This window comes from Micromonospora terminaliae, assembly GCF_009671205.1.
GTDB classification, from domain to species: domain Bacteria; phylum Actinomycetota; class Actinomycetes; order Mycobacteriales; family Micromonosporaceae; genus Micromonospora; species Micromonospora terminaliae.
The window spans coordinates 6,186,358-6,240,354 of sequence record NZ_CP045309.1; the positions used below are offsets into that span (position 1 = coordinate 6,186,358).

Genomic DNA, 53,997 nt, shown 5'->3' on the forward strand with positions numbered 1-53,997 from the left:
GGCCGGCGCCGTGGCCGGCGCCGACCTGCCGGCCGGCTCGCTGGCCGAGCAGCCCCGGGAGACGCCGGTGGTCCGGGCCACCCGCAAGCCGTTCCGGCTGCACCGGGTCCGCCGCCGCTGAGCCGCCGCGCCCGGCCGGTCATCCCACGGCGACCGGTTCGAGCAGGTCGAGCACCTCGGTGAGCGAGGTCAGCACCGGGCCGTGCCAGCCGTGGTCGGCGTTGAAGACCATGTGACCGGCCAGGTCCGGTGCGGCCAGCCGCACCGCTGTCATGCCGGCCCGCTCGGCGCCGGTGAGCTCCTGGCTGCCGCCGTCGCCGACGTAGAGGCAGTCGGCCGGCGTGAGGTCGAGCCGGTGGCAGGCGGCCAGGTAGAGCGCCGGGTCGGGTTTGCAGCGCCCGACCTGCACCGAGAAGATCCGCACGTCGAGCAGTGGCGCGACCGCCAGTTGCGGCAGGAACGCCGGCAGCTCGTGGGTGCAGTCGCTGATGAGGCCGGTGCGCACACCCTGCCGGCGCAGCGCGGCCAGCACCGGCACCGCCTCGGCGCGCAGCCGGGTGTCGGCGCGTACGGCCCGGTGCCGGGAGGCGACGGCGGCGCGTACCGCCTCGTCGGAGGGGTGCACGCCGGCCTGCCCGCAGACCCAGCGCAGCGTCGCCTCGGCATTGCCGAACCGCCCGCTGGCCCGCTGGTAGTAGCTGCGGTCGAGGACGTCGATGAGGGTGTCGACCGAGCAACCGAGCAGCTCGGCGATGGTGCGGTGCGCGGACCCGCGCTGGACGCAGCGGGTCAGCGTGCCGAAGAAGTCGAACAGCACCGCCTGGAACCTGGGCATGGGGAAACGCCTCCGGACGTCGAGGGGGGATCGCCGGGACGCGCATGATCGTAACGGAGTGATGACGGTCCGTGGTGCCGGGCGGCGTGTGAGTATTGCTCTCCGTGTCCCACCCTCCGCACCGCCCGCCGCTCGACGCGCTGACCGTCGGTGCGCTCGCGCTGGCCGTCACGGCCGTCTCGTCCTCCGCGCCGCTGGTCGCGTTCGCCGCCGCGCCGGCCCTCGCCATCGCCTTCTGGCGCAACGTGCTCTCGCTGGCCGTCCTCGGCCCGGTCTCGCTGACCCGGCGGCGGGCGGAGTTCCGGGCGCTGACCGTCGGCGCGGGCCGGCGGGAGGGGCTCTACTGCGTACTCTCCGGGGTGGCGCTCGCCGCCCACTTCGCCACCTGGATGCCGAGCGCGCAGCTCACCTCGGTGGCCGCGGCCACCGCGCTGGGCGCCACCCAGCCGGTGTGGCAGGGGCTGATCGCCCGCTGGCAGGGACGACGGCTGCCCACGGCGGTCTGGGCCGGCATCGCGGTGGCCGTGCTCGGCGCGGTGCTCGCCACCGGCGCCGACTTCGGCGTCTCCGGCCGGGCGTTCGCCGGTGACCTGCTGGCCGTCGCGGGCGGCATGTTCGCCGCGGTCTACACGGCCTTCGGCGAGCGCGCCCGCGCCAGCATCAGCACCACGACCTACACCACCATCTGCTACGGGGTCTGCGGCGCGATCCTGCTGGTCGTGTGCCTGCTCGGTGGGGTACGCCTGCACGGCTACGACGGCGGGACCTGGCTGGCGATCCTCGGCCTCGTGGCCGGCGCCCAACTGCTCGGCCACTCGATGTTCAACTACGCCCTGCACCGCGTCTCGGCCACCACGATCAGCGTGCTGATCCTGCTGGAGGCGCCCGGCGCGGCACTGATCGCCGGGGTCTGGCTCGGGCAGTTCCCCCGCCCGCTCGCCCTGCCGGGACTGGCGCTGCTGCTGGCCGGTGTCGCCGTCGTCATCCTGGGCGGGGCCCGGGCCGGCCGCCGCACCGAACCGGTCGCGGTGCCCGCCGACCCCGCACCGCTGACCGACTGACCCGCTTTCCCGGAAAGTGCTGCCTGCCGGACCAGTTTCCGTGACAGTGCGGGGGTGGGGGCGGCAGCGAAGGGTGGCGACGAGGCCGAGCGGGGGACGGTCGTCACCCCGTCGGCCGAGTTCCCGCCGCTCGGCCGGGAGGAGCGGGCGGCCCTGGGCCGGATCGGGGAACGCTGGCGGGAGCCGCGCCGCCCGGACGACCTGCCCGTCGACCCGACACTCGGCCGCAGCGGCCGGCCGCCGCAGCCCACCCGGTTCGGCCGGCTGGCACCGATCGAGATGTTCACCGTCGAGGAGCCGGACGAACTGGTCGCCAGCGGTCCGGCCCACCTGCCCGGCTCGCGGGCCGGGCGGCTGCTCAGCCGTGCGCGACGGGCGCTGTTCGGCCCGCCGATCTCCAGCGCCTCGGTGCTCTACGAGCGGATGCGCAAGCTGGTCGCCCTGCCCGTGCTCTCCTCCGACCTGCTCAGCTCGGTGGCGTACGGGCCGGAGGCGATGCTGGGCGTACTGGTGCTGGCCGGCGGCTCGGCGCTCGGGCTCTCCCTGCCGCTGGCCGGCCTGCTGGTGGTGCTGATGATCGCGGTCGGAGTGTCCTACCGGCAGACCATTCCGGCGTACCCGCACGGGGCCGGTTCGTACATCGTGGCCGGCGACAACCTCGGACCTACCGCGGGGCTGGCGGCGGCGGCCGGTCTGATGCTCGACTACGTGCTGACCGTGTCGGTGTCGGTGGCGGCCGGGGTCGGTGCGGTCACCTCGGCGCTGCCGGGGCTCGCCCCGCTCACGGTGCCGCTCGGGGTGCTGGTGATCGCCGTGCTGCTGGCCGGCAACCTGCGGGGCGTGCGCACCGCGGGAAACCTCTTCGTGCTCCCCACGTACGCCTTCGTGGTCGCGGTCCTCGCGCTGCTGGTGGTCGGCTACGCGCGGGCGGCGGGCCGGGGCTTCGCACCGGTGTCACCGCCGCCGGTGCCGGCCGCCGAAGGCCTCGGCCTGCTGCTGGTGCTGCGCGCGTTCTCCTCCGGCGCGGTGTCGATGACCGGCATCGAGGCGGTGTCGAACGCGGTCCCCGCCTTCCGGCCGACCGAGTGGCGCAACGCCCGCACCACGCTGGGCTGGATGGTCGCCATGCTGGTCACGCTCTTCGCCGGCCTGGTCGGGCTGATCCATCTGGCCGGCCTGGTCCCGCGGCCGGGCGAGACGCTGCTCTCCCAGTTGGGCCGGGTGACCTTCCCGACCGGCCCCTGGTACGTGCTCCTCCAGGCCACCACCGCGCTGATCCTGCTGCTGGCCGCGAACACCGCGTTCAACGACTTCCCCCGCCTGCTCTTCTTCATGGCGCGGGACGGCCACGCCCCCCGCCGCTTCCTGCACATGGGCGACCGCCTGGCGTTCAGCAACGGCCTGGTCGCGCTGTCCCTCGCCGCAGGGCTGATCTTCGTCGCCTTCCGCGGCACCACCGCGTCGCTGATCCCGCTCTACGCCGTCGGTGTCTTCCTCGCCTTCACCCTGTCCCAGGCCGGCATGGTGGTGCACTGGCGGCGGCGCCGCGGGCGGGGCTGGCGCCGGCGCCTGGCGGTCAACGCCGTCGGCGCGACCCTGTCCGGGCTGGTCCTGCTGACCGCCGCGGTGTCGAAGTTCGCCGAGGGCGCCTGGGTGGTGGTGGTCGCCGTGCCGCTGCTGGTGCTGCTGTTCCGGCGGATCCACCGCCACTACGCCACGCTGAACGAGGCGCTGGCGCTGCACCCGCCGGCCACCGCGCCCGGGCCCGCCGGGTCCGCCGAGGGCGAGGAGCTGCCCCAGGAGGTACGCCACCTGGTCGTCGTGCCGGTGGCCCGGCTGAACCGGGCGTCGCTGCGTGCCCTGGCGTACGCGGCGTCGCTGGGCCAGCCGACGCTGGCCGTGCACATCGCACCGGAGGAGGTCGAGGCGGACCGGTTCCGCGAACAGTGGCAGGCCTGGGGTGACCACCTGCGGCTGGAGACCATCGTGTCGCCGTACCGGGCGGTGATCGGGCCGCTCGCGCACTACCTGGAGGCGCTGCGCAGCACCCGGCCCGAGCTGACGCTGACGGTGATCGTGCCGGAGGTGGTGCTCCGCCGCCGCTGGCACCGCCCGCTGCACAGCCGCGCCGAGCAGCGGCTCCGCGCCGCCCTGCGGGCGCTGCCCGGCGTGGTGGTCACCAGCGTCCCGGTCCACCTCGCCGAGTGACGCTCAGACGTCGTGGACGTCGAGGACCCGGGTGGTCGGGGCCGCGGCGCCCAGTGCGGACCGCAGCGCGACCCGCTCCGGGTCGACCAGGAAGGCGTCGTAGCCGGCCCGCGCCGCGAACCGGATCACGTGCACCTCGGTCGTCCCGTCCCCGGTGCGCAGCCGGCGCTCCAGCCGCCCGCCGTGCCGCCCGAGCAGGGCGAGCACCGCGTCCTCGTAGCGCCGTCCGGCCTCGGGATCGGCGCCCAGGTCGACCAGGGCGACCAGCAGGGGCGCTTCCGCGTGTTCGGTCATGCGGCGGAGTATGGCAGCGACCCGCCCGGTGAAGGGCCCCGGAAACGGCTCAGGCGTCGAGCCCGACGGCCTTGGCGCTGGCGGTCCAGAGCCGGGCCGCGAGAGCGGGGTCGGCCGCCTTGGGCAGCGGCCGGCGGAGCCGCCGGTCGGCGTAGTAGCCGCCGGTGACCAGCCGGGCCGGATCCTGGTTGGTCAGCCAGACCAGCGTCTCCGCACCCTTCTCGGGGCTGCGGAACGGCAGCAGCCGCATGCCGAGGGCGACCAGCCGGCTGTCGTTGCCGAACCGGGTCCGCACCACGCCCGGGTGGAACGAGTGCGCCGGGATCTCCGGCCAGCGCCGCGCCGCCTCGGCGGTGAACAGGATGTTCGCCTGCTTGCTGGTGCCGTACGCGCGCATCGGCCGGTAGCGGCGCAGCGCGGCGTTGAGGTCGTCCGGGTCCAGCACGCCGCTGCGGTGCGCGCCCGAGGCGGTCACCACCATCCGACCGACCCGGTCCCGCAGCAGGTTGCTGAGCAGGAACGGCGCGAGGTGGTTGGCCTGCATGCTCAGCTCGAAACCGTCGACCGTGGTGACCGGCTGGAGCACGATCGCCCCGGCGTTGTTGGCCAGCACGTCGATCCGGTCGTACGCGGCGCGCAGCCGCTCGGCGAGCCCGCGTACGTCGTCCAGCACCGCGAAGTCGGCGCGGAACAGTTCGGGCTGCTCGCCACAGCACTCGCGTACCCGCTCCCCGGCGGCGCGCAGCCGGGCCGGATCGCGTCCCACGAGTACCACCCGGTCGCCCCGGCGCGCCAGGTCGACCGCGGCGGCCAGGCCGATGCCCGAGCTGGCGCCGGTCACCACCACGGTCCGCCGCTCAGTGAGATCTTCCACAGGTCCATTCACCCCGGTCACGGCACGAGGTTACCGTGGCGTCACAACGCCCTTTGGGATCGTTAAGTTCTCGTCTTTCACCTGGTGGCGTCGGCGTGCCCGCCGGACGCTGGAAGGAGCGCACCCATGGCCGCAGTCGGTCGCCCCCGCCGGTCCTGCCTCGCGGTACCCGGCTCCAGCGTCAAGATGCTCGGCAAGGCCCAGGGCCTTCCCGCCGACCAGGTCTTCCTCGACCTGGAGGACGCGGTCGCCCCGCTGGCCAAGCCGGACGCCCGCAAGAACATCGTCGCCGCGCTGAACGAGGGCGACTGGGCGGGCAAGACCCGGGTGGTCCGGGTGAACGACCTGACCACGCCGTGGACCTACCGGGACGTCATCGAGGTGGTCGAGGGCGCGGGGGCCAACCTGGACTGCATCATGCTGCCCAAGGTGCAGAACGCCGAGCAGGTCCACTGGCTGGACCTGCTGCTGACCCAGATCGAGAAGACGCTCGGCCTGGAGGTGGGCCGGATCGGCATCGAGGCGCAGATCGAGAACGCTGCCGGCCTGGTCAACGTCGACGCCATCGCGGCCGCCTCGCCCCGGGTCGAGACGATCATCTTCGGCCCGGCCGACTTCATGGCCTCGATCAACATGAAGTCGCTGGTGGTCGGCGCGCTGATCCCGGACTACCCGGGCGACCCCTACCACTACATCCTCATGCGGATCCTGATGGCCGCCCGGATGCACGACAAGCAGGCCATCGACGGCCCGTTCCTGCAGATCCGGGACGTGGACGCGTTCCGCGAGGTGGCGAAGCGCTCGGCGGCGCTGGGCTTCGACGGCAAGTGGGTGCTGCACCCGGGCCAGATCGACGCGGCGAACGAGGTCTACTCCCCGGCCCAGGCCGACTACGACCACGCCGAGCTCATCCTCGACGCCTACGACTTCTACACGTCCGAGGCGGGCGGGAAGCTCGGCGCCGTGATGCTCGGCGACGAGATGATCGACGAGGCGTCCCGCAAGATGGCGCTGGTGATCGCGGCCAAGGGCCGGGCCGCCGGGATGAGCCGCACCTCGTCGTTCACCCCGCCGTCGGAGTGACCGCCGGCCGCTGACCGCGACGGGCCGCCCCGGCCGACCGGGGCGGCCCGTCCGCGTCTCAGTAGGTGCTGGAGCTGTCCGAGTTGATGGCGATGACGATCATCACGACGTAGAAGATGATCAGGAGCACCAGCAGGGCGGTGAGGATCCAGCCCACGATGATGGCCGCCTTGGCCATGCCCTCGCCCTGCTCGCCGGTCTGCCGGATCTGCTTGCGGGCGACGTGGCCCATGATCGCGCCGACCGGCGCGGTGATGCAGGAGGTGAAGCCGACCAGCGAGAGCACCAGCGCCACGATGGCCAGGGTGTTCGTCTTGCTGGACGGGGGCGCGTAGCCGGGGTACGCGGGCGCGTGGCCCGCCGCGGCGTAGGGGTCGCCGGGCGGCGGGTAGCCGGGCACGGCGTACGGGGTGGCGGGCGGCGGGTAGCCGGGTGCGGCGTACGGGTCGACGGGCGCGTAGGGGTCCGCCGACGTCGGCTGGGTCGGGATGGGGTTGCCGGCCATCGGCAGCGTCGGATCGACCGGCGGGCTCGACTGTGGCCCGGCCCCCGACGGGTCGTGCCAACCACCGGGTGGTGGGGGATAGCTCATCAGATCATCTCCATGGACGTGGTGCGGTCAGGGTAGCCACCACCGGGCAAGTCGCAGGTACCCCTTTCCGGGTGCCGCGTTGCCCGGAACGTCCACAGCGGGCAGGATCGCGGCATGGCACTTGACGCGCGCGGTGGTCGGTCGCGACGGGACGTCAGCCGGCCGGGCCTGGTGCGCCGGCCGCGCGGCGGCGCCCCGGCCGGCTCCGCCGACCAGGACCAGCCGGCGCCGCTCGCCGAGCCGACCACGATGCGCCTGGACGGCCGGGTCGCGTTGGTCACCGGCGCGGGGAGTGCGGACGGCATCGGGTACGCGACCGCGCGCCGCCTGGCCGACCTCGGCGCGCGGGTGGCCATCGTCTCCACCACGCGGCGCATCCACGACCGGGCCGGCGAGCTGGGCGTGACCGGCTTCGTCGCCGATCTCACTGACGAGTCCGAGGTGGGCGCGCTCGCCGACGCGGTGGCCGAGCAGCTCGGTGACGTCGAGGTGCTGGTCAACAACGCGGGCCTGGCCAGCCGGGCCAGCCCGGAGGTGCTGCGGCCGGTGGCCCAGCTGACCTACGACGAGTGGCGCGGCGAGATCGACCGCAACCTCACCACGGGCTTCCTGTGCAGCCGCGCGTTCATCGGCGGGATGGCCGAGCGGGGCTGGGGGCGGATCGTCAACCTGGCGGCCACCGCCGGGCCGGTCAACGCGCTGCCCACCGAGGCCGCCTACGCGGTCGCGAAGGCCGGCGTGGTCGGGCTGACCCGGGCGCTGGCCATGGAGATGATCGCCGACGGGGTGACCGTGAACGCGGTGGCGCCGGGCATCATCCACACGGCGGCGTCCACGATGGTCGAGATCAAGCAGGGCCTCGGCACCCCGGTCGGCCGCCCCGGCACACCCGACGAGGTGGCCGCGGCGATCGCCTTCCTGTGCTCGCCGGCCGCCTCCTACATCACCGGGCAGATGCTGGTGGTCGACGGCGGCAACAGCGTGCGGGAGGCCGAGTTCCGCTGACGGTCAGTAGGTGCTGCCGTTGTCCGAGTTCGCCCAGAAGGCCAGGCCGATCCAGCCGCAGCAGATCAGCAGGCCGAGTGCGGTGAAGACGTAGCTGAGGATGAGCCCCCAGGTGGCGAGCTGGTCGCCCTCCTCGCCGGTCTGCCGGATCTGCCGCTTGGCCAGGTGGCCGCAGACGATGCCGGCCGGGGCGAAGACGAAGGCGAAGACCAGCGACAGGATGGCGAGCACGTTCGGCCCGCCGCCGCGCGGCTGCGGTGCGGGGCCGGGTGGCCCGTACTGCCCGTACGGGGGTTGCGGGGCGTAGGGCGGCTGGGCGCCTCCGGGCGGCTGGTGCCCCCAGTGCGGCTGCTGTTGCGGCTGCCCGTACGGCTGCTGCTGCGGCTCCCCGTACGGCTGGCCGTAGGCCGGCGGCTCGTACGGCGACGGTGGCTGCTCGGGCTCACCGGGTGGTTGGCTCACGTCCCTCCCCGCCCTCTCGTCGCAGGTCGACGGCCCTCTCTCTTGCGGACGCTACCCGCAGCGGTGAACCTTTTCACAGCGGTTGTGTGGACTGGTCACCTTGGCTCCGCGGGTCCCGGGGCCGATACTGACCCAGCGTTCAGTTACCCACGAGTAATGCGCCGATCCCCCGGAGGCTGAGATGGCTCGACTCGCCCAGACGCCCGGCCTGACCGACGTGCAGCGGTCGATCCTGGAAACGGTCCGGGAGTTCGCCGACAAGGAGATCATCCCGCACGCCCAGCGGCTGGAGCACGCCGACGAGTACCCCACCGACATCCTCGACGGGATGCGCGAGATGGGGCTGTTCGGCCTCACCATCGACGAGGAGTACGGCGGTCTCGGCGAGTCCCTGCTGACCTACGCCCTCGTGGTCGAGGAGCTGTCCCGGGGCTGGATGTCGATCTCCGGCATCGTCAACACCCACTTCATCGTGGCGTACCTGATCTCGCAGCACGGCTCGGCCGACCAGAAGGCCCGGCTGCTGCCCCGGATGGCCACCGGCGAGGTGCGCGGCGCCTTCTCGATGTCGGAGCCCGAGTGCGGCTCGGACGTCTCGGCCATCAAGTCGAAGGCCGTCCGCGACGGCGACAACTACGTGCTCAACGGCCAGAAGATGTGGCTGACCAACGGCGCGTACTCCTCGGTGGTCGCCACCCTCGTGAAGACCGACACCGGGGCCGACTCGGTGTACGGCAACATGAGCACCTTCCTGCTGGAGAAGGAGCCGGGCTTCGGCGAGACCGCCCCCGGCCTGACCATCCCCGGCAAGATCGACAAGATGGGCTACAAGGGCGTCGAGACCACCGAGATGGTGCTCGACGGCGTCACCGTCCCCGCCTCGGCCGTCCTCGGCGGCGAGGAGAAGGTCGGTCGCGGCTTCTACCAGATGATGGACGGCATCGAGGTCGGCCGGGTCAACGTGGCCGCCCGCGCGTGCGGCATCTCGATCCGCGCCTTCGAGCTGGCCGTCGCGTACGCCCAGCAGCGCCGCACCTTCGGCCAGCCCCTCGCGAAGCACCAGGCCGTCGCGTTCAAGCTCGCCGAGATGGGCACGAAGATCGAGGCGGCCCACGCCCTCATGGTCAACGCGGCCCGGCTCAAGGACGCCGGCCAGCGCAACGACGTCGAGGCCGGGATGGCCAAGCTGCTCGCCTCGGAATACTGCGCCGAGGTCGTCCAGGAGGCGTTCCGCATCCACGGTGGCTACGGCTACTCGAAGGAGTACGAGATCGAGCGGCTGATGCGGGAGGCCCCGTTCCTGCTCATCGGCGAGGGCACCTCGGAGATCCAGAAGACCATCATCAGCCGTGGCCTGCTGAAGGAGTACAAGCTCTGAGCTCGCGTCGGTCATGAACCCGGCGGCCGCCCCCCGGGTGCCTCGGTCACCGGGAGGTGCCGGCGGGCCCGGGTCACCAGGGCCTTCGGGTCGTCGGCGTACAGCCGGATCTCCCGTACCGGTTCGCTCGGGCCCTTCGGCAGGCGCACCGACAGCGGTTCCCGCAGCACCACGTCGACCGCGGTCTGGCTGCCGACGCCGAGGTTGAGCACGGTCGGGTCGTCCGGGTCGTACTGCACCGCGCGGCTGGACGGCAGCGACCGGTAGCGCGCCTCCACCCGGGCGACGGCGGACCACGGGATCAGCACGTCGATCGAGATGCCGTTGCGGATGCGCAGGCCGGCGTCGCCGACGACGTGCGGGTGGAGCCGGAGGCTGGCGAACAGCCCGAACATCCACAGCACGCCCCAGACGCCGAGCCCGATGAAGGCGTGCCGGACCGTCGGCCAGCCGACGGTGTGCCGGAGGATCAGGTCGAGAACCGGGATCTCGATGACGGACAGCGCGATGAACACGCCGAGGATCGGCTGCACCACCCCGACGTAGCGGAACGTCTCGGCGCCCGGTGCCACCGGATAGGGCCGCCGCAGGACCCACCGGGCGAGGCTGCGCCACATGCCCCACTCGTAGACGACCGCACGGCGGGCCAGCCGGACCACGTCGATCTGTGCCATACCCAGCCCACCCTTCTTTTGCATTGCAGTTGCAACGTAAACGCTCGGGGCCGGCGTGTCAATGCAGTCGCATTGTGAAAGCATGGGGGGATGCCGAAGCGGGTCGACCACCGGGAACGCCGGGCGCTCATCGCGGACGCCCTCATGCGGGTCGCGGCCGAGCAGGGCCTGGAGGCGGTCAGCCTCCGGCACGTGGCCGCCGCGGCCGGGGTCAGCGCCGGAATGGTGCAGCACTACTTCCGCACCCGCGACGAGATGATGACCTTCGCGCTCGCCGTGGTCCGCGAACGCAACGAGGCCCGGGTCACCCGGGCGGTCGAGGCGCTCGGCGCGACGCCGGCACCGCGCACGCTGCTGCGGACCATGCTGGCCGCACTGCTGCCCCTCGACGAGGAACGCCGTGCCGACGGCCGGGTCGCGCTGGCGTTCCTGGCCTACACGGCCGTACGCCCCGCCGTCGCCGCCGCGCTGCACGACGAGACGGCCGCCCTGCTGGGCTTCGTCGCCGCCCAGATCCGCGCCGGTTCCGGCGAGCGGGTCGACGCGGAGCGGGCCGCGGTCGGGTTGCTGGCCGTGCTGGAAGGGCTCGGCATCTACCTGCTCGGCGGGCACTACCCGCCGGAGACCGCGCTGGCCGCCCTCGACACCCAGCTCGACCTGCTCTTCGGCCCCGCCTGAGGTCTCGGGGTCAGCCCAGTCGGGTCAGGCCCCCGGCCGCGCGCTCGATGATGAGGCAGCGGTCCTCGACGTAGTCGATCCCGGCCTCCTCGGCGATCCGCCGCGCCTCGTCCGAGAAGATCCCGAGCTGCAGCCAGACCGCCGGCGCGCCGATCGCCACCGCCTGCCGGACCACCTCGACGGCGTCCCGGGCCGGGCGGAACACGTCGACCAGGTCGACCGGGTGCGGGATGTCGGCCAGCGACGGGTACGCCTTCTCGCCGAACAGCTCGTCCACGGTCGGATTCACCGGGATGATCCGCCAGCCGTGCCGCTGCATCTCCAGCGGCACGCGGTGCGCGGCCTTGCCCGGGTCGCGGGACGCGCCCACGACGGCGATCACGGCGGAGTCGGCGAGGATCTGCTGGGCGGAACGCATTCCACGAGCCTAGCCCGGCCGACCCCCGGCGACCCCGGAGTGTCGCTCGTCAGGCTGTGCCCTGAGCGACCGCGGTGAGGGCGTGCCGGAGTCGGGTGTACTCCTCCGGGGTGCCGATGGCCGCCCGATGCTGTGGGTGAGTGGCGTAGTGCTGGATGGCGACGGCCAGGAGCGCCGGGGCGACGGTCAGCTCCCGGACCGCCACGAAGACGCCTGGTCGTGGTCCCCGGCCGGCCCGGCGTACCAGGTCCGGCCGGACGATCGGCAGGCGCAGGTAGCGGCCGGACGCGCCCGGCCCGACCGGCAGTTCCCCGCCGAGTGCCTCCCACGGCACGACCGCCAGCGGACGCGGCGCGCCGTAGGTGACGCCCGCCGCGGTCAGCGCGACGAACGGCAACCGCCGCCAGTGGCCGGCTGCGATCGCGAGACAGAGCACCGCGTACACGGTGACCAGCGTCCACCGCAGTGGGTCGTCGCCGGCCCGGTGCGCGCTGTCGACCGCCATGAACACGAGCCAGCCGCAGAGGATCGGCGGGAAGGTGAGGGCCCGGTTCGGTGGCGAGAAGAAGGCCCGGGCGGTCTCGTCGATCCGCAACTCGGCGGTGCCCGGCCGGCGCACCAGCTCCCTGATCGACAAGACGAGGAGAAGGACCGGCGGGACGAGGGTCAGCAGGCCGACGGCTCCGCCGGCCGCGTCCGCCCACCGGGAGAGCAGACCACCGCCGAACCCCACCGCCGGTGCGATCACGGCGGCTGTCCGGCGGCGGCGCAGCGCCCCAGCGATGATCTCCTGCACGGGCGGATCGTAGGCGGTCCCGGCTACAGCAGCGAGAGCTGTTCGGCCGCCGGGGCGGGCGGCGCCTCGGGCACCTGACGGTTGTCGCCGGGCTCGCCCCGGTGCAGCCCGTGCCGGCGGGCCGCCATCCGCACCCGCGCGGTCACCTCCCGCTGGTACGCCTGCGGGGCGTAGGACCCGGCCTGGTAGAGCCGGCGGTAGCGGGGGACCAGGTGCGGGTACTCGCGGGCCAGCCAGCGCGCGTACCACTCGCGGGCGCCGGGGCGCAGGTGCAGCGGCAGCGGGGTGACGCTGGTGGCGCCGGACGCGGCGATCGCGGCCACCGTCGCGTCGATCGACTCGTCGTCGTCGCTGAGCCCCGGCAGGATCGGCGCCATGAGCACCCCGACGGAGAACCCGGCGTCGGTGAGCCGGCGGACGGCGTCGAGGCGGCGACGCGGGCTCGGTGTGCCCGGCTCGACCGCCCGCCACAGCGCCTCGTCGACGAACCCCACGGAGTAGGACAGCCCGACCCGGGTCATCTCGGCGGCCTGGCGCAGCAGCGGCAGGTCCCGCAGCAGCAGCGTGCCCTTGGTCAGGATGGAGAACGGGTTGGCGAAGTCGCGCAGCGCCGCGAGGATCTGGGGCATGAGCGCGTAGCGTCCCTCGGCCCGCTGGTAGCAGTCCACGTTGGTGCCCATGGCGATGTGCGCGCCGCGCCACTTCGGGGCCGCCAGCTCACGGCGTACCAGCTCGCCGGCGTTGACCTTGACGATCACCCGGCGGTCGAAGTCGGCCCCGGCATCGAGGTCGAGGTAGGTGTGCGTGTTGCGGGCGAAGCAGTTGTGGCTGACCACCCCGTTGGCGATGAAGTCGCCGGTGCCGGTGGTGATGTCCCACAGCGGGAGCTCCAGCCCGAGATCCTCGATGCTCGCCACCCGCAGCCGGGCCCGGCACTTGAGCGCCGTGCCCTCGATCGAGCGCTTGCGGGTGACCGCCGGGTCGGTCAGGTGGAAGAAGCGCAGCCGCTCCGGCAGGCCGCCGGTCAGCCGGACCTGGCGGGCCCGGTTGACGTTGCCCGGGTCGTCGAGCGCCCAGCGGAAGCCGAACCGGTCGAGGGCTTCGGCCGCCCGGCGCAGGCTCTCGTCGTCGGTGACGCCGATCCGGAACACGCCCTGCCGGCAACTGCCCACGGCGTCGAAGCTGCCGGCGAGGAAACCCAGCCACCAGTCGTCCGTCGGCTCGTCGGCCGGGCTGACGAGCTCGGCGACCGCCTCGTCGTCACCGGGCCGGGCGGTGCGGATCGCGGTCGTCGACCGGCGGCCGGCCCGCACCGGCTGGCCGGGCATCCGTCCGGTGCCGATCCCGGCGTCGGCGAGGAACCGCTCCGCGCGCTCCAGCGCCTCGTCGTCGCCAGTGGCCAGCCGGAAGCGGCTGCCCGGGTGGTCGGCGTCCCGCACCAGCGCGCAGAGGTAGCCCCGCCGGTAGTCGGCCGAGCGCTTCGGGGCGGTGGCGAACGCGCCGGTGCCGAGCAGGCGGTTGCGGGTGGTCAGGTAGGGCCGCCGGTCGCCACCCCGCATGCTGCCGGTGACGTGCTTCCAGCCGCGCTCCGTGAGGAACCGGTGGTCGCCGCTGGCGACCAGCGTGGTGCCGTCCTCCAGGGTCACCCGGTAGGCCCGCTTCACCGTCGACCACTTGTCGCGCACGGTGGTGACCACGTAGTGCCGGTAGGCGCCCCGCCGCTCGGTGCCGTAGATCCGGTCGCCGACCTCCAGTTCACTGATCGGCTTCGTGCGGCCGTCGGCCATGAGGATCGGCGTGTCACCAGAGACGCAGTAAACGCAGGCATGGGAACAGCCCCGGTAGGGGTTGATCGTCCACTCGAACGGGACGCGGGACTGCCCCGGTACCCGGTTGATGATCGACTTGGCCCGCACCTCGTAGAAGGTCATGCCGGCGAAGCCCGGGGTGTCGAACGTGCGGGCGATGGCGCCGGGGAGCGCCAGCGGCAGGGGTGGAGCCGCTGGCGCTGCCCCGTCGGGAGTCCCCTCGTCCGGGGGAGCGGAGAGGTTGTCCCAGCGCATGTGCTTCATTCGAACACGCGTACGAACGAAGCGCAAGTGACCCGCCGAACACCGGGCACCGGAGCGGGGCGGGCGGGGTGCAGGATGGAGGCATGGAGACGTCGACCTTCGTCTACGACGGCGACTGCGCGTTCTGCACGCAGTGCGCACGGGTCATCGAGCGCTGGATCCCGACCGGGGCCCGGGTGCTGCCCTGGCAGTTCGCCGACCTCGACACGCTCGGCCTCACCGCCGCCGAGTGCGAGGAGGCGGTGCAGTGGGTCGGCGTGGACGGCGTACGCGCCGCGGGCCCGGACGCCATCGCCCGGCTGCTCGGCGACAGCAACCCGCTCTGGCGCGTCGCCGGGGCCGGTCTCCGATTCGCTCCGGTGCGCGCGGCGGCCTGGCCGGCGTACCGCTGGGTGGCCCGCAACCGCCACCGTCTGCCCGGCGGCACGGCGGCCTGCGCGGTGCCGTCCGCCGGGCGTGACTGACGCCCCGACCCGACCGACGCACCAGCCCGCCGGTCAGCCCGGTACGCCCGTGCAGGCCGCGCCGTCGATGGTGCACGCCGTGGGCGTGGCGCTGAGCGCCGCGCCGTTAACCCGGAACGTGACCCGGACCGTGCCGTGGCCGGGCACCCCGGCAGCGTCCTCCTCCGGCACGAAGGTCCACGTCGCGCCGTCCCCGGTGGCCCGCGCCCCGGTGACCGAGGTGACCCGGAGCGAATCGCGGGGCAGCACGACGACCAGGGTCCAGGTCGGCGCCGGAGCCGTACCGGGGTTGTCGATCGTCACCGCGGCGCCGTAGCTGAGTAGGGCGTTGTCCTCGACCGCGAAGGCGGCACCCAGCGGGACGGGCGGTGGTGGGGCCGGGGTGGTGGTCCCCGGCGGTGCCCCGGCCGAGGGCCGGGTGGCCGGCGGGGCTGGGACCGCGGGCGCGGCCGTGGTCACGGGCGGTACGGACGTGCGGGGGTGGGCCACCGTCGGCGCCGGGTGGTCCTCCGGCGTTCCGGTCGCGACCGGCCCGGTCGCCGGCACGCTGCCGCCAGGACCCACGGCGACCGGCGTCAACCGCTCCGGGGTGCGCAGCACCGTGACGATCGAGTACGCCGTCGCGAGCAGCACGCCCAGCGCGGCGACGATGGCCACGTAGGCGAGTCGCGAGCCGTCCCGCCGGCCGGCGGCCGCGCGGCGCACGGCCCGGGCCGCGGCCACGAGCCCGTCCAGCAGGATGATCGGCAGCGTCCGCCGTGGCGGGGACGGTGGTGCCGGCACTGGGCCTTTCCCCCTTCAGGTCGTCCCTCGGGCCGGAGCCCGCGGTTTCCGCCGCACCTCACAGCGTGCGGAGACCGTCGAGCAGCGCCTCGAGCAGTTCCCTGGACGGCGCCCCGGACAGTGACGGCGGCTCGTGCGTCTCGATCAACCCCACCTCCAGCAGATCGCCGAGCAGCACCCGGACGGTACCCAACGGAAGCTCCAGGTCGGCGGCGACCTCCGCCACCGACAGTGGACGGTGGCACCGGTCGACGATACGCGCCTGCTCGGGAAACAACCGCGCCGAGGGAGGCACGCTCCGCCGGGTCACCACGAGGGAGATCAGGTCGAGCTGGCCGTGCTCGGACGTGAGGCGCCCGCGCGTCACCGTGTACGGCCGGGCCACCGGCCCGGCGTCCTCGTCGTACCACGCCTCGTCACGGTCTCCAGTGGTGCGCACCGCTGGTCCCGCCGGTTGCCGTCCGGGCTTCGAGGTAGACGGGCAGCGCGCGCTCGGCCTGTGCCGCGAACAGCGCCACCTCGTACGCCATGTCGCCGACGTCGGCGTCTCCGCTCATCCGGACGGTGAGGATCGCGCCGCCCCGCGTGGTGGCGACGAACACGAACGAGCGCGCCATCTGCACGACGACCTGCCGGAGCCCGCCGGCGAGGCACACCCGCCCGGCGGCCTGCCCCAGCGCGTACAGCCCGCTGACCAGGCTGGCGAGATGCTCCGCGAGTTGGTCCGCCAGGTGCCCGGACCGGCCGAGCAGCAGGCCGTCGGGGGAGAGGACCACGGCGACCTCGGCCCCCGGGACCCGGTCGACCAGGCCGTCGAGGGCGTCGGTCAGGCTGTCGGTGGCGACCGCTGAATGCGTCATACAGGTCCTCTCCCGCTGTTGCGGAGCGTTGTGGCGAGGTTGTCGGGGACGGTGGGCGCGGGCGGGACCGCGCCGGACGGGCGGACCCGTGTGGGCAGCCCGCTCTCGTCGACCGCCGGAGCCGGCGGGTGCGAGGCCGGCACACCGTCGCCGGCGGGCGTGGCCGGGGTGACGAGACCGGGCGGGAGCAGTACGACGGCGGCGGTCCCGCCGCGCGGGCCGGGACGGAGCGAGACCCGGGCGCGGCACCGGGCGGCGAGCAGGCCGGCGACGCGCAACCCGGTGTGGCCGGCCTGCGAACCGTCCAGGAGCGCGTTCGCCTCGGCCAGCGCGGCGGTGCCCAGGCCCGGCCCGTCGTCCAGGATCACCACGGCGCAGCCCTGCGGCCCCGGCTCACCGGCGACCCGCACCGTGGTGTGCTCCGGCGAGCAGGCCAGCCCGTTCTCGATCAGCTCGGCCAGCAGGTGGACGACGTCGGTGACGGCGGTCCCCGCGAGCGTCCACGGCCAGTGCGGAGCGATCAGCACCCGGTGGTAGTCGGGCACCTCGGCCACCGCCCCGCGGACCACGTCGAGCAGCGGCACGGGCCGCCGCCAGCGGCGGGCCGGCACCGCACCGGCGAGGATCACCAGCTTCTCCACGTTCCGCCGGACCCGGGTGGCGAGGTGGTCGAGCCGGAACAGGTCGGCCGTCTCCTCCGCCGTCCGCTCGCGCCGCTCCATGGTGCCCAGCAGGGTGAGCTGCTCGTGCAGGAGGGCCTGGTTGCGCCGGGTCAGCCGCAGGAAGAGCTCGCCGGCCCCGGCCGGCTCCGACGCCGCGTCGCCGGTTGGGCGGCGGACGGCACGGGCCCAGCCGACCAGCACGACGAGCACGGCGATGAGCCCGAGCCCCACCACCACGCCGGTACGGGTGACCACCAGGGCGGCGCCGGGGGCGGCCCGCTCGACGCTGCCGCGTGCCGTGCTGGTCACCAGGTCCCGCAGCCCGCTCAGGGCCGGGTCGACCGCCTCCCGCCAGCCCTGCGCACCGATCCCGGCCGTGCCGCCGGCGCCCGCCGTCCGCAGCAGCCGGTCCTCGATCCGCAGCAGGCCGGCGAACCGGGGGCTCTCCACCAGCCGCTGGTGCCGGTCGCGTCCGTCCGGCGGCAGCGCCGCGGCGGCGGCCGTGCGGGCGTACCGCTGGGTGGTGACCAGCTCGACCAGGCGGCGCCGGTCGTCGTCGCCGAGCCCGGCGCCGGCCAGGGCCGCGGTCATCAGGGTGTCCTCGCGGGCGAGCAGCTCGCGGGCCCGGGCCAGCGCGACGACGGCCCGGGTTTCGGCGGCCAGCTCGTCCTCGCGCCCGCCCCACTCCGGCCCGTACACCGCGAAGGCGGTGTCGATCAGCCGGTCGTACGCCGCCACCGCGCCGGGCCGGTCGAGCCGCCCGCTGTCCACCTCGGACCGGAGGGTGGCCAGCCCGGCCAACTGCCGGACCAGCTCGTCGGCGCGGCGCCGCACCGCGCCCGCCGTGAGCAGCCGCGGGTCGTGGCCCTCGGTGAACCCGCGCACGGGGGCGACCGCGCCGTCCGTCCGGTCGCGCGCCCCGGCCAGTGCGTCCCGGGTGCGCCCCGCATCGGCGAGCGTCTCGGCGGTCAGCCGGCGTTCGGACTGGAGGGTGAGGATCAGCAGGTCGGTGGGCTGTCCGAGGGTGTTCGCCAGGGCCCGGACCCGGACCAGGCCGGCGGCGTCCCGGACGGTCAGCACCGCCGCGTACGCCCAGAGGGTCAGCAGCACGGCGGCCAGCGCGCCGAGCCTCAGCCGCAGGCCGGGGTCACCGGGTCGCCCCGCCGGCCGGTTCACCGCGGCTCCCGTTCCGGCCAGGGTTGCCGGCCCGGCGCGCTCGACCGGTCGGCGACGACGGTGCGCAGCAGGGCCAGCAGCTCCGCCCGGTTGGCGCAGTTCAGCCGCGACCGCATCCGTGCGACGTGATGCTCGACCGTCTTCGCCGAGATGAAGAGCCGGTCGCCGATCTCCCGGTAGGTCAGGCCGGCCAGCACCAGCTCGGCCACCTCGTGCTCCCGGTCGCTGAGCCGGTAGCGGGTGGGACCGGTGCCGGCGTCGGTCGCCGGTGCGTCGTCCGCCTCGCCCGTGCGGGCGGCCGGCCGCGCCTGGAGCACCCGGGCGCACTCCAGCAGGGTGGTCATGGCCCGCCGGTCCGAGGTGCGGATCGCGGCCTGCCCGGCCAGGCGGGCGGCGTCCCAGCACAGGCCGGCGTCGTGCAGCCCGCGGGCGGCGGCCTCCACCCGGACCGGGTCCACGACGCCGCGCAGCACCTCGACCCAGCTCGCGGCGGCCGCGGCGGCCACGGCGGCGTACCGGCTGTGGTCGGCGGCGGCGAGCAGGGCGGCGACGTGGGCGTCGGCGACGGCCGGCTCCTCGGTGAGGATCGCGGCGTGCAGCCCGGTCCAGTGCAGCGGCGCGCTCCACAGCGCCGGGCCGTCGAGCCGGTCCAGCAGCAGCCAGGCCTCCCGCAGGTAGGGCTTCAGGCGGTCCAGGTCGCCCAGCCGGGCGCCCGCGACCGCCAGCTCGCCCAGCGGCAGCAGCGTGAACAGGTCCACCGGGTGCCGGACCACCGCCTCCAGCGCCGGGCCCCAACCGCGTTGCAAGGCCCCGACGTCGCTGGTGCGCCGGGCGATGCCGAGCCGGAGCGCACTGGCCAGGAGCAGGTCACGCGACTCCAGTGGCCGGCCGCCGGCCGTCACCGCGGCGAGCCGGTCGGCCGCGGCGGCCGTCTGGCCGCGGACCATCAGGATCCAGGCCTGCAACAGCCGGTGGCGGCAGACCATCAGGGGCCCGCCGATGCCGGTGGCGACGGCCCGGTCCAGCACCCCCTCCGCGATGTCCAGCTCGGCACAGTGGACGGCGGTCAACGCGGCGAGCGCGGCCGGGCTGTCCGGCAGGAGCACCCGCCGCCCGTCCGGCTCCAGCAGCGCGGTCGCCTGCACCAGCCGGGACAGCGCGGTGGTGGGCGGGCCGCTGACGCTCTCCCGTACCCCCTCGGCCATCAGCCGCGCGGCGCTGGCGTGCAGGGTCGGCGGCCCGCCGGCCGGGTCGTCGGGCAGGTCCGCGCCCGTGGGCGGACGGCCGAGGGCGAGCGCGCCGACGGCGGCGAAGGCGGCGGACGGGGCGAGGCGAGACCACCGGTACAGCTCGACGCTGCGCTCCACCTGGCCCCGGTGCGCCAGCGCCGTCGCGGCCACCGTGGCCGCCTCCGCCCGCACGGGCGGCGGGGCCGTCGCCAGCAGGCGGTTCGCCAGCCGCAGCGCGGCCTCCAGGTCGCCGGCGAGCGCGGCGGCGACGGCCTCCCGGGCACCGGCCGGCAGGCCGGCCGCGGTGGCCGCGGCGAACAGCTCGGCGGAGAGCGCGGGCTCGCCGCCCAGCGCCTCCTCGGCGGCGGCCTCCAGCGCCGCGGCCGGGCAGTCGGCCAACGCGCCCGCCGCCCGCAGGGACCGGACCAGCGGAAGCACCGCGGCGCCACGACCGAGCTGCACCTCGGTGAGACGGCGCCAGATCGCCGTGCGGTCGGTGGCCGGGCTCAGCGCGACGACCGCCCGCCGCACGACCGGCGCGAGCCGGCCATCGGCCCCGAGCAGGCCGGCCGCCCTGGTGTACGCCACCAGGTCGTCCACCGCCGCCGGCTCCCGGTCGAGCAGCGGGCCGAGCAGGTCCACGGGCAGCGGCACGCCCGCGGCGACGGCCAGCAGCAGCCGCCGGGCGTCCGGCGGCAGTTCCTCCAGGTCGGTGCCGAACGCCAGGACGGCCGCCCGCGGCGGCTCGGCCGGGAGTCCGGGTGGGCGCTCCGGCCCGCGCAGCCCGCGGACCAGCCGCTCGACGTCCCGCGGGACTCCGCCGGTCTGCCCGTGCACGAACGCCGCCAGCTCGTCGCCCCGGTCGAGGTCGGGCACGCCGGCGAGGTAGTCGCGCGTCTGCTCGGCGGTGAACGGGCCCAGCACGACCTGCTGCCCGTCCCGTTTCAGCGCGTCGGCCAGCCGGGCCAGCGCGGCCGACCGGGGCCACGGCCGGTAGCCGATCAGCAGCCGGTGCCGGCGGCCGACCACCAGCCGGCGCAGCGTCTCCAGCCGCGCGTCGTCCAGCAGGTGCGCGTCGTCGACCACCAGCGCGGTCTCCGGGTCGACCGGCTGGTCCGGGCTCGGGGCGCCGTCCCGCACGGCCCCGCCCGCGTCCCGGTGGACGCGCGCCAGCTCCCGGAGCAGGACGCTCTTGCCGTGGCCGCCGGGGCCCGTCACGCCGAGGGCGAGGGGGCGCCCGGGATCCGCCGCGACCGCGCCGAGCAGGGCGGTCGGCTCGGGGCCCAGCACGAGCCGGGCGTCCGTGGCGGCACTCATGATCATGACGGTCATCCTTCGCGATCCCGGCCGCGCCCCCGGGCCAGCGCCAGGCGGGACGTCTTCGGCAGGGTCAGCGGGGTGATCCGGACCGGGGGGCGGGCCGGCGGCTCGCCGTGCCGGGGCTGGTCGGGTTCGGTGTGCCGCCGGGCCGGGACGGGAGGCCCGGCGTCGCTGACGGGTGCGGCGGCCGGCGCGGGGCGGCGCGGGCGCGGGGACACCACCTGGCCGGCGGCCAGCGCCGCGCCGGTGGCGGCGGTCAGCTGGGGGTCCGGCTCCACCTCGACGGGAACGGGCAGGGCCGCGGTGAGCAGTTCGCGGACCAGCGGGATCCGGGCCGAGCCGCCCGCCAGGAGGACGGCGTCGAGCTGCGCCGGCGTCAGCCCGGCGGAGTGCACGGTCCGCACCAGCAGGTCGACGGTGGCGCGCACCGCGGGCCGGATCAGGTCCTCGAACCGGGCCCGGGTCACCGGCACCCGCACCGGCCCGTCCACCAGGGTGAGCACGACGTCGGTCTCCGTGCCGATGGTCAGCTCGCGCTTGACGCGCTCGCACTCCGCCAGCAGCCCGTGCGGCGCGAGCCCGGGGCCGAGCGCGGCCCGCACGTGTTCGGCGAGCGCCTCGTCGAAGTCGGTGCCGCCGAGCGACTCGAGGCCCTGCGGGAGGCCGAACGTCTCATATCTGCCCCGCGCGTTGCGGCGGACCAGCGCCGCCTCGAAGGTGTCGCCGCCGAGGGCGTAGACCGCGGCCGTGGTGCCCGGGAAGCCTCGGGCGGCGTGGCTCTCGGCCACCGTGACCGTGCGGGGGAGCAGCGTCACAGTGCGCAGGTCGAGGGTCCACAGCGCCCGGTACAGCAGGTCGCGCCGGTGCGGGCCCCACCCGGCGGCATGGCTGAGCACGACGGCCTCGGGGAAGGCGCCCTCGTGGGCGGCCACGCGGTGCACCACCCACGCCGCCAGCTCCGCGACCAGCGTCTCCGGCGGGCACGGTTCACCGCCGAGCAGGAGGGGCACGTCGTCGCCGACCCGGCGGACGAAGTCGCGGGTGGTGCGGCTGCCGTCGTCGGTGGCGGGCTCGCCGACCACCAGCGCTCCGTCGGGCGCCAGGTGCAGCACCGACGGTACGACCGGGGACCCGCCGCCCAGCGCGACGACCTCGGGACGGGCCCAGGTCTCGCCCCGCCGTCTCGCGACGGTGGCGGCCGTGCCGGTGTTTCCGATGTCCAACCCCAGGACGTACGGCATTCGTTCTTCCTCCACCGCGAGTGGCCTGGGGACGGTGTCGGCACCGTGTGGACCCACCCCCGGCGAACCCCGTGGGCTCCTACGTTCGTACCAGAGATCACCGCCGACCCGGTACCCTAACTCCGGCCGGCCCGGCTCCCCCTGTCCCCCTAACGCACGAGGGGGCGAGGGCCCTAATCGGCGGGGGGCGGTTGCGGGTCGCGCCCCGATGACGGCACGGATCCCCGGCCCTAGCGTCACTGTCGCGGCACGACGGTGCTGACGCTACTTCGAGGAGACGCCCCCATGGATTCGCACCAGACCCTGCACGACTTCGTGCTCAACCTGCTCACCGACCCCGACGCGCGGTCGGCCTTCGACCTCGACCCGGAGGGTGCGCTGCAGGCCGCGGGGCTCACCGACGTCACCGCCGCCGACGTGCAGGACGTCGTTCCGCTGGTGGTCGACTACGCCCCCGGCGCGGCCGGGCTCGCGCCGGTGGCCCCGGTGGCCGGGCAGCTCGGGCTCGACCCGCTCACGAGCGACGCCACCGACGTGGTCGGCCAGCTCCAGGCGCTGCCGTACCAGGTCGGCGTGAGCAGCTCCCACAGCGGCGTGGACGTCTCGGCCGGCGCGCTGGGCGCCATCGCGGTCGACCCGGCCGGCCTGTACGCGGGTGCGTCGCTGGTCCCGGGCGTCGGCCTGGGCGTCGGGCCCGGCGGGCTCGGCACCGACCTGACCGCGGTGCACGACGTGGCGGACACCCTCGACTCGGACGTGGTGGGCGCCGTGGACACCGCCGCCGACCCGGTCGTCGGGGACATCGCCGGGACGGCCGGCGACCCGCTCGGCACCACGTCCGGCGTGGACGTGCTGCACGACGGTGGCCTGCTGGGCGGCGGCGACCTGGGCGTCCTGGGCGGCACGCAGGCCCAGGTCGACGGCGTCGTCGGCTCGCTCGGCGTCGACCACACCCTGGGCGGGCTCGGCCTGGGCGACGGCTCGGGCGTGGTTCCGCCGGTGCACGTCCCGGCCACCGTGGACGGTGTGACGCACCAGGTGGACAGCACCCTCTCCGGCGTCACCGGCACGGTCAGCGGTGTGACGGGCACGGTCGGTGGCCTGACCGGCGGGATCACCGACGGGGTGAGCGGCGACGCCGGGGCGCACGCCGCCGGGGTCCACGGCGACGTGCACGGCTCGACCGACGGCGGCCTGCTGGGCGGGCTGCTCTGACCGAGTGCTCAGCCAGGGACGGGAGGCCCGATCCGGCCTCCCGTTCCGGTTGGCGTTCACGACCCTCTTGATAATTGCGCTGAAATGCGCACACTTGGTGCGTGATCGCGGGGATCTGGCTGGACGTGCTCGACGAGATCGCCCGTACGTGCGGCGCACACGGGCGGGGCGACCTGCTCCAGACGGTGCGCCAGAAGCGGGTGCAACTGCTGGACCCCCGGCTGCGCGTCCTGGTCGTCGGCGAGTCGCAGCAGGGCAAGAGCCAGCTCATCAACGCCATCGTCAACGCACCGGCCTGCCCGGTCGGCGACGGCCGCACCACCGTGCTCCCCACCGTTGTGCAGCACGCGGAGGTCCCGTCGGCCGCCCTGGTCCAGGCGCCGCCGCCCGCCCCGGGCCGGACCGCCGCGGCGCTCCCGGGAACCGGCGAGCGGACCCCGGTGCCGCTGGACCAGGTCGCCGCCGGGGTGGCCGGCACGTTCGGTCGGCGGCCTGGCGGCGGTCCCGCGTACGTCGAGATCGGACTGCCGCGCGCGCTGCTCGGCTCCGGGCTGGTGCTGGTGGACACCCCGGGCACGGAGGAGGCGGCCGCGCTGGTCGCCGCCGGCCCGACCGCCGCGCCGGCGTGGGCGGACACCGTGCTGCTGGTCTCCGACTCCACCCGGGAACTCTCGGCCGGTGAGCTGACCATGCTGCTGCACGTCGCGCGCTCGCACCCGAACGTGGTGCTGGTGCAGACCAAGACGGATCTCGTGCCGGACTGGCGCGCGGTCGCCGAGCGCAACCGGCAGCACCTCGCCGAGGCCGGTGTGGCGGCGCCGGTCATCCCGGTCTCGGCGGCCCTGCGGCTGCGCGCGGCCGCCGGCGACGACCGGGAGCTGAACGCCGAGTCGGGCTTTCCCGTGCTGATCGCCCGGCTGCAGCGGGACCTCGCCGGCAAGTCCGACCGCCTGGCCCGGGCCGCGGTCGGCGTGATCGCCCGGACCGTGGTGGAACAGCTGGCCGCGCCGTTGCGCGCCGAGCTGGAGAGCCAGGAGGTCGAGGAGCAGTCCGGACCCATCTCCCGGCTCCACGCGGCGCAGCGGGAGGTCGACGAGCTGCGCCGCTGCTCCACCAGGTGGCAGAACACGCTGGCCGACGAGATGGCCGACCTGCTCTCCGACATCGAGTACGACCTGCGCGACCGCACCCGGCAGATCCTGCGGGAGGTGGACGACGCCTTCGACAGCGCCGATCCGCTGGTCAGCTGGGACACGTTCCAGGAGTGGCTGGAGCGCAGCCTCACGGAGGCGGCGGAGGCAAACCACGAGTGGCTCGTCCGGCGCTGCGACTGGGCCGCCCGCCGGGTGGCCGACACCTTCGCCCGGTACGGCGGCGACGTGCTGCCGCCCTGGTCGGCGACGGCGCCCCCGGACCCGGGTGCGGGCCTGCCGGAACTGGAGAGGCCCACCGTCGACCGGTTCACCACGAGCCAGAAGCTGATCAGCGGCATGCGGGGTTCGTACGGCGGCCTGCTCATGGTCGGGCTGGCGACGACGCTGGCCGGGATGCCCATGATCAACCCGCTGTCGGTGGGGGTCGGCGCCCTGTTCGGCGGCAAGAGCATCCGCGACGAGAGCAAGCAACTGCTCCGCCGCCGCCAGGCGGTCGTCAAGACGGCGATCCAGCGGCACGTGGACGACTTCTTCGTCCGGGTCACCAAGGACCGCCGGGACGCCGTGCGGCAGGTCCAGCGGATGCTGCGGGACCACTTCACGGCGCTGACCGAGGAACTCCAGGAGGCCATCATCCGGTCGTTCCGCAGCGCCAAGCAGGCCGCCGACACCGACGCGGCCGTCCGCGACCAGCGGCAGCGCGAGATCCGGCTGAAGATGACCCGGCTGGCCGGCCTCTTCGACCAGGCCCAGCAGCTGACCGGCGCCCGGCCGGCCCCGGCGCCGCTGGAGCCCCGGCCATGACGGTCGGGCTGCGGCTGGACGAGGCGGTCTGGGGGTTGCTGCACGAGGCGCTCCAGCACTACCGGGACAATCCCCGGGCGACGGACCACCTGCGGCACCAGCTGGCCCGGCTGGAGCAACCGCTGCGGATCGCGATCGCGGGCCCGTGGCGGTCCGGCAAGTCGACCCTGCTCAACGCGATCATGGGCGAGGAGGTCGCGCCGGTCGACGGCGTGGACGGCAGCACCGTCTTCACCTGGTACGAGGACGGGCCGCAGCCGAGCGCCACCGCGTACGCGAGCGGGCAGCCGCCGCAGGAGCTGGCGATCGCCAAGTCGGCGACCGGGATGCGGGTGGACCTGGTCGGCTGGCGGGCGGGCGAGCTGCGCGACATCGTGGTGCAGTGGCCCACCCGGACGCTGCGCCAGGTGACGCTCATCGACACCCCGGCCACCGGCCGCGACGAGCAGGGCCGGGCGCCGGTGATGGAGCGGGTGCTGCGGGACGCCGACGCGGTGCTGTACCTGACCCGCGACGGGCGCGACAGCGACCTGCGCGTGCTGGAGACCAGCCGGGAGAGCGCGGTCGGGCAGGCCGCCGCCGTGCACGTGATCATGGTGCTGTCCCGGGTGGACGAGACCGGCGGTGGCCGGATCGACGGCCTGCTCACCGCTCGCCGGCTCGCCCGCCGACAGCACCGGGACCCCCGGGTGAACGAGCTCAGCGTGCACGTCGTCCCGTGCAGCGGCCTGCTCGGGCTGGCCGGCCGGATCCTCAGCGAGTCCGACCACGCGGTGCTCGCGGCGCTGGCCCGGGTGCCCCGTCCGGAGCTGGAGACGCACCTGCTCTCGGCCGACCGCTTCCTCCGCGGCGACCTGCCCGTCCGGATCGACACCGGCGTACGCGCCGCGCTGCTGGACCGGCTCGGGCTCTTCGGGATCCGGCTGGCGACCACGCTGGTCCGCACCGGCTGCGACAGCCGGGCGAAGCTCTCCGCCGAGCTGATCCGGCGCAGCGGCCTGGCCGAGCTGCGCGAGTCGATGGCCCGCCTCCTGATCGACCGGCGGGACACCCTCAAGGCGCGCTCGGCGCTGGCGGCCGTCGAGGCGCTGGTGCGGGCCGAGCCCGGCCCCGGTACGGAAGACCTGCTGGGCCGGGTCGAGCAGATCCTCGTCGGGGCGCACGAGTTCCGCGAGCTGCGCCTGCTCGCCGCGTTGCGGACCACCCGGCTCGGGTTCGACGCCGACCTGGCGGCCGAGGCGGCGCGGCTGGTCGGCGGCGACGGGATCGGCCTCGCGGCCCGGCTCGGCGTGGAGCACGACGCCACGGTGCACCGGCTGTGGGACGTCGCCTCGGAGGCCCAGTGGCGGTGGCGGAACCGCGCCGAGGATCCGCTGCTACGGCTGGCCCAGCGGCGCGGCGCCCAGGTCGTCGTCCGCAGCTGCGAGGGGATGCTCGCCGAGCTGGCCGAGGGAGGCCGGTGACCGGCGCCGGCGGAGCCAGGCGATCGGGCGGACCTTCTCCAGGGGCAGGAAGCTGGTCATGGCCGCCAGGTGCGGCGCGAACGAGATGGTGATCGTCGCGATGGTCACCAGGTGGAACGAGTAGAAGAAGCCGACGGCGGCGAGCCGCCACCGCTCCCGTAGCAGGAAGACCACCGGGCTGAGCAGCTCGAAGGCCAGGATGCCGAACTGGGCGACGATCAGCAGGTGCGGCACCTGGGCGACCACGTCGGCCAGGTCGGTGCCCCGCCGGATGATCGCCCGGGCCAGCACCGAGCCGGTGGCCCAGTCCAGGCCGCCGAAGCGGAACTTGGCCCAGGCCGCCAGAAAGTAGGTGCAGATGACCGCGATCTGGGTGACCCGCAGCGCCCAGCCACCCGCCTCGGTGCGGGTCGGGTCGCCGTGCCGGGCCCGCCCGGCGGTGGGCAGCGCGGCCAGCGCGACGAGCAGCCCGAACCGGTCGTGGTCGACCTTGCCGTAGCTCATCGCGACGATCATCCACTCGAAGTAGAGGGCGAAGACCGTCCAGCCGAGCAGCCGGGGCGCCCGGCCGGTGGCGGCGAGCAGGGAGACCGCCAGCAGCACCCAGAAGACCACGCCGACCAGGGCCGGAGTGGGGGTGGGCAGCGGAAGCAGCCGCCCGATCAGCAGCGGCTGGTAGAGGTCGCCGGGCACGTCGACCCGGGTGCGTACCCAGGGGGTGAAGACCAGGAGGTCGGCGGCGACGAAGAGGTAGACGAGGGTGCGGAAGGCGGCCACCCGGCCGCGCGGGACCGCCTCGGTCAGCCAGCCGGTCACGGAACGGTCTCCCAGCGCACGGCGGTGCGGTCGGTCCAGCGGCCGGTCGGCCGGCCGCCCTGGATGTCGTACCAGCGGACCACGATGCGGACCTCGACCAGCGCGGGGGCGGCCGGGTGGCGCTCGGCGTACGCCTCGGCGACCTGGCGCAGCAGGCTCGGGTCGGCGGCGTACCGGTCCTGCTGGCCCTCGATCTCGGCGCGCCGGATTCCGGTGGCGTCCTGGCCGAGGGCCACCACGGCCCCGGTGCGGTCCACGCCCTCGACCCGGGTGTCGGGTGCGGGCGCGTCCGGCGGCTCGGAGGTGGAGTACATCCGGAACGGCCCGAACGGGAAGTCGTCGTCGACCCCGCGCACCGTGCCGAGGAGGAGCAGCGCCAGCCCGAGCAGCGTGGCGCCCAGCCGGACGGCACGCCCGCGGGTGGTCAAGGTCTCCATCGGCTCGTGACGATACGGGATGAACGTGGCTAGAAGGCGTCGGTCCGTCGTCCATTCCTGGCTGCCCGTGTCGCTCTTTCCGGGCGGCACGGACGGCACCGGCCGGGCCCCCCGTTGGGGACCCGGCCGGTGTGTCGGAGCCGGTGGCTCAGTGCTTGTGGCCGTGCTCGGCGAGCTTCTTGCGGACGTCCTCCATGTCGAGCTGCTCGACCTGCTCGATCAGGTTCTCCAGCGCCGACTCGGGCAGGGCGCCCGGCTGGGCGTAGACGATCACGCCGTCGCGGATGGCCATCACCGTCGGGATGGAGCTGATGTTGAACTTGGCGCCCAGCTCCTGCTGTGCCTCGGTGTCGACCTTGCCGAAGACGATGTCCGGGTGCTTCTCGGACGAGCGCTCGTAGACGGGGGCGAAGCGCTTGCAGGGGCCGCACCAGTCCGCCCAGAAGTCGAGCAGCACGATGCCGTCGCGTTCGGTCACCTCGTCGAAGTTGGCCGTGGTCAGCTCAACCGTTGCCATTGCACTCTCCGATCAGCGCGGATTTCCTACGTCCCGTGGAACCAGGGTGGATGCCTCCGCATTCCCGTGACGTGCGCGACGAAACACTCCGCAGCCTGGCGGTGACGCTGCGACGCATCGAGCGAGGTCTCTCCGCCTGGCCCTGCGGAACGCAAGTGCATGCCGCATTTGCGTGACGGGACGTGATGGGAGCGTTCCCAACACGATCACGCGGACTGCGCGCTACGAATCGGTAACTTGACGCTTGACAAGCGGCGATCGAGCCTGCGGAGATCGCTTGTGGAGTGATCGCGAGTCACTACGAGTAGTGTTACGAAAAGATAAATGTGACGTCCGTCTCTGTCGTCACAGTACCGGCGTACGGCAGAATCTCCTGCATCAGAGCGTGGGCGGCGGGTGCCGGGGAGGGCCCCGCCGCTCATTGCGTCTCCACCCGGGTCGGTCCGGGTGTGACTTTTCCGCACCGGCAGCGCCCCGCCCCTCGCCTTAACAAGCGGTAAGGCATGCTGTGCCGAACTCCATCGCCGCCCGTCGAAGGGGACAAGGATGCAGTTCGGCCGCTACTACGAGGAGTTCGAGGTCGGCGCCGTCTACCGGCACTGGCCCGGCAAGACGGTCACCGAGTACGACGACCACCTCTTCTGCCTGCTCACCATGAACCACCACCCGCTGCACATGGACGCCCACTACGCCGAGTCGGCGAGCCAGTTCAAGCGCAACGTGGTGGTCGGCAACTACATCTACTCGCTCCTGCTCGGCATGTCGGTGCCGGACGTCAGCGGAAAGGCGATCGCCAACCTGGAGATCGAGTCGCTGCGGCACGTGGCGCCGACCTTCCACGGCGACACCATCTACGGCGAGACCACCGTGCTGGACAAGCGGGAGTCCTCCTCGAAGCCGGACCGCGGCGTGGTCGCGGTGGAGACCCGGGGCTACAACCAGGACGGCACGCTGGTCTGCGTGTTCCGCCGCAAGGTCATGGTCCCCAAGAGGGAGTACGCGGCCGCGGCCCTGCCCGAGGGCGTCGACCCCGAGCGGCCCAGCTTCCCCGAGCCGCGCTGACCCCTCCCGTACGCCCGGAAGGGCCTCTTTTCCGATCCGCGGGGAAGGGGCCCTTTTCCCGTTCCGGGGCATATGCTGACGCCGGAGGTCACCATGAGCCACTCCGTCGCCGGAGAGCCGCCCTCTGCCGGCCGCCGTGCCGCACCGCTGACCACCGCCGTCTACTCCGCGGCGGAGTGGGATCTGTTGACCGACCTGCCGGGCCGCGTCCTCGTCGCCGCCGCCACGCCCGGTCCGGGGCGCCCGCCGCGCGGCGTCGCCGCCGGGCTGGCCGGGCTCGACGCGGTTGCCGCCGGCCGGGCCTTCGACAGCGACCTGGTCCGAGCCGTGGTCGCCACGATCTACGCCCGCCACGACGGCGCCGCCGAGCGGGACGAGCGCCTCACCGACCTGGTCGACCTGCTCGCGGCCGCCCGGGCCGCCGTGCGGGTGCTCCAGCGGCGCGCCGACCCCGCCGACTCGGCCGCGTACCGGCAGTGGGTGGAGTCGGTGGCGGCCCGGGTGTGCCGGGCCGGCGAGCCCGCACCGAGCCCCGCCGACCGGCGCTTCCTCGACCGGCTCGCCGGCGCGCTGGACCTCCGCTGACCGTCGAACCCGTGGCGGCCGGCCCGCCGGACGGGCCGTACCCTCTTCAGACCGTGACCGACGACCAGCTCGACGTGGGTGTGGGGCCCTGGCCCGGCGACCCGCCGGACGACCCGCGCTACGACCCGGAGCTGCTCGCCCAGGGTGACCGGCGCAACGTCGTGGACCGCTACCGCTACTGGCGGCGCGAGGCCGTGGTGGCCGACCTCGACCGGCGCCGGCACGACTTCCACGTGGCCGTCGAGAACTGGCAGCACGACTTCAACATCGGCACGGTCGTCCGCAACGCCAACGCCTTCCTCGCCGCCGAGGTGCACATCGTCGGGCGCCGGCGGTGGAACCGGCGGGGCGCCATGGTGACCGACCGCTACCAGCACGTCCGGCACCACCCGACGATCGAGGAGTTCGTGGCCTGGGCGGCGGGGGAGCGCCTGCCGGTCGTCGGCATCGACAACCTGCCCGGCTCGAAGCCGCTGGAGACCGGCACCCTGCCCCGGCGCTGCGTGCTGCTCTTCGGCCAGGAGGGGCCGGGCCTCTCCGAGGTCGCGAGGACCGCCTGCGATCAGCTGTTCTCGATCGCCCAGTACGGCTCGACCCGCTCGATCAACGCGGGCGTGGCCAGCGGGATCGCCATGCACGCCTGGATCCGGACGTACGCCGGACCGCCACCGGAGTGACCGATCCGGCCGCTCCGCTTGACGGCCCGCCGGTCCGGGGTGACGGTGAAGACGTGAGTGTCGCGGTGAGTTGTCCCAGGTGCGCGGGCCCGGTCCGGGAGCCGGACCTGATGCACGGCGAATACCGGTGCCTGCGCTGCGGTCCGGTGCCGCCGCTGCACGTGCCGGGGCACATCGGTGCCGAGATCATGGCGAGCGTGGTGGAGCGGGTGGCCGCCGGCGCGGACCCGGACGGGCGGCCGGGAATGCCGCTGTGGTGCCCGTGGCCGCTGCCCACGGGGTGGACGCTGACCGGGGTCGCCTGGGCGGGGGACGACCGGTCCGGCGTCCGCGCCACGGCGGTCGCCTGCGCCGGTCCGGCCCCACTCGACGGTGGGCCGGCCGATCTCCTCTTCGTCGCCGAGGAGCCCGGCGTCGGGCTCGGATCCCGTCTCGCGGGCCTGCCCGGCCCCGACCCGGGGCCCGAGGTGGCGGAGGCGCTCGCCGATCCCGGCCCTGGTCACCCCGAACGGGTGCCGCACGCCAAGATCCGCGTGGGCGGCCACCCCACTCCACTGTGGCTCGTGAATTCTCCGACGGATCGAAGCGCGTACGCCGGCGAGGCTCGGGGAATGTGGCTCCATGCGATAGCCTGGCCGGCGAGTGCGGGTCACCTCCTCGCGGAAGAAGTCGTGCTGCACGACCTCACCGAGTGGACACCGCCCGAACTCGTGTACGGCGCACCATCTCCGTACCTGCACGGGCGGGCCTGACCGGCCGGCACCGGCGAGTCGGAGAACGGACGCAGATATTCACTGTACGACACTGCACTGATACTCTGGGTATCCCCGGTGATAATGGGGCCCGGCGCCGCGCGAGAGGATGGCCCATCATGGTCAAGAAGGTCCTCACCTGGGCCCTGGTCGCATTCTTGATCTTCTTTATCGCCTACCGGCCCAACTCCGCCGCGGACGTGGCCAAGTCCCTCGGCGGCGGAATCATGGACATCGCCCAGGGCTTCGGCGACTTCTTCACCAACCTGGTCGCCTAACCGCCCATGGGAAGCCCCGCCGGTCCGCCGTTCGACCCCGACGATCCCGACCGGGAGCGCCGGGAGCGCGACACCGAGCCCATCCCGCGGATCGACCCCGACGACGGGCCGGGCTTCGGCGCGGGCACCGGCTACGGCCCCGGTCCTTCCCTTTCGGACGACGCCGCCTTCGGTGACGGCCCGGCCTACGCCGGGGAGGGGCGGTCCGGCCGCGGCTGGATCCGCGACCCGGAGGCCGGCTACCAGAGCCCGCAGATCTCCGAGGAGGAGCTCGCCGGCCTGCGCGCCGACGCCTCCGGCATGGCCCCCCGCCGGGTGCTGCCGATGGAGGACGAGCCGAGCGCCCTGGCGGCCCGGTACCTCTTCCCCACCGAGCGCTTCCGGGGCGAGTGGAAGCGGCACTGGGTCCACCTCTCCACCCCGATCATCGTCGGCATCGCGGCGACCTTCGTGCTCGGCTACCTCTCCGGCTTCCTCGCCGGGCGCGACGTCGGGGCGCTGACCACCGTCGCGGTCCTGCTCTGGTTCGCCGTGATGGGCTGGGTCGCCTGGCGGGTCGCCGACTGGTGGTACGACCGCTTCATCCTCACCAACAAGCGGGTCATGGTGGTCAACGGGATCATCACCCGCCGGGTGGCCATGATGCCGCTGGTCCGGGTCACCGACATGAAGTACGAGCAGACCCCGAGCGGCCGGGCGCTCAACTACGGCACCTTCGTGCTCGAGTCGGCCGGCCAGGAGCAGGCGCTCCGCGAGATCAAGAACCTGCCCAACCCGAACGAGCTCTACCTGCGCGTCGTCGAAGAGATGTACGAGCCGCAGGCCGTCGAGGCGCGGATCGGCAAGGAGCAGGACGAGGCGAAGGCCGACGACGGCGCCTGAAGCTTTCTGTCCGAACATCGGAGGAACTGCGCACCTTTTGCCGTCGCCCCACCGCGCTCTACCGTGGGAGCCTGCCAGGCAGAACGGGGTGTGGAGGTGGGCGTGGCCAGCAGGGATCCGCTGGAGGAGGAGTTCCGCGACTTCGTCGCGGCCCGCTCCGGCGCCCTGCTGCGCACCGCGTACCTGCTGGCCGGTGACTGGGCCACCGCCGAGGACCTGCTCCAGACCGCGCTCACCAAGACCTACCTGGCCTGGAAGCGGCTCGGCGGGATCGACGCCATCGAGCCGTACGCCCGCCGGGTCCTGGTCAACACCTCGACCAGCTGGTGGCGCCGGCGCTGGCACGGCGAACGCCCCACCGAGGTGCTGCCCGAGCGGGCCGGGGTCGACGAGATCGAGCAGCAGCTCGACCGGGACGCGCTGTGGCGGCACCTCCAGGCGCTCCCGGCCCGGCAACGGGCCGTGCTCGTGCTCCGCTTCTACGAGGACATGTCCGAGGCGCAGACCGCCGCCCTGCTGGAGATCTCCCCGGGCACGGTGAAGAGCCAGACCTCGCGGGCGTTGAACACGCTGCGCCGCCGACTCGGCTCCGAGGAGGCCCTCGGCCTGCCGGCCGCGCCCGAGGAGCAGACCGCGCCGCCCGCGCCGCGTACCCCGCCGCGGGTGGTCCGGCAGCCGGCCGCGCCGCCGGCCGCCCCGGCGCCGCCGTCCGTCCCCGCGCCGCCGGTGGTCCGGCCGGCCACGCTCCCCGGCGCGGCCCCCGCGCGGCCCGCCGCGTCCGTCCCGGTGCAGTCCCGATGAGCCGCACGCCGGGGGACTGCGACAACCGGACGGGCGGTCCGGAGCGTCAACTACCCGTGACCGAGGACGAGCTGGAACGGGCGCTGCGGCAGACGCTGGCCGGCCGCGTCGCCACGTCCCGGCCGCTCCCCGCCGACCCGGCCGGCGCCGCGCTCCGGCGGGCCCGGCGTACCGCGCGGCGTCGCACGCTGACCGGGCTCGCCCTGGCCGGCGTGGCAACCGTGCTCGTCACCACCGGCATGGCCCAGCTCGGCGGGCCCTCCGGGCACGGCGGCACGCCGACCGTGGTGCTCGGTGACCCGGACGGGTTCTCGCCCTCACCGCTGCCCACGGCCACGAGCCCGGCGCCCGGCCCGGGCCCGGTACGCGCCGAGCTCGACCTGATCGTCGGCTCGTGGCTCGACACCAGCGGGGGCGAGCGCCGGGAACTGACCGGGGTGAGCGGCGTCGAGCGGGCGCAGCGGGTCCCGGACTACGGTGGCTGGCTCGTGACGTCGGAGGCCACCGCGGCCGGCCGTACCCTCTGGTGGGTGCCGCCCAACGGCAGCGACCCGCACGTGCTGCTCGCCGGGGCGGACGCCGTGGTGGTGTCCCCCGACGGGCGGCAGGTCGCCTGGCGCGACGGCGCCCACCTGGTCGCCGCCGGCGTGGTGGGGGGCCAGCTCGTGGCCAGCACGCGGACGACGGCCGCCGAAGGGGCGACGCCGGTCGGCTTCGCCGGCGACGCCGTGCTGGTCCGGCAGCCGGACCGCGGCGGGGTCGGCGTCTGGCGACGCTCGGCGGGCACGACGCCGGGCGCGGCCCGCCCGGACGTGCTCGCCGTCTACGGGACGCTGCCCGACGGCCGGGTGGTCGGCCTGGTCTCCGCCGGCACGCCCCGGCGGCCCTGCGTGGCCCTGCTCGACCCGGCCCGCGACCTCGCCCCGGTCCGCACCGGCTGCGGTCCGGCCGTGGCCACCGACGGCCTCGGCGGGGTCTCCGCCGACGGGCGGTGGCTGCTGGCCAACACGCGCACGGGCGCCGTGCTCGTCGACCTGGCCGGCCTCCGTGGCACCACCGCCACCACCACCCGCCCGGCCGGCCCGGCCGTCGCCGGTGCGGTGGCCTGGACCCGCAGCGGGGCCGCGCTGCACGTCGACGCCACCGGCGGCCTGGTGCGGGTACGCCCCGACCGGGTGCTGGCCGGCGAGCGTCCCACCGCCTCGCCCCTCGACGGGGTGGGCCCGAACGAGCGCCCCGTGGTGGTCGCCGACACCCGCTCCTGACCGGGGCGTAGCGTCGGCGGGGTGAGCGCGGCCGCCCGGATCGACCTGCACACCCACTCCACCGCCAGCGACGGCACCCTCGGCCCCGCCGAGCTGGTCCGGGCCGCCGCCGCGGCCGGCCTCGACGTCGTGGCGCTCACCGACCACGACACCACGGCCGGCTGGGAGCCCGCCGTGGCCGCCCTGCCGCCCGGGCTCACCCTGATCCGGGGCGCCGAGCTCTCCTGCCGCTGGTTCGGCGTCGAGCCGGCGATCCCGCTGCACCTGCTCGCGTACCTCTTCGACCCGACCGAGCCGGACCTCGTCGCCGAGCTGGCCCGGGTCCGGCGCAGGCGGGAGGAGCGCGGCGAGCGCATCGTGCGGCTGCTCCAGGCCGACGGGATCCCGGTGAGCTGGTCGGAGATCCTGGCCGGCGCCGCCGGAGGGACGGTGGGCCGCCCGCACATCGCGCAGGCGCTGATCCGGGCCGGGCTGGTCGCCACCACGACCGAGGCGTTCGGGCCGCGCTGGCTGGGCGAGCGGTACCGGCTGCCCAAGGAGGACATCGACGTGTTCCGGGCCGTGGCGCTGGTCCGGGCGGCCGGTGGGGTGCCGGTCTTCGCCCACCCGCGCGCCAGCCGGCGGGGCCGGATCGTGCCGGACCAGCTGATCGTGGACCTGGCGGCGGCCGGGCTGGCCGGCCTGGAGGCCGACCACGAGGACCACAGCCCGGCGGAGCGGGAGCACGTCCGGGCGCTGGCCGCCGAGCTGGGGCTGCTGGTCACCGGATCGTCGGACTTCCACGGCACGCACAAGACCGTCCGGCTCGGCGCGTTCACCACCGCGCCCGGGGCGTACGAGCGGATCGTCGAGCTGGCCCGGGGGGTGACCCCGGTCGCTTCGAGCTGAAGCGTTCCGGCCACGCGGCTACCGTGTCCGAGTGGATCTCAAGCTCTTCGGCGAGGTCTTCGTGACCCTGCTGGTGATCGTCGACCCGCCCGGCATGATGCCGATCTTCCTGGCGCTGACCGGACCGCTGGCCGCCCGCGACCGGAACCGGGCCGCCAGGCAGGCCGTCGCGCTGGCGCTCGGGGTGATCGTCGTGTTCGCCGTGGCCGGGCAGACGATCCTTGCCTACCTGCACGTCGACCTGCCCGCGTTGCAGGCCGCCGGCGGGCTGCTGCTGATCCTCGTCGCGCTGGAACTGCTGACCGGCAAGTCCGACGATCCCAACCAGCAGGCCACCTCCAACATCGCGCTGGTGCCGCTGGGCACCCCGCTGCTGGCCGGCCCCGGCGCCATCGTCGCCACCATGCTCTTCGTGCAGCGGGCCGGTGGCTTCACCGACTACCTGGCCATCGCTGCCGCGATCGTCGCCGTCATGGTCGCCGTCTGGGTGGTCCTGCGCTTCTCCGGCGGCATCGTCAAGGTCCTCCGGCCGGGCGGCATCGAGGTGCTGACCCGGATCGCCGGCCTGCTGCTGGCCGCCATCGCCGTGCAGCTCATCGCCGACGCGATCGCCGCGTTCGTCACGCAGTACCTCAACATGGGCTGAGCCGTTCCGGCCCTGTCGTACCGGGGTGGCAGGATCTCAGGCGTGCGACGACCCTCCCCGACCGGACGACCCACCGGCGGCCGGCCACCCCGGCCCCGGGCCGAGCAGACCGAGCAGCTCGGCTTCGAGGGCATGCCGGAGCGGCTCTTCGTCTGCACGCCCAGCAAGCTCGGTGCCTACGCCGACTGCCCCCGGCGCTACCGCTACTCGTACGTGGACCGCCCCGCGCCGCCCAAGGGCCCGCCGTGGGCGCACAACTCGCTGGGCGCCAGCGTCCACACGGCCCTGAAGAACTGGTACGCGCTGGCCCCCGACCGCCGCCGCCCCGAGGTGCTGGGCACCCTGCTCAAGGGCACCTGGGTCCGCGAGGGCTATCGCGACGACGAGCAGGAGCGGGACGCGTTCCGGCGGGCGCTGTCCTGGCTGGAGTCCTACGTGGCGGGGCTCGACCCGGCCGACGAGCCGGTCGGGGTGGAGCGGGTGGTCGCCGTGAAGACGGCGGTGCTCGCCTTCAACGGCCGCACCGACCGGATCGACTCCCGCCCCGGCCCCGACGGCCGGCCCGAGCTGGTCATCGTCGACTACAAGACCGGCCGCACCGGCCTCGACGGCGACGACGCGCGGGGCTCGCAGGCACTCGCGCTCTACGCCTACGCGGCCGAGCGGGTGTTCCGCCGCCCCTGCCGCCGGGTCGAGCTGCACCACCTGCCCACCGGCACGGTCGCCGCGCACGAGCACACGCCGGAGTCGTTGCAGCGGCAGCTCACCCGCGCCGAGGACACCGCACGGGACATCATGGCCGCCGAGCGGGCCGTGGCCGACGGCGCCGACCCCGACGAGGCGTTCCCCACCGAGCCGGGGCCGCGCTGCGGCTGGTGCGACTACCGGCGCACCTGCCCGGCCGGCGCCCGCACCCCGGCCAAGGATCCGTGGGCGGCCGTCGAGCGCCCCGCCGAGCCGGCCACCGACCAGGACTGAGCCGCGGGATCGAGCTGCCGGCGGGTCAGGCCGCGGCGAGGCGCGCGGCACGCTCCTTGGCGGCCTGCAGCAGCGGGCCCTCCCGGTAGCGCCTCGGCACCGCCGCCAGGGCCAGCCGCAGCGCGCGGACGCTCAGGTCCGCCGAGAGCGCGGTGGTGGGCAGGCCGAGGCCGCCGTACAGCCGCTGGGCCCAGGCCGGCAGCAGTGCCAGCGCCGTGCCGGCGATCCCCAGGTACGCCCACCTCGGCGGGCCGAGATGCAGGCTGAGCCGCACCGGCAGGCTGAGCTTCCACGGGATCGGCGGGGCGGTCAGGAAGAGTGCGGTCTCCGCCGCCTCCCGGGTCATCCGCAGCTCCGGCCGGACCCGGCGGTAGTAGTCGGCCACCTCGGCGGCGGTGCCCGGCACGTCGGCCGGGTCCAGCCCGACCAGGGCCGCCGCCCGGCGCTGCTCGGTGTAGTAGCCGTCGACCTCGTCGTCGGTCAGGGCGAGCCCCGCCCGGCGCGCGGTGCTGACGAACGACTCGACCTCGGTGACGTGCACCCAGCGCAGCAGGTCCGGGTCGTCGATGCGGAACTGCTCGCCGGTGAACGGATCGCTGGCCCGCATCCGGGCGTGCAGCGTACGCAGCCGCCGGCCGGCGGCCTCCGCCTCGGCGGTGGTGCCGTAGATCGTCGTGGCCACGTAGGTGGCCGTGCGGACCAGCCGGCCCCACGCGTCCGTCTTGTAGTTGCTGTTCTGGGCCACGCCCGCCATGGCGCGGGGGTGCAGTGCCTGGAGGTAGAGCGAACGCAGGCCGGCGACGATCAGGATCGGCTCCTCGTGCACCTTCCACGTGACCGATCCCGGACCGAACAGGCCGAGGTCATCGGAGTCCACCGACCAAGAGTGCCACGCTTCGCGCGGACCCGGCGTCTCCCCTCAGTCGTCGGCGGAGCGGCGGGCCTGGCAGGCCGGGCAGAGCCCCCAGAAGGTCACTTCCGCCTCGTCGACCTCGAAGCCGTGCGCGACGTTCGGGTCGAGGCAGGGCGCGTCGCCGGTGGCGCAGTCGACGTCGGCGATCTCGCCGCAGCCCCGGCACACCACGTGGTGGTGGTTGTCGCCCACGCGGGCCTCGTAGCGGGCGGGACTCCCGGCCGGCTCGATCCGGCGGGACAGCCCGGCCCGGGAGAGCGCACCGAGCACGTCGTAGACGGCCTGGGTGGAGACCGAGTCGAGACGCTCGCGGACCCGGCGGGTGATCTCGTCGACCTCCAGGTGACCGCCGGCGGCGAGCACGTCCAGCACGGCGAGGCGCGGCCGGGTGACCCGAAGGCCCTTCGACCGGAGCAGTTCCTCACCCGTGGACATGCGTCCATGACAGCACGGTGCACCGGGGCCGACAAGCGAGCGTGACCGTGGGTGGTCCGGGCCACAGGTGAACCGCGCCCGTCAGCCGTGCGTGTGTCGGTGTACGGAAGCGTGCCGGCGGATCATCACGTCGTACGCTGGCCGCGCGATCCCGTCCACTCGCCGGAGGTGTCGGTGTTCAGGGAAGTCAACGGTCTGCCGGGCCACGTCCTGGTCGTACACGCCGCGGTGGTGCTCGTGCCGCTGCTGGCGTTGCTCTCCGTCGCGTACGGGGTGCTGCCCCGCTGGCGGCCCCGGATGGGGTGGGCGGTGGCGGTCCTCGCCGTGCTCACCCCGATCGTCACCTGGGTGGCGACGGAGTCCGGCGAGGAACTGGAGGAGGTGCTGCGCAGCCGGGGCTACCCGCCGGAGGGCCTCCAGAAGATCCACGAGCACTCCGAGTACGGCGAGAACCTTCTCTGGTTCACCGTCGGGCTGGCCATGGCGGCACTCCTGCTCCTGCTGGTGACGAGCGGCCTCGCCCGGACCCGCAACCTGCCCCGCTGGCTGCCCCTGGTGCTCACCGCCGTGGTGGTCGTGCTCGCCGTGTTCGCGCTGATCTACGTCTACCTGACCGGCGACAGCGGCGCCAAGATGGTGTGGAGCGGCATCGTCTGACCCGGTCCGTGGCGGCCCGGCCGGCTCAGAAGAGCAGGCGTGAGCAGAGCAGGCAGGTGAGAAGCACCAGCACGACGCCGACGACGGCGCCGATGCCGTAGGTGAGCCGCTGCGCCTGCCCCTCGGCCTGGTCCATGGCGGCCATGTCCTGCGGCGGCAGCCGGCGCGGCGGCGTCGGCTGCACGTGCACCGGCGGCCGCCAGCCGGGCGGCGGCGGAACGGTTGGCGGCGGGCCCGCATACCCGGCCGGCGCGCCCCCGGGCCCCCAGCCAGCGGCCGGCACGGGCTGCTGCGGCCACGCACCGGCCGGGGCGGCCTGGCCGGGCCAGCCACCGGTGGATCCGGCCGGTCCGGGCCAACCGCCGGCCGGGGCGGCCTGGTGGCCGGGTCTCGCCCACGGGCTGTCCGTGTGGCCGGCGCGCGACCAGGGGCTGGCATCCGCTGGCGCCGCGTCGCCGGCCGAGCCCGGCTCGCTGCTGTCAGGCTGGTCCGTGCCGGAGGGCTGGTCTCTGCCGCGCTGGTCTGCGCCGGAGGGCTGGTCTGTGCCGCGCTGGGCTGTGCCGCCTGGCTCGTCCGCGCCGCGCTGTTCTGTGCCGGGCGCGTTCGTGGCAGGCGTCGGGTCCGCGTCGGCCGGTTGGTCCGGGCGTCGCCAGATCTCGTCCTCGGGGCTGCCACCGCTCGGCGTCGTCACGCCGTCCGACGCTACCAACGGCCTGGCCGGTCGGCCGCCCGACGCGGCGGGCCACCGCGCCATCCGCTCCGCCGGTTTGTGATCGACTCCGACTCGGCGAGGTGGCGGCATCGAGGGGCGTCGGATACCGCAAGCTCGGCGACCTGGAGTTCACCAAGACCCCGCCGTGCCGCGCCGCGCCGCGCCGCGTGGCTGGGTGCGGGCGCACGTCGGGCGGTCCGGCGTGAGCGGTCGAACCATTCCCCGTCCGGCGGTATCCTTGCCGCTCGTGAGCGATCCCGGCATCCGTGTCCCGCGCGGCGACGACGACCGCGTGGTCGACCTCAGCGACGACTTCGTGGTGCTGCCCGAGCAGACCACCGACGACACCGACCGTGGCTGGGGCGAGCGCTCGTCGGGCAACGACGACTGGCTGCTCGCCGAGCGCCCCCCGCACTGGGACTGACCCCACTCGCCGACGTCCGCCCGCGCCGACCTGTCCTCGGCGGCGCTGTTCGCCAACGTCCCGTCGGCCGTCCGGACCTGAGCCGTGTCCGCCCCGGGACGAGCCGGTGGTGCCGCGCGGCCCGGGTGGCGAGGCATCGGGATCCAGCGGCCCTACGAGTACCGGCTCGTTCCGGGCCTGAGCCGTGTCCGTCCCGGGACGAGCCGGTGGTGCCGCGCGGCCCGGGTGGCGAGGCACAGGAATCCAGACGAGTACCGCGGGCACCGCACCCCCGATCACGCCTACCGGGGCCGGGTCATTCGCGTACCACCACGGCGAAGCGGCTGCCCTCGGGCAGGGCGACCGCGCGCTGGGCCTGTTCGGGGCGGAGCGCCAGGTAGAGCGCCGAGGAACCGTCGACCGCCCCGGCCGCACCGACCACGTCGAGGACGAGCGCCCGCGGTGCGAGCAAGGTGGCCGTGCCCGCCGCCCCGCCCGCCGGTACGACCAGGAGGTCCACCCGGGCACCCGGGCGGAGAACCGCCAGCGCGGCCGGCTCGGCCAGCCGGACCGGCACCCCCACGGCCCCGGCCGGCAACGGCAGCGCCGTGCCCCGGCGATCACCAGCGGCCGGCGCGCCACCGCCAGCCGGAACGCCACCACCCCGGGCACCACCAGCCGGGGCGCCGCCAGCTGGGGGCTCACCGTCCGAGGCGCCACCAGCCGGGGCATCGCCGTCTGCGCCGGGAGTCACGGCCGGGCCCGGCGGACAGCCGGCCGGAGTCTGCAGGACGGCCGCGGCCAGCCCGAGCAGCACCGCGACCAGCGCGACCCGGAGCAACGTGCGCCCCCGGGGCAGCCCGCGCCAGCGCACCGGCCGAAGCGATGCCTCCCCACCCACCACCAGCGCCCTCCCACCCACGACTCCGACCGGTACGCGGGCAGGCTAGGCGCCGAATGACGGCCCCGGCCGCCCCCGCCGGCCCACCTGTGGAAAACCGTCCGACCTGTGGACAGGCCCGGGGAAACGGACAAGCACCGGGAAACGAACGTTCGCTGATCGAGCCCGGTCCAGGTGCGTTCCGACGCGTGTTGGCGACCGAGATGCCGACTCGGTACCGATCCGGTGGATCAGGCTGGGCATGGCGTCCCGGCCGGCGGGATCGAGCGGCGTCCGGGCCGAGAGCTGATGACGCCCGCGAGGGTGATCGCCAACGACCACGGGGCGGCCCGAGCGCCCGTTGACCAAGAGGCGACCGCCGTAGCCCAAGAGGCGAGCGGCCGTTGATCAAGAGGTTTGCGTCGGCAGGGCGCGAGATTCTGACGCAAACTTCTTGATCGACGCCGGAAAACTCGGGCCGCTGCCGGAGGACTCGGGCCGCCAGGACCGGCGGAATGGCGCTCGGGCTGGCCCTGCGTGAGCAGCTCGAGACGGCGCCGGGTGGGCGCATCACACTCGCCCCGGCACCTGCAGCGAGCCGGGGGAGGAAAGCCCTGGGGAACGCGAAAAGTGGCCATCCGCGTCGGATGGCCACTTTTCGCGGGTGGTCAGGAGGAGGAGCTGCTGGCTGCCGGCGTCTTGCTCCCCGACGAAGCGGAGGAGGACGAGCTGGACGAGCCGTTGCTCGACCCGCTGGACGAGCTGTCGGACGAGCTGCTGGTCGACGACTCCGACTTCGCCGGCTTGCTCGTGGTGCTCGTGGTGCTGTCGGAACCGGACGAACGGGAGTCCGTGCGGTAGAAGCCGGAGCCCTTGAACACGATGCCGACGGAGTTGAAGACCTTGCGCAGCCGCCCCTCACACGCCGGGCACTCGGTCAGCGGCGCGTCAGAGAAGGACTGCACCGCCTCGAGCTGGTGGCCGCACGCGGTGCAGGCGTACTGGTACGTGGGCACGTTCTCCTCCGGATCTTGGCTCGGCCGCTTGGCACTCGACGGATTCGAGTGCCAATGGTGCGTCATGGAACCCGGGTTCGTCCAGCGGAAGCGCCTTGGGCCACATCCGGCACCGCCACCAGGCCGCCCCCCGGCGTGATCACGAACCGTACCGGCCGGTCGTGGGGTTGCGCCGGAACCTCCTCGACCAGTTCACCGTCGTGCAGGAGCGCCACCGTGGGGACCGTGCCGGGCACCCGGGCCAGCGCGCGGTCGTACGAGCCGCCGCCCCGGCCCAGCCGGAACCCCCGGCGGTCCACCGCGAGCGCCGGCACCACCACGAGGTCGGCCCCGGCCACCGCCGCGCTGCCCAGCGGCGGGCCGGTCGGCTCGCGCAGGCCCCGGCCGGCGGCCCGCATGGACTCCGGGCCGGTGTAGGCGGCCCAGTCCAGGTCTAGGTCGTCGAGGAGCACCGGCAGCAGCAGCTCGGCCTCCGGCGGCAGCGCCGCGCGCAGGACCGCCGGCAGGTCGGCCCCGCCGGGCTCGGAACCGACCGGCACGTACGCGGTCATCCGGGCCGGCCGCAGCCGGCGTACCAGATCGACCAGCCCGGCCTGGACGGCCGCCGCCGCCTCGGCCCGGCGCGGCGCCGGCAGCGACCGGCGGTGGGCGAGCAGCGCGACGCGGAGGTCCCGCTTGGTCACATCCGCTTCATCCGAAAATTCCGGCACGCAACACTCCTGACGCAACGCTTGCCTCCCGGTCGCTCTGTGTCAGCATCGCAGGGAGGGGCGCAGTACTTCCGGGGGGAAGCTTGACGCTACGCGGGCGGTTGACGGCGGCCTTCCTCACGGTGGTGTTGGGCCCCGTCCTCCTCGGCGCGTTCTTCGTCGGGTCCACCCTGAGCGCCGTCGACCGCGGCCGCGCCACCGAGCGGCTGGGTGTCGCCGCGGCCGGGGTGCGCACGTCCGTCGACGCCCTCTGCCAGCAGCTCCGCGCGGCGGCCGACGCGGTTGCGCTGGTCGCCGACCCGGCCGCCCGACCCCGCGCAGCCGATCAGGTGGTCGGCCGAGGCCTGGCCGCCGCCGTGGTGATCGCCGACCCGGCCGGCCAGACCAGCTACGCCACGCCCGGCGGGCCGCCCGGGCCCTGGCAGGACTGCGCCGCCGACGCGACGACCGGGACGGTCCGCGCGCTCGCCGCCCGGGTCCGGCTCCGCGACCCGGCCGGCGCCGACCTGGGCACGGTCGCCGCCGCGCAGCCCGTCGACCCGGCCTTCGTGGCGCGGCTCGCCGCGGTGACCGGGGCGGGGGTCACCCTCCTCGACGACCCGGGCCGGATCACCCACACGACCGAGGACCGGGAGGTACGCGCAGCGGTGCTGGCCGCCGCCCGCCAGGCGGACGGGGATCGGGTGACCGGCACCGCCGACGGCCGGTACGTGCGGCGGGTCGGTCCCGCCCCCGGCCAGCCGCTGGCGCTGGTGCTCTCGGTGCCGGGGGAGCGCCCGCCCGGGCTCTACGCGGCCCTGGTCGGTGCCGTGGTGCTGGCCGCGCTGCTCGCCGTGGTGGCCGCGTGGCGGCTGGCCCGGGTGACGACGCGGCCCCTGGTCGAGCTGGCGGGCGCGGTGGACCGGGTGGCGCACGGCGACCTCACCACCCGGGTGCCGGTCCGCACCCGCGACGAGATCGGGCGGCTGGCCGGCGCGTTCAACCGGATGACCCGGGAGACCGGCAGCTACGTGGCCGCCCTGACCAGCAGCCGGGACCAGCTCCGCGGCCACCTGACCGTGCTCGGCGACACCCTGGCCAGCACCCATGACCTGCAACGCATCCTGCGGGTGATCCTGCACAGCGCGATCGCCGCCACCGGCGCCCGGGCCGGCGCCGTGCTGCTGGTCGACGGCGACGGCGCGCTGGTCGGCCAGTGCGTCGAGGGGCTGGACGGGCGCTGGCCGAGCGGGGACCCGGCCGACCCGGCCACGTTGCGGGTGCCGGTGGGCGCCGGGATGCTCGGCACGGTGGCCGCCACCGGGGAGCCGCTGCGCGGCCGGTGGGAGCCGGCGGACACGCCGACCGGGGAGCCGTCCTGCGAGACGTACGTGGCGGTGCCCTTCGCCGCCCCCCGCGGCGCGGAACCCCGCGGCGACCCGGACCGGCCCGGCCACCCCCCGGCCGACGGCGACGCCGCCGAGCCCGACCGCGCGCTCGGTGTGCTGGCCCTCTACGACCGGCTCGGCGCCGACGAGTTCGACGACGACGACCTCGTCACCCTGCGGACCTTCGCCGGGCACGCGGCCGTGGCGGTCGAGAACGTCCGGGTGCACGAGGAGGCGCAGCGGCTCTCGCTGACCGACCCGCTGACCGGGCTGTGGAACTACCGCTACCTGCGCGAGTCGATCCGTCGCGAGGTGGAGCGGGCCAACCGCTTCGGCCGGATGCTCAGCGTGCTCGCCCTCGACCTGGACCGGTTCAAGCACGTCAACGACACCTGGGGCCACGCCGCCGGGGACGCGGTGCTGGTCGAGTTCGCCCGCCGGGTGCGCGGCGAGATCCGCGAGGTCGACCTCGCGTTCCGGCAGGGCGGCGAGGAGTTCGTGGTGCTGCTGCCGGAGACCGACGCCCGGGGCGCCACGATCGTCGCCGAACGGCTCGGCGCGGTGGTCCGGGACCAACCGGTGCCGGTGGACGGGCACGCGGGCGAGCCCGTGCGGGTGCCCGTGACCGTCTCCATCGGCATCGCCGTCTACCCCGACCACGCAGCCGGCGGGCAGCAGGTACTCGATGCCGCCGACGACGCGCTGTACGCGGCGAAGGCCGCCGGCCGCGACGGTTACCGGCTGGCCCAGGCCCCCGATCCGGGCCCCACCCAGGAGGTCCCCGTGGTGGTCGCCGCGGTCAGTCCGCCCGACGGACTGCCCCGGGCCGGCGCCGGGGACGCCGCGGCGGCGGCACAGGGCGGCGCGTCTTCCGGTCCTCACCCGCCGCGGCAGACCCGTGGCCGATAGTCTCGCGACATGTCGGAGCACTCAGCGAACCCCTCAGCGACCGCCGCGACCGGTCGCTCCCGCGCCGTCAAGGCCGTCATCCCGGCCGCCGGCCTTGCCACCCGGTTCCTGCCGGCCACGAAGGCGGTCCCCAAGGAGCTGCTGCCGGTCGTCGACCGGCCGGTCCTCCAGTACATCGTCGAGGAGGCCGCCCAGGCCGGGCTCAACGACGTACTGCTGATCACGGGGCGCGGCAAGACGGCCATGGTGGACCACTTCGACCGCCGGCCCGACCTGGAGGAGCGGCTGGAGAGCAAGCCCGAGCTGCTGGCCGCCGTCAAGCGCACCGAGGACCTGGCCGAGATCTACACCTGCCGCCAGCCCGAGCAGCTCGGCCTCGGCCACGCCGTCGGCTACGCCGAGTCGCACGTGGGCGATGCGCCCTTCGCGGTGCTGCTCGGCGACGAGTTCGTCAAGATGGACGAGCCGCTCCTGCCGGCCATGCTGGACCTCCAGGCCCGCACCGGCGGCATCGTGCTGGCGTTCTTCGAGGTCGACCCGGCCGAGACCGCGCGCTACGGCATCGCCTCGGTCGAGCCGGCCGGGTCCGAGTTCGGCGACCTCGCCGAGGTCGTCAGGGTCACCGGCCTGGTCGAGAAGCCGAAGCCGGAGGACGCGCCGAGCAACCTCGCCGTCCTCGGCCGCTACGTGCTCCCCGGGAAGATCTTCGACGCGATCCGGCGCACCGAGCCGGGCAGCGGCGGGGAGATCCAGCTGACCGACGCCATGGAGATCCTGCGTACGGAGGGGGTGCCGGTGCACGCCATCGTCTACCGGGGCACCCGCTACGACACCGGCCAGCCGCTCGGCTACCTCCAGACCGTGGTGCAGATCGCCGTCGAGCGCGAGGACCTGGGCGCCGAGTTCCGCAAGTGGCTCACCGAGTTCGTCAACAACGGCGACGAGACGGTCACCGCGGCGATCCTGAACGGGATGCGCGACCGGTCCGGCGGTGCCGGTACATGACCGCGACGGCCGACGCCGAGGCGGCCGCGAACGAGTTGACGCCGCTCGCCGACTACCTGGGCAGCGTGCTGCGCAGGTTACGCGCGCTGCCTCCGCTCGACCTCGACCTCACCCAGGCGTACGGCAACGTCCTCGCCGAGGACGTGGTCGCGCCGCACGCGTACCCCGCCTTCGACCAGGCGGCGGTGGACGGGTATGCCGCGCGCTGGGAGGACATCTCCGGAGGGAGCCGGGGGCCGGGCTACGTCCCGGCCCCCTCCGGTATCCCCGGTGGCCGCAGCATCCGGCTCAACGTGGTCGGCGACCTGGGTGCCGCGAGCTGGCGCCCGGTCCGGCTCACCCCCGGCTCCTGCTTCTCGGTGGCGGCGGGCGCGCCGCTGCCCGTCGGCGCCGACGTGGTGGTCCCCGTGGAGTGGACCGACCAGGGCATGGCCGCCGTGGAGATCTTCCGCGCCCCCAAGCGGGGGTACGGCGTCCGCCGCGCCGGCGAGGAACTGCCCGCCGGCACCCTGCTCGCGCGCGCCGGCACGTACGTCTCGCCGGCCCTGGTCGCGGTCTTCGCGGCGACCGGCATCGGGCACGTGGTGGTCCGGCCCAGCCCGCGGGTGGTCATCGTGGCCACCGGCGACGAACTGGTCGACGTGGGCCGGGGCAGCCAGCCCGGGCAGGTGGTGGACACCAACTCGCACGCGCTGACCGCCGCCGCGGCCGAGGCGGGCGCGCTGGCGTACCGGGTCGGGATCTGCGACGACGACCCGGAGGCGCTGCGCGGCCTGCTGGAGGACCAGACCCTGCGGGCCGACCTCATCATCACCACCGGCGGCACCGGCACCGGCCCCGGCGACATGGTCCGCCGGATCCTGTCCCGCCGCGAGGGCGGCCGGGCCGGGCCGGTCACCTTCTCGGAGGTCGCCCTCTATCCCGGAACGGCCCTCGGATTCGGTACGGTCGGCGCCGAGGAGGTGCCGGTGGTGTGTCTTCCCGGTGAGCCCGGCGCGGCGCTGATCGGCTTCGAGGTGCTGGCCCGCCCGGCCATCCAACTGCTGGCGGGCGCCGAGCCGGTGTTCCGGCCCAGCGTCCGGGCGCACCTGCTGGAGACGGTCTCGTCCCCGGTGGGGCTGCGCGAGTTCCGCCCGGCGCACGTCGCCGAGCGGCGCGGCGGCGGCTACACCGTGCAGCCGCTCGCCGGTGGGCCGTTCACCCTCTCCGGCCTGGCCGAGGCCAACGGCCTGCTCGTCCTCGGCGAGCGGGTCACCACCGCGGCGGCCGGGTCCACCGTGGACGTCCTGCTGCTGGACCGGCGCCGGTGAGCGCGAGGAGTGAGCTTGCGAGCCCCGCAGTCGCGAACGGAAGGCTGACTCGGTGAGCTGGTTCCGGCGGCCTCCAGGGTGGCCGGCGGTGCTGGTGGACGGTCCGGTGGTGCTGCGGCCGTACCGGCGGTCCGACGCGACGAGCTGGTCGGAGATCCGGCGCGCCAACCGGGCCTGGCTGGCGCCCTGGGAGTCGCACCTGCCGGGCAGCTGGGACGAGATGAACTCGCCGGCCGCGTTCCGCTACGTGCACGCCGACCAGCGGAAATCCGCGCGGACCGGCGACGGCATGCCGTTCGCGGTCTGCCTGCGCGAGAACGGCGCGGAGCGGCTCGTGGGCCACCTCAACGTGGGCAGCATCGTGCGGCGCGCGTTCTGCTCCGGGTACGTGGGCTACTGGGTGGACTCCCGGGTCGCCGGCCGTGGCGTCATCCCCACCGCGGTGGCCCTGGCCGTGGACCACGCCTTCGGCCCCGGCGGGCTGCACCGGATCGAGGTGAACATCCGGCCGGAGAACCAGCCGTCCCGCCGGGTGGTGGAGAAGCTGGGCTTCCGCGAGGAGGCCTACCACGTGCGCTACATGCACATCGACGGCGCGTGGCGGGACCACATCGGATACGCCATGACCAGTGAGGAAGTGGTTGCCGAGGGCGGGTTGCTGGCCCGCTGGCACCGCGTGCGTGACAACCGCGGGTGAAGCCTCCCACTCACCACGCCCGGCGCGGCGCACGGAGAAGTCGGTCGACGGCCCGTAACCTCAAGTAACTGCAAGCTGTGGCAAGCGCTGCCTGCCCGCACGATCTGCGCCATAAACGACGGGCGACGGAAGAAGTTGCGGTCGTGTGGCGCTCGCCCCGAACTTGGTGACGGGAGGGGTGAGGGTGCCGACCTCGGTGCTCCTCGCCGTCCTCGCCGCCGCCGGTCTGCTCGCCCTCGCGCCGGCGCTGGTCCGCCGGTACGACGCCACCGAGCGGCTGGTGGCGGAGCGGGCGCAGTCGACGGCCCGGGTGCTCGAGCGCCGCCGTCGACGCCGCACCGTGCCCGGACGGCGGCCGGTGCACCCGCCCCGCTCCCTGATCGTCACGCTCAGTGAAGACTCCGACACGGGTAGTCTCTCCCGTCCGGTGTCGGCGCCACCCGCCCGGGGCCGCTCGGGGCGGCTCCGCGCGGTGCCGCCCGCCCCCGCCAAGTCCCGCCGACGGCACCCGCCGAAGCGCCGGCACACCCCCGCCGTCTACCGCCGGCGCCGGGTGCTCGCCGCGCTGCTGCTGCTCAACTTCGTCGAGCTGATCGGCGTGGTGCTGGTCAGCCCCGGATTCTGGATCAGCGTCTCGGTCACCGGCGCGCTGCTCGTCGCGTACGTCGTACACCTGCGGCAGCGGGCCCTCGCCGAGCGCCGGCGGCGGCGCGCGGAGGCCCGGGAGGCGGCCTGGCTGGCCGCCCGCCAGGCCGAGGTGCGCCGCGAGCAGGCCCGGCGCGCCGCGGCCCGGCGGGAGGCGCAGCGCCGCCTGGCGGCCCAGCGGGAGGCGGTCCGACGTACCGCCATGGGGCTGGACCGGCCCGCGGACCTGCCGCCCGCCGCGAGCGGTGGCTCGGTCTCCTACCGGCGCGCGGGTGGCCTGCGCGGGCGGCCGTACCAGAGCGGGCGGGGCGCCTGAAACTTTTCCTGCCGGTGATGTCGAATCCGGCGGGGGTCGTCCGACGGGTTGGTGAAGGCCGGTGCGGAGCCGGCCCGCGGACAGGGAGCATGTGATGGCCAAGATCGTGTCGAACTTCTTCATCTCGCTCGACGGTGTCGTGGAGCGGCCGGAGCAGTGGCACTTCCCCTACTTCGACGACGAGATGGGCGCCGCCGTGGGCAGCGGGGTGGCGGCGACCACGGCGTTCCTGATGGGTCGCACGCAGTACCAGGAGTGGTCGGAGTTCTGGCCGAACCAGACCGGGGACGACATGGAGTTCGCGTCGTTCATCAACGCGGTGCCGAAGTACGTGCTGTCCACCACCCTCACCGGGACGACCTGGCAGAACTCGCACCTGATCTCCGGCGACCCGGAGCAGGTCGCGGCGCGGCTGCGGGAGATCAAGGAGAGCACCGACGGGCAGATCGCCATGTCGGGCGGCGCCACCACGGTCCGGTGGCTGCTGGCCAACGGCCTGCTGGACGAGCTGCGGCTGCTGGTGCACCCGATCGCCGTGGGCCGCGGCCAGCGGCTCTTCGAGGACACGCCGACGTACCCGCTGCGGCTGGTGAGCAGCGAGACCTTCAAGAGCGGGGTGCTGTACCTGACGTACACCCCCGCGTGAGCTCTCGCTTCGAGATCTTGGAGGGTTTCGGCCCCGATCCGGGCCGTTTCCCTCCAAGATCTCCTGCTGGGGTGGGGCGGTTCGCTTCGGGGGCGCCCGACCTGTTAGCCTTGTCGCCGGCCCGCCCGATGCAAGCCGGGTGGGACCGACGCTGGTACGCCAGCGGAGGGGCTGTGGCGCAGACCGGTAGCGCACCTCGTTCGCATCGAGGGGGTCAGGGGTTCAAATCCCCTCAGCTCCACCCAGCTCAGAGGCCGTTTCCGCTCGTCGGAAGCGGCCTTTCCGGTTGTCTGGCCGGATCGGCGGTGCCACGCCCACCCCGGCACTATCGTCGGTGCATGATCAATGGTGCGCACGTGATCATCTACAGCCGGGACGCGGAGGCGGACCGCGCCTTTCTGAGGGACGTGCTCGGCTACCACCACGTCGACGCCGGTCACGGCTGGCTCATCTTCCGGCTCCCGCCCGCCGAGGTGGCCGTGCACCCCACCGAGGGCGAGACGTCCCACGAACTGTTCCTCAAGTGCGACGACCTCACGGCGACCATGGCGGACCTGGCCGCGAAGGGCGTCGAGTTCACGGTCCCGGTCACCGAGGAGCGGTGGGGTCTGCGCACGGCGCTGCGGCTCCCCGGCGGGAGCGACCTCGGCCTCTACGAACCGCGCCACCCGGTCGCGATCTGATGCGCCGGCGCACTCCTCGCACGGACGGCGGCGGACGCGTCAGGCCCTGCGTACCTCGGTGACCATGACCGGATAGGGGCCGGCGGGCATCTCGGCGGTGGCCTGGTCGGCGGGGATCACGTTGTCCATCCGCATGCGCAGCTGCTCGGCGTCGGCGGCGTCGAACACGACCCGCCACGCCCAGCCGCCGCCGTACTCGCCGGTCAGCTCGAACGTCGCGCCCCTTCCCGGGCCGCCGGTCAACGACATCGGCGTCGGCTGCTGGTGCCACGAGTCGCCCCAGACGGCGACCAGCGAGCCCTCCCGGTCGCCGGCCCCGACGACGACCAGGCCGTCCTGCGGCCCGTCGTCCGGGTGCGTCCAGGTGTAGGCGACCGAGGTGAGGTGACCACCGGCCGCCGTCGTCACGGTGACCGTGGCCGGCGACTCCGCGAGCGGGTCGGGAGGCATCAACCGGAACCCGTTGCTGCCGGCCCAGGACCCGGCGAAGTCGGCGAGGATCATCCGCCCACCATAGGCGGCGACGGGAGACCGTCGATCGAGACGGGTTCGTGTCCCGGACGTGTCCGGCCCCGCACCCGGCGTCGCTAACGTCGTCGCACATGAGCCCGCCGCCGTACCCGTCCACGATGGTCCCGAACCGGAACCGCGTCGTCTGGGTGGTCGTCGGGATCTGCGTCGCGGCGCTCCTGGTGGTGGTGCTCATTCCGGTGGCCGGCTTCGTGATCTGGGTGACCACCGGCCCGGACATCGACGAGCCGCGGCAGGCGGCCGACCGGTTCGTGCGGCAGCTCGAGCGGGGGGACGACGCGGCCGCGTACGCGTCGACGTGCCCGGAGGTCCAGGCTCGGATCACGGTGGCGGGGTTCAGCGCGGCCGTGGAGCGCCTGGGGCGCCCGGTCTCGCACGAACTCACCAGTGCCGTCTTCGGTGACGAGGCCGGCGGCAGTGCCTTCGTACGGATGCGGCTGACCGACGCCGCCGGTGACACGACCGCGGTGAGTCTCCATCTGGAGGCCGATCCCGCCTGGCGCGTCTGCGACGACCTCCTCGGCTGATCTCCAGCTCGCGTCGCACCGCCCCTGGCAGCGGTTTCGCCGGTCCGGGTTACCGGCCCGACCACCGTGGTAGTACTGCCTGAAATCAGCGCGAAGCGGACAGGAGCGCGGTCGGTAGATGCCACGCGTCGGGGATCACGAGGGCGGCCACGAAGATGGCCGCCATCGCCACCCGAAGACCAGGACGAGGTCGAAGAAGATCTCGAAGGTGGTGGCCCGCTGCGATTCCGCGACCGGCACCGGCCGCGGCCGGGACACCTCAGGCGGTGAAGTCGTCCCGCGCGTCCCCCGCGTCCTGCTGGACGTGCTCGCCGGGCCGTTTGCCCCGGTTCTCATCCTGGCGCCGCACCTCGTCCGCCTCGGACCGCTCGTCCCGGTTCATGTCGCCCAACCGCGCCCGGGCCGGGCCGGCCAGGTCCTCGAGGTCGTCCTTCGCCCGTTCGACGCTCATGCCGCCTCCCCTGTCGCCGTGGGCGCCGTCGCACCCCTCCGCCAGCGGCGTCCCCGGCCGTCGAGGACTGAAACCCCGGGGACGGTCAAGCACTTCGACCGCCCACCGCGCCTCACGCGACGGGCTGTGTGAGCGCGCTCCGTACCGCGTGGAAGTCGGCGGAGCGGTCCGCCTGCGGGCGTGTGGAGACGAACCCGACGACTCCGAGTGTCTCCGCGTCCGCCCAGCCGCAGACCGTCAGGTAGCTGCCGTCCTCGGCGCGGCCCTGTCCGCAGCGGGCCTCGCCACCGAGCGGGCCGGCATCGACCGGCTCGGTGCCCGTGATCCGGTAGACCTTCAACGCCCGGCCCAGGGCGCCTGACGGGTCGGTGACGGTTCCGGACGCGCCGCTGACGTACACCACGTCGGCGTCCGGCGTCTCGCCCCCGTAGGCCCAGCCGACGGCGCTGGTGGGTGCGCCGACCTCGCGCTTGAGCTGATCGAGCTGGGACCGTGCGCCGCCGGTCAGTTCCCGGCTCATCGACTTCGGCATGCCGAGGAGGGTGTCCGGCGTGGACAGTTTCCGCTGCGGCGGTTGACTCGTGCTCGCCGGTGCGGACGGCTCGGCCGCAGGTTCCGTCGTCGTGCATCCGGCGGCCGACAGCAGGGCGGCGGTGGCGAGCGCGGCAGCGGTGGCGGCGACCGTTCGGGCGGTCCTGGTGCGGCGGATCGTCGCCATGATGCTCCTCAGCAGAAGGGGAGCGGTAGCTTAGCGACCCGTTCGCCGGCCCGGTGGCCTGCGGGCCGGCGGGTGACAGCTGATGATTCGGTGGCACACGGAGAGGTCCGGACGGATGAGGGGCCGGTCCCTTCCGGGACCGGCCCCTCATCGGGTCGCGGACTCTGTCACGGCTTCCAGGAGCCGGCGGTACGCAGGTGGTGCTGGTACTCCAGCGTGCCGTTCTTGTCCTTGACGTCGAAGATGAGCTGCCCCGTGCGCTTGCTGCCGCTGGGCAGGTTGTTGCCCGAGCCCATCAGCTTGCCGCAGCCGGAGAAGGCGCCCGCCACGCCGTTCTCCTCGGCGCCGTCGGAGCCGACCCACTTGAAGAAGAACGGGTTGACCGAGCCGGTGCCCTTGGTGACCTCGGCGGTCACGTCGGCGATCAGGTACATGCCGTTCTTCGGCCCCGGCATGAACTCCTGGCAGGCCTTGTCCTTGGTCCGGAAGTTGCCGACCGTGATCTCGACGGTGCCGTCGTCGTCGTTGACGATCAGGGTGTCGCCGGACGGCATGTTGAAGGTCTCGCTGTCCGTCTGGCCCGGCTCCGGCGTCGCCGTGGTTCCGCCGGTCGGCGCGTCGTCGACCGGGTTGCTGTAGGTGACCCCCGGGGTGGGCAGGCTGTCGATCGCGTCCTTGGTCTTCTGCGCCCCGCTGTAGATGGCGAAGATGCCGCCGCCGCAGCAGAGCAGCAGCATGACCGCCACCACGATGCCGACGGTGATCCAGACGTTCTTGTTGGACTTCTTGGGCGGCGGCCCGAACTGCCCCGGTGCGGGCGGGTACGGCCCGGCCGGCGGGTACGCCTCACCCGGCGGCGGGTACTGCCCGGGCGGCGGCGGGAACCCGGCACCCGCGGCCGGGTACGGCGGCTGCGGCGGGTAGGGAGCGCCCGAGGTCGGGGGCTGCGGCGGGTACGGCGTGCCCGAGGCCGGCGGCTGCGGCGCGTACGGCGACTCCGCGGCAGGCGGGTACGCGCCACCCGGCGGCGGGTACGGCGCACCGGAGGTCGGCGGCTGCGGCGGGTACGGGGCACCCGAGG

The 53,997-nt window shown here is 74.5% G+C and carries 60 protein-coding genes, 1 tRNA gene and 1 pseudogene (2 of these 62 cut by a window edge); 34 read left to right on the forward strand and 28 right to left on the reverse strand.

Translation table 11 applies throughout. The features are described from left to right. Positions 1 to 121, forward strand: partial view of a hypothetical protein gene (locus GCE86_RS28780; RefSeq protein ID WP_204341676.1) — the 3' end only. 410 nt of this gene lie to the left of the window's left edge; the window shows 121 of its 531 coding nt (coding positions 411-531); its start codon lies beyond the left edge, outside the window; its stop codon occupies positions 119 to 121. Between the two features lie 18 nt (positions 122 to 139). On the opposite strand, the gene GCE86_RS28785 is transcribed toward GCE86_RS28780, so the two are convergent. Further along, positions 140 to 835 (reverse strand): HAD family hydrolase, encoded by a 696-nt coding sequence (locus tag GCE86_RS28785; protein WP_154229807.1) that lies wholly within the window; start codon positions 833 to 835, stop codon positions 140 to 142. 95 nt (positions 836 to 930) lie between these two features. Between GCE86_RS28785 and GCE86_RS28790 the strand changes: the two genes are divergently transcribed. Both GCE86_RS28790 and GCE86_RS28795 read left to right on the forward strand, forming a co-directional pair. Beyond that, a complete protein-coding gene (locus GCE86_RS28790; protein ID WP_204341677.1) occupies positions 931 to 1,896 on the forward strand; it encodes a DMT family transporter in 966 nt (321 codons plus the stop codon). A gap of 54 nt (positions 1,897 to 1,950) precedes the next feature. Then, entirely contained in the window at positions 1,951 to 4,104 is a 2,154-nt protein-coding gene (locus tag GCE86_RS28795) for an APC family permease (RefSeq protein WP_154229809.1), read from the forward strand. Between the two features lie 3 nt (positions 4,105 to 4,107). Here the strand turns inward: GCE86_RS28795 and GCE86_RS28800 are convergent, their stop codons facing one another. After that, on the reverse strand, positions 4,108 to 4,398 hold the full coding sequence (locus GCE86_RS28800; RefSeq protein WP_154229810.1) for a hypothetical protein: 291 nt from the start codon (positions 4,396 to 4,398) through the stop codon (positions 4,108 to 4,110). A 49-nt stretch (positions 4,399 to 4,447) separates the two neighbouring features. Next, the gene (locus GCE86_RS28805; RefSeq protein WP_154229811.1) at positions 4,448 to 5,272 is read right to left on the reverse strand and encodes an SDR family NAD(P)-dependent oxidoreductase; all 825 of its coding nucleotides are present in this window, start codon (positions 5,270 to 5,272) and stop codon (positions 4,448 to 4,450) included. Positions 5,273 to 5,398: 126 nt separating this feature from the next. Between GCE86_RS28805 and GCE86_RS28810 the strand changes: the two genes are divergently transcribed. After that, positions 5,399 to 6,355 (forward strand): HpcH/HpaI aldolase/citrate lyase family protein, encoded by a 957-nt coding sequence (locus GCE86_RS28810; RefSeq protein WP_154229812.1) that lies wholly within the window; start codon positions 5,399 to 5,401, stop codon positions 6,353 to 6,355. A 58-nt stretch (positions 6,356 to 6,413) separates the two neighbouring features. On the opposite strand, the gene GCE86_RS28815 is transcribed toward GCE86_RS28810, so the two are convergent. Continuing rightward, positions 6,414 to 6,947 (reverse strand): DUF4190 domain-containing protein, encoded by a 534-nt coding sequence (locus GCE86_RS28815; RefSeq protein WP_154229813.1) that lies wholly within the window; start codon positions 6,945 to 6,947, stop codon positions 6,414 to 6,416. Between the two features lie 114 nt (positions 6,948 to 7,061). Here GCE86_RS28815 and GCE86_RS28820 point away from each other — a divergent pair, with 114 nt between their 5' ends. Further along, complete coding sequence (locus tag GCE86_RS28820; protein ID WP_154229814.1) at positions 7,062 to 7,952, forward strand: SDR family NAD(P)-dependent oxidoreductase; 891 nt, start codon at positions 7,062 to 7,064, stop codon at positions 7,950 to 7,952. A gap of 3 nt (positions 7,953 to 7,955) precedes the next feature. On the opposite strand, the gene GCE86_RS28825 is transcribed toward GCE86_RS28820, so the two are convergent. Continuing rightward, entirely contained in the window at positions 7,956 to 8,414 is a 459-nt protein-coding gene (locus GCE86_RS28825; protein WP_154229815.1) for a DUF4190 domain-containing protein, read from the reverse strand. Positions 8,415 to 8,595: 181 nt separating this feature from the next. Between GCE86_RS28825 and GCE86_RS28830 the strand changes: the two genes are divergently transcribed. Further along, positions 8,596 to 9,792 (forward strand): acyl-CoA dehydrogenase family protein, encoded by a 1,197-nt coding sequence (locus tag GCE86_RS28830; RefSeq protein WP_154229816.1) that lies wholly within the window; start codon positions 8,596 to 8,598, stop codon positions 9,790 to 9,792. Positions 9,793 to 9,803: 11 nt separating this feature from the next. Here the strand turns inward: GCE86_RS28830 and GCE86_RS28835 are convergent, their stop codons facing one another. Continuing rightward, positions 9,804 to 10,466 (reverse strand): hypothetical protein, encoded by a 663-nt coding sequence (locus GCE86_RS28835; protein ID WP_154229817.1) that lies wholly within the window; start codon positions 10,464 to 10,466, stop codon positions 9,804 to 9,806. Positions 10,467 to 10,556: 90 nt separating this feature from the next. Here GCE86_RS28835 and GCE86_RS28840 point away from each other — a divergent pair, with 90 nt between their 5' ends. Continuing rightward, a complete protein-coding gene (locus tag GCE86_RS28840; protein WP_154229818.1) occupies positions 10,557 to 11,144 on the forward strand; it encodes a TetR/AcrR family transcriptional regulator in 588 nt (195 codons plus the stop codon). 10 nt (positions 11,145 to 11,154) lie between these two features. Here GCE86_RS28840 and GCE86_RS28845 read toward each other — a convergent pair whose 3' ends face one another. From GCE86_RS28845 to GCE86_RS28855, 3 genes are read right to left on the reverse strand one after another with little or no spacing between them, the layout of a single operon-like run. Next, positions 11,155 to 11,562 carry a CoA-binding protein gene (locus GCE86_RS28845; RefSeq protein ID WP_154229819.1) on the reverse strand — a complete coding sequence of 136 codons (408 nt, stop codon included), beginning with the start codon at positions 11,560 to 11,562 and terminating at the stop codon, positions 11,155 to 11,157. A gap of 49 nt (positions 11,563 to 11,611) precedes the next feature. Then, positions 11,612 to 12,358: a hypothetical protein gene (locus GCE86_RS28850; protein WP_154229820.1), complete on the reverse strand. Its 747-nt coding sequence runs from the start codon at positions 12,356 to 12,358 to the stop codon at positions 11,612 to 11,614. Between the two features lie 23 nt (positions 12,359 to 12,381). Beyond that, on the reverse strand, positions 12,382 to 14,430 hold the full coding sequence (locus tag GCE86_RS28855; RefSeq protein ID WP_338106332.1) for an intein-containing Rv2578c family radical SAM protein: 2,049 nt from the start codon (positions 14,428 to 14,430) through the stop codon (positions 12,382 to 12,384). 83 nt (positions 14,431 to 14,513) lie between these two features. Between GCE86_RS28855 and GCE86_RS28860 the strand changes: the two genes are divergently transcribed. After that, on the forward strand, positions 14,514 to 14,894 hold the full coding sequence (locus tag GCE86_RS28860; protein WP_154229821.1) for a thiol-disulfide oxidoreductase DCC family protein: 381 nt from the start codon (positions 14,514 to 14,516) through the stop codon (positions 14,892 to 14,894). Between the two features lie 33 nt (positions 14,895 to 14,927). Here GCE86_RS28860 and GCE86_RS28865 read toward each other — a convergent pair whose 3' ends face one another. From GCE86_RS28865 to GCE86_RS28890, 6 genes are read right to left on the reverse strand one after another with little or no spacing between them, the layout of a single operon-like run. Then, positions 14,928 to 15,677 carry a cellulose binding domain-containing protein gene (locus GCE86_RS28865; protein ID WP_154229822.1) on the reverse strand — a complete coding sequence of 250 codons (750 nt, stop codon included), beginning with the start codon at positions 15,675 to 15,677 and terminating at the stop codon, positions 14,928 to 14,930. Positions 15,678 to 15,735: 58 nt separating this feature from the next. Beyond that, positions 15,736 to 16,116, reverse strand: coding sequence for a DUF742 domain-containing protein (locus GCE86_RS28870; protein WP_154229823.1), 381 nt, complete (start codon positions 16,114 to 16,116; stop codon positions 15,736 to 15,738). Next, positions 16,094 to 16,537: a roadblock/LC7 domain-containing protein gene (locus GCE86_RS28875; RefSeq protein WP_154229824.1), complete on the reverse strand. Its 444-nt coding sequence runs from the start codon at positions 16,535 to 16,537 to the stop codon at positions 16,094 to 16,096. Before GCE86_RS28875 ends, GCE86_RS28870 begins: the two co-directional genes overlap by 23 nt. Beyond that, positions 16,534 to 18,375, reverse strand: a complete 1,842-nt coding sequence (locus GCE86_RS28880; protein ID WP_163636710.1) for a sensor histidine kinase — start codon at positions 18,373 to 18,375, stop codon at positions 16,534 to 16,536. Before GCE86_RS28880 ends, GCE86_RS28875 begins: the two co-directional genes overlap by 4 nt. Then, entirely contained in the window at positions 18,372 to 20,921 is a 2,550-nt protein-coding gene (locus GCE86_RS32440) for a helix-turn-helix transcriptional regulator (protein ID WP_154229826.1), read from the reverse strand. The genes GCE86_RS28880 and GCE86_RS32440 overlap by 4 nt, the downstream gene beginning before the upstream one ends. 11 nt (positions 20,922 to 20,932) lie before the next feature. Continuing rightward, a complete protein-coding gene (locus GCE86_RS28890; protein WP_154229827.1) occupies positions 20,933 to 22,165 on the reverse strand; it encodes an Hsp70 family protein in 1,233 nt (410 codons plus the stop codon). 285 nt (positions 22,166 to 22,450) lie between these two features. Here GCE86_RS28890 and GCE86_RS32445 point away from each other — a divergent pair, with 285 nt between their 5' ends. The 3 genes from GCE86_RS32445 (at position 22,451) to GCE86_RS28905 (ending at position 26,801) form a co-directional block, all read left to right on the forward strand. Next, positions 22,451 to 23,380 carry an IniB N-terminal domain-containing protein gene (locus GCE86_RS32445; protein WP_154229828.1) on the forward strand — a complete coding sequence of 310 codons (930 nt, stop codon included), beginning with the start codon at positions 22,451 to 22,453 and terminating at the stop codon, positions 23,378 to 23,380. Between the two features lie 101 nt (positions 23,381 to 23,481). Continuing rightward, positions 23,482 to 25,338 carry a dynamin family protein gene (locus GCE86_RS28900; protein WP_244317104.1) on the forward strand — a complete coding sequence of 619 codons (1,857 nt, stop codon included), beginning with the start codon at positions 23,482 to 23,484 and terminating at the stop codon, positions 25,336 to 25,338. Next, the gene (locus tag GCE86_RS28905; RefSeq protein WP_204341678.1) at positions 25,335 to 26,801 is read left to right on the forward strand and encodes a dynamin family protein; all 1,467 of its coding nucleotides are present in this window, start codon (positions 25,335 to 25,337) and stop codon (positions 26,799 to 26,801) included. The genes GCE86_RS28900 and GCE86_RS28905 overlap by 4 nt, the downstream gene beginning before the upstream one ends. Here GCE86_RS28905 and GCE86_RS28910 read toward each other — a convergent pair. From GCE86_RS28910 to trxA, 3 genes are all read right to left on the reverse strand, one after another. Then, a complete protein-coding gene (locus GCE86_RS28910) occupies positions 26,715 to 27,617 on the reverse strand; it encodes an HTTM domain-containing protein (RefSeq protein WP_154229829.1) in 903 nt (300 codons plus the stop codon). The genes GCE86_RS28905 and GCE86_RS28910 overlap by 87 nt on opposite strands. After that, entirely contained in the window at positions 27,614 to 28,054 is a 441-nt protein-coding gene (locus GCE86_RS28915; RefSeq protein ID WP_154229830.1) for a hypothetical protein, read from the reverse strand. Before GCE86_RS28915 ends, GCE86_RS28910 begins: the two co-directional genes overlap by 4 nt. 148 nt (positions 28,055 to 28,202) lie before the next feature. Beyond that, positions 28,203 to 28,571, reverse strand: coding sequence for a thioredoxin (trxA, locus tag GCE86_RS28920; protein ID WP_091260735.1), 369 nt, complete (start codon positions 28,569 to 28,571; stop codon positions 28,203 to 28,205). Positions 28,572 to 29,117: 546 nt separating this feature from the next. Here trxA and GCE86_RS28925 point away from each other — a divergent pair. The 11 genes from GCE86_RS28925 to GCE86_RS28970 all read left to right on the forward strand — a co-directional run bounded on the left by GCE86_RS28925 (position 29,118) and on the right by GCE86_RS28970 (position 37,385). After that, on the forward strand, positions 29,118 to 29,633 hold the full coding sequence (locus GCE86_RS28925) for a MaoC family dehydratase (protein ID WP_154229831.1): 516 nt from the start codon (positions 29,118 to 29,120) through the stop codon (positions 29,631 to 29,633). Positions 29,634 to 29,726: 93 nt separating this feature from the next. After that, a complete protein-coding gene (locus GCE86_RS28930; RefSeq protein WP_154229832.1) occupies positions 29,727 to 30,218 on the forward strand; it encodes a hypothetical protein in 492 nt (163 codons plus the stop codon). Positions 30,219 to 30,271: 53 nt separating this feature from the next. After that, positions 30,272 to 30,895, forward strand: a complete 624-nt coding sequence (locus tag GCE86_RS28935; protein WP_154229833.1) for a TrmH family RNA methyltransferase — start codon at positions 30,272 to 30,274, stop codon at positions 30,893 to 30,895. Between the two features lie 53 nt (positions 30,896 to 30,948). After that, the gene (locus GCE86_RS28940) at positions 30,949 to 31,647 is read left to right on the forward strand and encodes a DUF6758 family protein (protein WP_338106333.1); all 699 of its coding nucleotides are present in this window, start codon (positions 30,949 to 30,951) and stop codon (positions 31,645 to 31,647) included. 119 nt (positions 31,648 to 31,766) lie between these two features. Beyond that, positions 31,767 to 31,925, forward strand: coding sequence for a hypothetical protein (locus GCE86_RS31760; protein ID WP_167537080.1), 159 nt, complete (start codon positions 31,767 to 31,769; stop codon positions 31,923 to 31,925). A 6-nt stretch (positions 31,926 to 31,931) separates the two neighbouring features. Continuing rightward, a complete protein-coding gene (locus GCE86_RS28945; RefSeq protein ID WP_154229835.1) occupies positions 31,932 to 32,807 on the forward strand; it encodes a PH domain-containing protein in 876 nt (291 codons plus the stop codon). Positions 32,808 to 32,909: 102 nt separating this feature from the next. Beyond that, complete coding sequence (locus GCE86_RS28950) at positions 32,910 to 33,608, forward strand: SigE family RNA polymerase sigma factor (protein WP_244317105.1); 699 nt, start codon at positions 32,910 to 32,912, stop codon at positions 33,606 to 33,608. A 56-nt stretch (positions 33,609 to 33,664) separates the two neighbouring features. Further along, positions 33,665 to 34,873: a TolB-like translocation protein gene (locus tag GCE86_RS28955; protein WP_244317107.1), complete on the forward strand. Its 1,209-nt coding sequence runs from the start codon at positions 33,665 to 33,667 to the stop codon at positions 34,871 to 34,873. A 21-nt stretch (positions 34,874 to 34,894) separates the two neighbouring features. Continuing rightward, positions 34,895 to 35,761, forward strand: coding sequence for a PHP domain-containing protein (locus GCE86_RS28960; RefSeq protein WP_154229838.1), 867 nt, complete (start codon positions 34,895 to 34,897; stop codon positions 35,759 to 35,761). 31 nt (positions 35,762 to 35,792) lie between these two features. Next, positions 35,793 to 36,407, forward strand: a complete 615-nt coding sequence (locus GCE86_RS28965; RefSeq protein WP_154229839.1) for a MarC family protein — start codon at positions 35,793 to 35,795, stop codon at positions 36,405 to 36,407. 132 nt (positions 36,408 to 36,539) lie between these two features. Beyond that, the gene (locus GCE86_RS28970) at positions 36,540 to 37,385 is read left to right on the forward strand and encodes a RecB family exonuclease (RefSeq protein ID WP_239542331.1); all 846 of its coding nucleotides are present in this window, start codon (positions 36,540 to 36,542) and stop codon (positions 37,383 to 37,385) included. A gap of 25 nt (positions 37,386 to 37,410) precedes the next feature. On the opposite strand, the gene GCE86_RS28975 is transcribed toward GCE86_RS28970, so the two are convergent. Next, positions 37,411 to 38,262: an oxygenase MpaB family protein gene (locus GCE86_RS28975; RefSeq protein ID WP_154229841.1), complete on the reverse strand. Its 852-nt coding sequence runs from the start codon at positions 38,260 to 38,262 to the stop codon at positions 37,411 to 37,413. Between the two features lie 42 nt (positions 38,263 to 38,304). Continuing rightward, complete coding sequence (locus GCE86_RS28980; protein WP_091260714.1) at positions 38,305 to 38,733, reverse strand: Fur family transcriptional regulator; 429 nt, start codon at positions 38,731 to 38,733, stop codon at positions 38,305 to 38,307. A 174-nt stretch (positions 38,734 to 38,907) separates the two neighbouring features. Here GCE86_RS28980 and GCE86_RS28985 point away from each other — a divergent pair, with 174 nt between their 5' ends. Further along, the gene (locus GCE86_RS28985) at positions 38,908 to 39,390 is read left to right on the forward strand and encodes a DUF2231 domain-containing protein (protein WP_154229842.1); all 483 of its coding nucleotides are present in this window, start codon (positions 38,908 to 38,910) and stop codon (positions 39,388 to 39,390) included. 25 nt (positions 39,391 to 39,415) lie between these two features. On the opposite strand, the gene GCE86_RS31905 is transcribed toward GCE86_RS28985, so the two are convergent. Continuing rightward, on the reverse strand, positions 39,416 to 39,580 hold the full coding sequence (locus GCE86_RS31905; protein WP_204341679.1) for a hypothetical protein: 165 nt from the start codon (positions 39,578 to 39,580) through the stop codon (positions 39,416 to 39,418). A gap of 760 nt (positions 39,581 to 40,340) precedes the next feature. On the opposite strand from GCE86_RS31905, the gene GCE86_RS28995 reads away from it, so the two are divergent. Further along, positions 40,341 to 40,526, forward strand: coding sequence for a hypothetical protein (locus GCE86_RS28995; protein WP_154229843.1), 186 nt, complete (start codon positions 40,341 to 40,343; stop codon positions 40,524 to 40,526). Between the two features lie 295 nt (positions 40,527 to 40,821). On the opposite strand, the gene GCE86_RS29000 is transcribed toward GCE86_RS28995, so the two are convergent. Next, the gene (locus tag GCE86_RS29000) at positions 40,822 to 41,379 is read right to left on the reverse strand and encodes a flagellar biosynthesis protein FlgA (RefSeq protein ID WP_244317109.1); all 558 of its coding nucleotides are present in this window, start codon (positions 41,377 to 41,379) and stop codon (positions 40,822 to 40,824) included. Between the two features lie 636 nt (positions 41,380 to 42,015). Between GCE86_RS29000 and GCE86_RS32260 the strand changes: the two genes are divergently transcribed. Further along, positions 42,016 to 42,246: a hypothetical protein gene (locus tag GCE86_RS32260; RefSeq protein ID WP_239542398.1), complete on the forward strand. Its 231-nt coding sequence runs from the start codon at positions 42,016 to 42,018 to the stop codon at positions 42,244 to 42,246. 62 nt (positions 42,247 to 42,308) lie between these two features. On the opposite strand, the pseudogene GCE86_RS32265 reads toward GCE86_RS32260, so the two are convergent. Then, positions 42,309 to 42,467 (reverse strand): annotated as a pseudogene (locus GCE86_RS32265) (FmdB family zinc ribbon protein); the annotation flags it as partial. Then, entirely contained in the window at positions 42,464 to 43,111 is a 648-nt protein-coding gene (locus tag GCE86_RS29010) for a 5-formyltetrahydrofolate cyclo-ligase (protein ID WP_154229845.1), read from the reverse strand. The pseudogene GCE86_RS32265 and the gene GCE86_RS29010, both read right to left, overlap by 4 nt. Before the next feature lie 83 nt (positions 43,112 to 43,194). Here GCE86_RS29010 and GCE86_RS29015 point away from each other — a divergent pair, with 83 nt between their 5' ends. The 8 genes from GCE86_RS29015 (at position 43,195) to GCE86_RS29050 (ending at position 50,689) form a co-directional block, all read left to right on the forward strand. Beyond that, complete coding sequence (locus GCE86_RS29015) at positions 43,195 to 45,387, forward strand: GGDEF domain-containing protein (protein WP_167537081.1); 2,193 nt, start codon at positions 43,195 to 43,197, stop codon at positions 45,385 to 45,387. 9 nt (positions 45,388 to 45,396) lie between these two features. Continuing rightward, positions 45,397 to 46,392, forward strand: a complete 996-nt coding sequence (locus GCE86_RS29020; protein ID WP_154229846.1) for a UTP--glucose-1-phosphate uridylyltransferase — start codon at positions 45,397 to 45,399, stop codon at positions 46,390 to 46,392. Continuing rightward, entirely contained in the window at positions 46,389 to 47,702 is a 1,314-nt protein-coding gene (locus GCE86_RS29025) for a molybdopterin molybdotransferase MoeA (RefSeq protein WP_154229847.1), read from the forward strand. Before GCE86_RS29020 ends, GCE86_RS29025 begins: the two co-directional genes overlap by 4 nt. An 88-nt stretch (positions 47,703 to 47,790) precedes the next feature. After that, positions 47,791 to 48,399: a GNAT family N-acetyltransferase gene (locus GCE86_RS29030; protein ID WP_208818047.1), complete on the forward strand. Its 609-nt coding sequence runs from the start codon at positions 47,791 to 47,793 to the stop codon at positions 48,397 to 48,399. A gap of 178 nt (positions 48,400 to 48,577) precedes the next feature. Further along, positions 48,578 to 49,360, forward strand: coding sequence for a divisome protein SepX/GlpR (gene sepX / locus GCE86_RS29035; protein ID WP_208818048.1), 783 nt, complete (start codon positions 48,578 to 48,580; stop codon positions 49,358 to 49,360). Between the two features lie 94 nt (positions 49,361 to 49,454). Next, positions 49,455 to 50,006 (forward strand): dihydrofolate reductase family protein, encoded by a 552-nt coding sequence (locus GCE86_RS29040; protein WP_154229850.1) that lies wholly within the window; start codon positions 49,455 to 49,457, stop codon positions 50,004 to 50,006. A gap of 167 nt (positions 50,007 to 50,173) precedes the next feature. Further along, positions 50,174 to 50,247, forward strand: a tRNA-Ala gene (locus GCE86_RS29045). Between the two features lie 97 nt (positions 50,248 to 50,344). Continuing rightward, on the forward strand, positions 50,345 to 50,689 hold the full coding sequence (locus GCE86_RS29050) for a VOC family protein (protein WP_154229851.1): 345 nt from the start codon (positions 50,345 to 50,347) through the stop codon (positions 50,687 to 50,689). Positions 50,690 to 50,728: 39 nt separating this feature from the next. Here GCE86_RS29050 and GCE86_RS29055 read toward each other — a convergent pair whose 3' ends face one another. Further along, positions 50,729 to 51,193: a DUF1579 family protein gene (locus tag GCE86_RS29055; protein ID WP_154229852.1), complete on the reverse strand. Its 465-nt coding sequence runs from the start codon at positions 51,191 to 51,193 to the stop codon at positions 50,729 to 50,731. A 98-nt stretch (positions 51,194 to 51,291) separates the two neighbouring features. Between GCE86_RS29055 and GCE86_RS29060 the strand changes: the two genes are divergently transcribed. Continuing rightward, positions 51,292 to 51,747, forward strand: coding sequence for an Rv0361 family membrane protein (locus tag GCE86_RS29060; RefSeq protein ID WP_154229853.1), 456 nt, complete (start codon positions 51,292 to 51,294; stop codon positions 51,745 to 51,747). A 259-nt stretch (positions 51,748 to 52,006) separates the two neighbouring features. Here the strand turns inward: GCE86_RS29060 and GCE86_RS29065 are convergent, their stop codons facing one another. The 3 genes from GCE86_RS29065 to GCE86_RS29075 all read right to left on the reverse strand — a co-directional run. Then, complete coding sequence (locus tag GCE86_RS29065; protein WP_154229854.1) at positions 52,007 to 52,198, reverse strand: general stress protein CsbD; 192 nt, start codon at positions 52,196 to 52,198, stop codon at positions 52,007 to 52,009. 112 nt (positions 52,199 to 52,310) lie between these two features. Further along, positions 52,311 to 52,916: a hypothetical protein gene (locus tag GCE86_RS29070; RefSeq protein WP_154229855.1), complete on the reverse strand. Its 606-nt coding sequence runs from the start codon at positions 52,914 to 52,916 to the stop codon at positions 52,311 to 52,313. Between the two features lie 167 nt (positions 52,917 to 53,083). Then, positions 53,084 to 53,997: the 3' portion of a DUF4352 domain-containing protein gene (locus tag GCE86_RS29075; RefSeq protein ID WP_154229856.1), read on the reverse strand. Its footprint extends 154 nt past the window's final position; the window shows 914 of its 1,068 coding nt (coding positions 155-1,068); its start codon lies off the right edge, out of view; it ends in the stop codon at positions 53,084 to 53,086.

Excerpts from the sequence above, each read along its gene's own strand:
- GCE86_RS28785 (WP_154229807.1), bottom strand. The coding sequence starts at position 835 with ATGCCCAGGTTCCAGGCGGTGCTGTTCGACTTCTTCGGCACGCTGACC.
- GCE86_RS28800 (WP_154229810.1), bottom strand. The coding sequence starts at position 4,398 with ATGACCGAACACGCGGAAGCGCCCCTGCTGGTCGCCCTGGTCGACCTG.
- GCE86_RS28810 (WP_154229812.1), top strand. The coding sequence starts at position 5,399 with ATGGCCGCAGTCGGTCGCCCCCGCCGGTCCTGCCTCGCGGTACCCGGC.
- GCE86_RS28815 (WP_154229813.1), bottom strand. The coding sequence starts at position 6,947 with ATGAGCTATCCCCCACCACCCGGTGGTTGGCACGACCCGTCGGGGGCC.
- GCE86_RS28820 (WP_154229814.1), top strand. The coding sequence starts at position 7,062 with ATGGCACTTGACGCGCGCGGTGGTCGGTCGCGACGGGACGTCAGCCGG.
- GCE86_RS28830 (WP_154229816.1), top strand. The coding sequence starts at position 8,596 with ATGGCTCGACTCGCCCAGACGCCCGGCCTGACCGACGTGCAGCGGTCG.
- GCE86_RS28835 (WP_154229817.1), bottom strand. The coding sequence starts at position 10,466 with ATGGCACAGATCGACGTGGTCCGGCTGGCCCGCCGTGCGGTCGTCTAC.
- GCE86_RS28840 (WP_154229818.1), top strand. The coding sequence starts at position 10,557 with ATGCCGAAGCGGGTCGACCACCGGGAACGCCGGGCGCTCATCGCGGAC.
- GCE86_RS28845 (WP_154229819.1), bottom strand. The coding sequence starts at position 11,562 with ATGCGTTCCGCCCAGCAGATCCTCGCCGACTCCGCCGTGATCGCCGTC.
- GCE86_RS28855 (WP_338106332.1), bottom strand. The coding sequence starts at position 14,430 with ATGAAGCACATGCGCTGGGACAACCTCTCCGCTCCCCCGGACGAGGGG.
- GCE86_RS28860 (WP_154229821.1), top strand. The coding sequence starts at position 14,514 with ATGGAGACGTCGACCTTCGTCTACGACGGCGACTGCGCGTTCTGCACG.
- GCE86_RS28875 (WP_154229824.1), bottom strand. The coding sequence starts at position 16,537 with ATGACGCATTCAGCGGTCGCCACCGACAGCCTGACCGACGCCCTCGAC.
- GCE86_RS32440 (WP_154229826.1), bottom strand. The coding sequence starts at position 20,921 with ATGAGTGCCGCCACGGACGCCCGGCTCGTGCTGGGCCCCGAGCCGACC.
- GCE86_RS28890 (WP_154229827.1), bottom strand. The coding sequence starts at position 22,165 with ATGCCGTACGTCCTGGGGTTGGACATCGGAAACACCGGCACGGCCGCC.
- GCE86_RS32445 (WP_154229828.1), top strand. The coding sequence starts at position 22,451 with ATGGATTCGCACCAGACCCTGCACGACTTCGTGCTCAACCTGCTCACC.
- GCE86_RS28905 (WP_204341678.1), top strand. The coding sequence starts at position 25,335 with ATGACGGTCGGGCTGCGGCTGGACGAGGCGGTCTGGGGGTTGCTGCAC.
- GCE86_RS28915 (WP_154229830.1), bottom strand. The coding sequence starts at position 28,054 with ATGGAGACCTTGACCACCCGCGGGCGTGCCGTCCGGCTGGGCGCCACG.
- trxA (WP_091260735.1), bottom strand. The coding sequence starts at position 28,571 with ATGGCAACGGTTGAGCTGACCACGGCCAACTTCGACGAGGTGACCGAA.
- GCE86_RS28925 (WP_154229831.1), top strand. The coding sequence starts at position 29,118 with ATGCAGTTCGGCCGCTACTACGAGGAGTTCGAGGTCGGCGCCGTCTAC.
- GCE86_RS28930 (WP_154229832.1), top strand. The coding sequence starts at position 29,727 with ATGAGCCACTCCGTCGCCGGAGAGCCGCCCTCTGCCGGCCGCCGTGCC.
- GCE86_RS31760 (WP_167537080.1), top strand. The coding sequence starts at position 31,767 with ATGGTCAAGAAGGTCCTCACCTGGGCCCTGGTCGCATTCTTGATCTTC.
- GCE86_RS28945 (WP_154229835.1), top strand. The coding sequence starts at position 31,932 with ATGGGAAGCCCCGCCGGTCCGCCGTTCGACCCCGACGATCCCGACCGG.
- GCE86_RS28970 (WP_239542331.1), top strand. The coding sequence starts at position 36,540 with ATGCCGGAGCGGCTCTTCGTCTGCACGCCCAGCAAGCTCGGTGCCTAC.
- GCE86_RS28980 (WP_091260714.1), bottom strand. The coding sequence starts at position 38,733 with ATGTCCACGGGTGAGGAACTGCTCCGGTCGAAGGGCCTTCGGGTCACC.
- GCE86_RS29020 (WP_154229846.1), top strand. The coding sequence starts at position 45,397 with ATGTCGGAGCACTCAGCGAACCCCTCAGCGACCGCCGCGACCGGTCGC.
- GCE86_RS29025 (WP_154229847.1), top strand. The coding sequence starts at position 46,389 with ATGACCGCGACGGCCGACGCCGAGGCGGCCGCGAACGAGTTGACGCCG.
- GCE86_RS29040 (WP_154229850.1), top strand. The coding sequence starts at position 49,455 with ATGGCCAAGATCGTGTCGAACTTCTTCATCTCGCTCGACGGTGTCGTG.
- GCE86_RS29050 (WP_154229851.1), top strand. The coding sequence starts at position 50,345 with ATGATCAATGGTGCGCACGTGATCATCTACAGCCGGGACGCGGAGGCG.
- GCE86_RS29055 (WP_154229852.1), bottom strand. The coding sequence starts at position 51,193 with ATGATCCTCGCCGACTTCGCCGGGTCCTGGGCCGGCAGCAACGGGTTC.
- GCE86_RS29060 (WP_154229853.1), top strand. The coding sequence starts at position 51,292 with ATGAGCCCGCCGCCGTACCCGTCCACGATGGTCCCGAACCGGAACCGC.
- GCE86_RS29065 (WP_154229854.1), bottom strand. The coding sequence starts at position 52,198 with ATGAGCGTCGAACGGGCGAAGGACGACCTCGAGGACCTGGCCGGCCCG.
- GCE86_RS29070 (WP_154229855.1), bottom strand. The coding sequence starts at position 52,916 with ATGGCGACGATCCGCCGCACCAGGACCGCCCGAACGGTCGCCGCCACC.